Source organism: Shewanella sp. SP1S1-7, assembly GCF_031932105.1.
GTDB classification, from domain to species: domain Bacteria; phylum Pseudomonadota; class Gammaproteobacteria; order Enterobacterales; family Shewanellaceae; genus Shewanella; species Shewanella baltica.
In genome coordinates this window covers 1-57,671 of record NZ_JAUOEU010000001.1, presented here as the reverse complement: position 1 = coordinate 57,671, position 57,671 = coordinate 1, and the positions used below count along the sequence as shown (strand labels likewise).

Below are 57,671 nucleotides of genomic sequence, written 5' to 3'. Positions count from 1 at the left end.
TTACTGCCGCAACCAGCCCCCGTGGCCGCATTATCTTCGGCGCGTTAATTGGTGTGTTGGTGTATATCATCCGCACGAAAGGCGGTTACCCTGACGCCTTTGCCTTTGCCGTATTATTGGCTAACCTCTGCGCGCCCTTTATTGACTATTACGTGCGTCCACGCACCTATGGCCATTCAACGAACTAAGGTCATGCTAAGCGATAGCATCATTCAGCGGGCAACGAGAGCTTAAGGAAAAAGAGTTGAAAAATCCGATGATTAAAAATGGTTTTTTATTGGCATTGTTTGCCTTGATTTGCACTGGGCTCGTCGCCGCAGTCAATCAACAAACCGTCGATAAAATTAAGCAGCAAGAACAGCAAGAGTTAATGCGAGTGTTACATCAATTAATTCCTGATGAAATGCACGATAACGAGCTAACGGCTCAGTGTACTCTGCTGCTAGATAAAGACGCATTAGGGACTGACAGCCCAATGCCCGCCTATATTGCCACTCGAGCAGGCAAACCTGTGGCCATCGCCATTGAAGCCATCGCGCCAGATGGCTATAACGGCAATATAAAATTAATTGTAGGTATCAAAACAACAGGTGAAGTCCTCGGTGTTCGCACCTTAGCCCACCAAGAAACACCTGGGCTTGGTGATAAAATCGATCTGCGTAAATCCAATTGGGTCACTCAATTTGTCGGAAAAGTGTTAAGCTCGGCAGATGATAAACAATGGTTGGTTAAAAAAGACGGTGGCGATTTTGATCAATTCACTGGCGCAACTATCACCCCGCGTGCTTATGTCAAAGCAGTCAAGAACGCAGTAGGATATTTCAATAATAACCAAGCGCAAATTTTCAGCCAACCACTAAATTGTGAGGCTAACCATGGCTAATTATCGCGAAATTGCTTGGCAAGGTTTGTGGAAGAATAATCCTGGCCTAGTGCAACTATTAGGCTTGTGCCCGCTGCTTGCGGTCACAGCGACGATCACGAATGCGCTTGGGCTTGGCCTAGCGACTATGTTGGTGCTGATTGGCTCTAATATTTTAGTGTCACTGGTGCGCGACTATGTGCCCAAAGAAATTCGTATTCCAGTATTTGTGATGATCATCGCCGCGTTAGTGACCACAGTGCAATTGCTCATCAATGCCTATGCCTACGGTCTGTATTTATCCCTTGGGATCTTCCTGCCATTGATTGTGACCAACTGCATCATTATCGGTCGCGCCGAAGCCTTTGCCTCGCGTAATAACGCCTTTAGCGCTGCCTTCGATGGTCTGATGATGGGACTCGGTTTTACCTTAGTGCTGACCGTATTAGGCGCAACGCGGGAAATCTTAGGTCAAGGCACACTGTTTGATGGCGCCGATCAACTGCTCGGCCCATGGGCAAAATCCTTAACCATCCACTTATGGCAAGTCGACACTCCTTTTCTACTCGCTATGCTGCCACCTGGCGCATTTATCGTGATGGGACTATTGATTGCATTGAAAAATGTGATTGATAAAAAAATCAAAGAACGCCAGCCTCAAGTCGCCGCAGAACCCAGTGTTACCCGCGCGCGCATTACTAAGGTCGGTTAGGCTTTCAACCTAACACCTCCTATTCAAGCATCAAAAAGAGTATTATGTTCACCGCTTAATGTGCGCTCAGCGCACATTAAGCGACTGGAATTGAGCCATATAATTTTAAACATACGCACTCAACATAAGCACTCAAAGCATAGGAAATCAGCGGGTCTAGGTTTTAGCTCGTTCAATCATGATTAATGGCCAATTGACAATAAATGATTAACAGTTGAATCCAACAACCGCGCAGGAATCGTACATGAATCAAGAAAAACGCATCCAGATCCTCACCCGTCTTCGCGATAACAATCCGAAACCTGAAACCGAGCTCAATTTTTCCAGTCCCTTCGAACTTTTAGTCGCCGTGACCTTATCCGCCCAAGCGACGGATGTGAGTGTCAACAAGGCAACGGACAAACTCTTTCCTGTAGCCAATACCGCCCACAGCATTTATGCCTTAGGCGTGGATGGATTAAAGGAATATATCAAGACGATTGGCCTGTATAACAACAAAGCCATCAATGTGATCAAAGCCTGTGAGATCTTGATTGAGAAATACAATGGTGAAGTGCCTGAAAACCGCGAAGCACTTGAGTCCCTGCCCGGTGTAGGGCGCAAAACGGCTAACGTAGTGCTCAATACCGCCTTTGGCTGGCCAACCATCGCCGTCGACACCCATATTTTTCGCCTCGCCAATCGCACTAAATTTGCGCCCGGCAAGAACGTGGTTGAAGTGGAAGAAAAAATGCTAAAAGTGGTTCCCGCAGAATTTAAAGTCGATGTACATCACTGGTTTATCCTGCATGGCCGCTACACTTGCCTTGCGCGCAAACCCCGCTGTGGTAGCTGTATCATTGAAGACTTGTGCGAATTTAAAGAAAAAATTTATCCTGAAGAGTAAGCTTCGAATCAACTTAGTGGAGCAAATTGACGTTTCAGCATTGTTTTCACATTGATTAGACTAGATTTCAGACAAACAAAAAGCCGCAATAGCGGCTTTTTTGTTTAACTTGGAGCTGGGTTAACTCAAACTAATATTAGTCGTTAAAACATTGAAACAAAGAACGCGCTGAAAAATAAAGCAATTACAACTGTAGTGCCTAAGGCCATTTTAACTTCGGTGTTCATCATTCACTCTCCTAGTTGGTATGGCTGTATTATCGTCAACCTCGCGGTAAAATCCCATGTTTGTCTCTGTGTTTTGTGAGCAACAGCCAATTTATCGGCAATTTTCTTATCACAATCCGCAAATTAGCCCGTCGACAGCCAGCGTTTTCCTATCCTAACCAATCGAATTGATCAAGTGTGATAAAAACACCATGGATGAGATTTGTGGTCATGCGCAGAGACATTTTTGATATACTCCCCACCGGAATCTATTTAGAGAGAGGACCTATGTCGCAACTATTACACACTATGATCCGCGTCGGTAACTTAGAACGCAGTATTGCTTTTTATACTGAAGTGCTCGGCATGAAACTACTTCGCACCTCTGAAAATCCAGAATACAAATATTCTTTAGCTTTCGTAGGTTACGGTGAAGAGTCCACAGGCCAAGCCGTGGTTGAACTGACCTATAACTGGGGCACTGACAAATACGATTTAGGCACTGGCTTTGGCCACTTAGCAATTGGCGATGAAGATATCTACGCCCGTTGCGCTGCTATTGCCGCAGCCGGAGGCAAAGTAACACGTGCACCAGGTCCAGTCGCAGGTGGCACCACAGAGATTGCCTTTGTTGAAGATCCAGACGGTTATAAAATTGAGTTCATTCAAATGAAGTCAGCGACTCAAGGTTTAGGTTAAGTCTTGTCACCTGAGCAAGAAGATTAACTGAGCTAGATTAAGTGAGCAGAACTGTTCGCTAAATTATAAATGCCGAATCTTAATTCGGCATTTTTGTTTTTATACTTTTATTTTGCGTTAAACATAAAACAAGCCAGCAATTCACCACTCGCGCCATGCGTTTAAGCTGATTTTATCGACTTATCGACGCTTTATCTTGTCCACTAGTCGTCTTTTTCACGGGTTTACTCATCCCTTTACGGCTGAGGATGCGCTTAAGCCAAGGCGTGCGCCACAGCAGCAACACACTAAAACCAACGATATACAGACTTGGCTCGATGATTTCCGATTTTACCGACCAGTAAAAATGGATTGGCGCTAATATCGCGACTAAATACACCCCATTATGCAAGGTTTGCCAACGACGCCCCATCTTACGCATCAAGGCTTTAAACGAAGTTATCGCCAAAGCGGTGACGATAAGATAAGCCACTGCGCCGACTAAAATATACGGCCGTTTTACCACCTCGCTAAACAGTAATTCCCAAGCAAATAACAGATCTAAACTAAAAAACGCCAAGATATGCAAGGTGGCATAGGCAAACACATATAAGCCCACTAAACGGCGAGTCTGCATCAACAGCCCTTGCTTAGTCAGCTTGGCAATGGGTGAAATCAGCAAGGTCGCCGCTAAAGCATTTAACGCACCTATGCCTGTGTAGTGAATAATATGCTGCACAGGATCGCCGCCCGCACGGCCTAACACGACAGTGAGCACTAGGTAGACGATGGGCACTAAACCCAGCAAATGAAATAACGCTTTTAGCCAAAACAAGTGCTTAGCGGTTAATCTCAACATAGGTCATCCCCACTAAATGGCATATTTTCAAACAAACCAAACATCAATAGTTTTTCCTCAGATCCATGCCGTCATACAGTGAAGCCACAAACTCGCCGTAACCGTTGAACGGCTGGGTATCGATGCGGGTTGCTGAGAATAATCCCCCTTCGCCGATACGACGTTCACTGGCCTGTGACCAGCGTGGATGATCCACCGCCGGATTCACGTTGGCATAGAATCCATATTCATGCGGAGCAAGTTGATTCCAACTTGTTGGCGGCTGTTTATCCATCACGCGAATTCGCACTATCGATTTAATGCTCTTAAAGCCATATTTCCACGGCACCACCAAGCGAATGGGCGCGCCGTTCTGCGGCAGCAGGGTTTTGCCATACAAGCCAACCGACATTAAGGTTAAATCGTTCATGGCTTCGGCTATCGTCAAGCCTTCAACATAAGGATAATGAATACCACCGCCCATTAATCGGCTCTTCTGCCCCGGCATTTGCTCGGGATCAAAAGCGGTTTCGAAGGCGACATACTTGCCCTTGCTGGTCACACCGACTTTTTTCAATAATGCCGCCAGCGGAAATCCCACCCAAGGGATCACCATGGACCAAGCTTCAACGCACCGCAGACGATAATTACGCTCCTCAAGCGGGAACATTTTGGTGAGATCATTAAAATCTAACGTCATGGGGCGTTCGACTTCACCTTCAATACGCAGTTGCCAAGGATCAACTTTAAAGCCTTGGGCATTATTGAAGGGATCTTGCTTATCCGTGCCAAACTCGTAAAAGTTATTGTGTTGCGTCACCTTATCAAGCGGGGTTAACACATCGGCATCACCGTATTGTTTATTAGTTTGGAAGGTCAATGGTGTCGTGATAAATGAGGACTTAGGCTGATCGCCAAATAGATCGAACAATCCGGCCTGCACGTAACCGGGCACACTGGCACCAATAGCACCAAGCCCCATGGCTTTCACAATCTGCCGGCGCGAGCGAAACACCGCTTCGGGTGTTACTTGGTTGTCTTGCATGTGCCACTGCGCTTTTTTAAGAATACCTGGGGTAAAACGGGAATGTTTAGCCAATTGACACCTCTACCATCCAATGATTAACGCCACCGAGTCGCGATAAAATCTTATCTGGCGCTCGTCTGTATCGCTCACTTTTATGCTCACCTTAATATAGACAGGTAAAAGCCAGAAAAACTTTCCACCCGTGAATAAATTCACCTTAAACGTATAAGACTTGCTCATTCAAGCATTAAGCGCAGATATAGTTGATTAAAGGGCTTGAAGCCTGTTAGGGGGCATGCGAACCTAAGCGCCAAAGCTAAAGGAGTGCTATTGATCATGCCATTTTCTCAATCTTTTTCCGTCGCCGAAATCATCGGCCTTCTCGCCATCGCCTTCTTAGGCCTGTTGATCGGTGCCCTGCTCAACCAAAGACTCACCCGCCAACGCTGGCAACAACATAAAGACCAACTTGAGCAAGAGATGCGTCAAGTGAATGAAGATGCTGAATTATCCTTAGCACAGCAGCAAATTTTGGTCGATGACAAAGAAGCGCAACTACGTCAATACCAACAGCGCCTTGAGCTCAAAATTGAACAATTAGGTAAAGCCGAGGCCCTAGCCGAACGCGTTCCCACCTTAGAGCAGCAATTAAATGACAGCCAGCGCCGTCAGTTAGAAATTCAATTGGCCCTGTCGAAATCCAATGCCATGCAGCAAACCATTCAAGCCAAGGCCGATGCCCAGCAAGAATCACTGCAGGATAAAATTGCCAGCTTAGAATCGGCCGAAGTGCGATTAAAGACCCAATTTGAAAACCTCGCTAATCGCATTTTTGAAGAACGGAGCGAAAACTTTAAGCATCAAAATGCCAGTCAACTCGAAGGCGTGCTTGGGCCATTGAAACAGCAGCTTGAAGGATTCAGACAACAAATTCGTGAATCCTACACCCACGAACAGTCCGAGCGCAGCGCCCTTAAACATCAACTTGAGCACCTGCGAGATCTCAATTTGAAGATGAGCCAAGATGCAATCAACCTGACCAAAGCGCTTAAAGGTGATAACAAGCAGCAAGGTAACTGGGGTGAAGTGATCCTCGATCGCGTCCTGCAGGAAAGCGGCCTACGCGAAGGCCATGAGTACCATACCCAACAAGAACTCAAGGATGACAATGGTAAGCGCTTTAAGCCGGATGTGATTGTGCATCTGCCAGAAAATAAAGACGTGGTCATCGACGCTAAAATGTCCTTGGTCAGTTATGAGCGCTACTTCAACAGTGAAGATCCGGCACTGCGCCAACAGGCGATTAATGAGCATGTGATCTCGATTCGCAGCCACATTAAAGGCTTAAGTCAAAAGGATTATCAAAATCTGCACGGGCTTAAGAGCCTAGATTATGTGTTGATGTTTATTCCTATTGAACCGGCATTTTTACTGGCGTTAGAGCATGACCCTAGCCTAGTGAATTTCGCACTTGAGCAGAATATCATGTTGGTAAGCCCGACGAATTTACTGGTAGCCCTGCGCACCATTAACAACATTTGGCGCTACGAATATCAAAACCAACATGCGCAAACCATTGCTAAGCAAGCGGGTCGAATTTACGACAAGTTATGTGGTTATATTGAAGACATGGAAAAACTCGGCCGCGCCTTAGATAACGCCGAAAAAACCTATCACAGCGCCATGAACAAGCTGTCATCGGGCAAAGGCAATCTAGTGCGTCAAGCCCACTTAATGCAGCAACTCGGGGTCGATACCAGTAAGCAGCTGGATAAAATGCTATTAGAAAAAGCGCTTAATGAAGCCCAAGACGACAACGATACACAGGATGACGCGGAGCAGACGCTGCCGCCAACGCGCGATCCTAAGGACACAGAACTCGAACCCGCATAAATCCAGAATGAGATAGAGAGTTGAGAGACTGAGTTGATTACAAAGTTGAAAAACCTAATTGATTAATAGAGTTAAACACTCACCAATAACCTTGAATCGATACGGACATGTCGATTGATACCTTGATGCCCGGAGGCAAACGCTCCATGTGCAAAGCCGTGATGAATGTGGTTATATCCAGCGCAATATTGCTCGCAGGCGCCTTGAATGCCCCTTCTGCATTCGCGTTAACGCCAACGCAAAAAACTTTCCTTGAGGCCGAAAAAGCCTTAAAGAAACAAGACTATGAAGTCTATAAACCCCTACGAGCAAAATTAGGTAATTATCCGCTCGCGATTTATTTAGACCATGATATCGACATAGGCGATCTCAATGGTTTGCATGGCGCTGCGGCAAAAAATCTGATTGATAAGTATCAAACAACGCCTATGTACAACAGGTTAAGGTCTAAATACTTAAACAATGCAGGAACCCAAAAACGTTGGAATGATTATCTTGCGATAAGTCCCGATGCTCCTACCGACATCCGCCTGCAATGTTATTACTACGAGGCAAAACTCGCCAAGGGCGATGTAAAGACGGCTTACGCGGCGGCGCAATCACTCTGGGTGTTTGGTAGTTCGCGGCCAAAGGAATGTGATCCCCTGTTCAACGCTTGGACCAAAGCAGGTAAACGCACTCAAGATGTGATCTGGGCGCGGATGATGCTGAGTTTTGAAACTGGCGAAACCAGTCTGCTGAGCTTTTTATCCCAGAAAATCACCACCCATAACAACGAAGCAAAGCGTTTAGTCGCTGTCTATAAAGATCCAAACAGCCTACGCCATACCGAAAAGTTTAAGGATAAAAATCCGATTGTGGGTGACATAGTCGCAGCGGGATTAAAACGCCTTGCCCGCAAGGATCTCGACCAAGCCATCAATTTGTATGAACGGTATCAAAAGGCCAATCGTTTTACGCCAGCACAAGCCCAACAGCTGGATAAATACTTAGTTCGCCGTATCTTAATCGAACAAGATGATAGCCATAAAAGCTATGTTGACAATGTGCTGGCCGAGCTGAAAAGTGACGACTTATTTGAACGCCGCTTAAGATGGGCCATTCGCGATCACGACATGCGCAGCATTGCCCGTTACTTGAACTTGCTGCAACCAGAAACCTTAGCTAAAGAACGCTGGCAATATTGGCTCTATCGCACCAATGCCAAAGATGCGCCTGAAAGTGCCACTAAGGCTCTTGCGACAATCAGCAATGAACGTAATTTTTACGGTTTTGCCGCCGCACAATTTTTAAATAAACCCGTCTCGCTGAATCAAAGCCCAGAGCCTATCGTCGACGCCAGCAGCCAAAAATTAACCGATGATCTGGGTTTTGTGCGGGTGCAAGAGCTAATGGCGCTGGACCGTTATTTCGATGCGCGCTATGAATGGATTTCGCTACTAAAACGCAGTGACAATACGATGCGAGCCCGTTACGGCCGTTATGCCCATGAGCAAGGCTGGTATGATTTCGGCGTCGAAGCCAGCATACAAGGTAAGTTGTGGGATGACATTCCCCTGCGCTTCCCGATGGCGCACCAAGAAGGTTTTGAGCATGCCAGTAAAAAGCACAAAGTCAACATAGATGAGATTCGCGCGATCAGCCGCCGCGAGAGCGCGTTTTATCTGTACGCGACCTCAGGCGTGGGTGCCCGCGGCTTAATGCAAATTATGCCAGCAACCGCTAAAGCAACCGCCAAGAAACATGGGGCTAAATATAGCGATCCTAAGGATCTTTATAGCGCCGAGCTTAACCTCAACCTTGGCAGTGCTTACTATGCCCAGTTGTTGAAGGAGTTTAACCAGAACCGTATCCTCGCGACCGCCGCCTACAATGCCGGCCCGTCACGGGTACGTCGCTGGTTAGCAAATTCAGATGGCAAACTCGATGCTATGGGCTTTATCGAAGCCATTCCCTTCACTGAGACCCGTGAATATGTGCAAGCCGTTTTCAGCTATCGATTGATTTATGAAGCGCAGGAGCAAAAAGCGCAGCCATTATTCAGCGAAGCTGAACTTAAGTTTGCTTACTAACTCGCAACCTAAAATGGAACTCGATACTCAGCAGTATCGAGTTCCTACTTTTCAGCATACCCTAAGATAATGCTCATGCTTTAACCGCCTAAAATTCTTAATGATATTCTCTAAATTCAAATCATTAGCAAAGCGAATAATTATTCAGCAGTCACGCCGTTTTATCGTAAACTTGTTTGCACTGCGAGTGATTAAATGCGAATAATTAGTATTAATGCATTAAGACTCCCATTAGACCCATGATTAACCTTAGCTCGTTAACACTCAGCTGCGAATACCAACCCTTTGTTGATCCCCATACGTTAGCCATCGACGGCTATGAAGCCTTAGCGCGTTTTTATCTACCTAATGGCGATGCGGTTGCACCCAATATCGTGTTCGAGCAATTGCATGAATCCACAGAGTTGCTCGCCGCCGTTGAATATCAAGCCAAGGCATTTCAACTCGCTCACGCGCCCAGCCAGCAGCGTATTTTTATCAATGTCGATCCCCACGCAGTCGATGGGCCACATACTGCCAAGCTTATAAAGCTGCTATCGCAATACCAGCAAATTACAGTCGAGATCATTGAAAACACTTGCATTAGCGATGCTCAGCTGGCCAATCAGTTATTCGGCCAATTTAAACAAGCGAATATCCAAGTAGCGCTCGATGATATTGGCGCGCCCCACTCCATGCTTTGTGTTGATTTGATGATGAATGTGGACTATCTCAAGTTCGATCGCCATTGGTTAACGCACATCACGCATCCTGAAGGCGTCCAGTTACTCATAGCGCTGATTAACTTTGCCAAACAAACCAATAAACAGTGCATTCTAGAAGGCATAGAAACCGAAACCCAGCTAGCGTTTGCGCGAGACATAGGCGTCGACTTAGTCCAAGGATTTTTATTTAAATCTTGGTTTATTCGCCCCACCCGCAGTCAAACGCTGTGTCTTGCCTAAATCCAAGCGCTAACCTTTGACTTGGTGCCACGAGCACACGCAAGCCTAAACGTCATTCAGTCGAGTAATTGATTTCGCACTAGAAATGCCACTGGATAAGCAGGCGATGATCCGCCATAGTGGTAAAGCTTGTCTGCTTTCGCATGCACTTTCAGTTACGCTTTTAAATGTATTAGGAGTCGCCCGTGGCACAATCTGGGATCAGCGAATTACTACATCAACTCGAACAAGTGTTGCTGGGCAAACCAAGGCAAATTCGGCTTGCTTTGGCCTGCATTCTCGCCCGCGGCCATCTGCTGATTGAAGATTTACCCGGCATGGGTAAAACCAGTATTTCCCATGGCATAGCCCAAAGCTTAGGCTTGAGTTACCAAAGAATTCAATTTACCAGCGACATGCTGCCCGCTGATATTCTCGGCGTGTCGATTTTTGATAAACATCAGGCGCAATTTATCTTCCATCCAGGGCCGATTTTTAAGCAGATGATCTTAGCCGATGAAATTAACCGCGCCAGCCCTAAGACACAAAGTGCTTTACTCGAAGCGATGGCCGAACAACAAATTTCCGTCGATGGCATCACCCACAGATTGCCCAATCCTTTCTTTGTGATCGCGACTCAAAACCCCACCGATCAATCCGGCACTTTTCCACTGCCAGAATCGCAGCTCGACCGGTTTATGATGCGTCTATCAATTGGTTATCCGAGCCACGACGCCGAACTTGCGATGCTGAAGAGCAATCATAACCACTTAACCTTAGATCAACTGCCCCAATGCTTGACACCACTGGCCTTAATGCAACTGCAAGAACAGTGCGACAAGGTCAGCGCTTCCGATGCCTTACTCAATTACATTCTGGCCTTAGTGAATTTTTCTCGCAGCCAAAGTGACAGCGTGGGTTTATCGCCTCGCGCTACCAAAGCATTATTGCAAGCCGCTAAGGCATGGGCTTTTTTAGAGGGGCGACATTATTTAGTCCCTGAAGATGTGCAAGCGGTATTTTGCTGCGTGGCGGAACATAGACTCAGAACCAGTAGCCAATTACAGGGTGAAGCCCTATCCGAGCGAATTCTGGCGAGCGTTAATCCCATCATGTAGCGAACCGCTGCCATGAACAATATTGTGAAGGCATTCATTAACTGAGCAATAAAATCGAGCTGTTAAAGCAAGCCATTCAATCAAGGAAGTGATGCAGAAGTGAAACGACTGATACGCCCTACTTTCGTTCCGACTCTAGTACCGATTTGGCAGCGTTGGTTAGCAAGGCGTTTGCCACCGAGTCCTGAAATCACCTTAAGCCATCGCAGCATTTTTATTTTGCCGAGCGGTTTTGGCTTAGTTTGGCTCGGGTTGGTTTTACTCTTATATCTATTTGGCACTAACTATCAAAATAACTTAGTCATTGGCCTTAGCATCTTACTATTAAGCCTGTTTAATACCTGTATTCTCTACAGTTACAAAAATCTGGCCGGTCTACATTTACGCGCCATGACGCCGCCCGAAGTCTATGCGGGCGAAACCTTAACCTTTCCGGTCCTCATTAGCACCCATCACAATGGCCATAATATTCAGCTTAACTATCCGCATAATCACACTTATACAGTGCAGAACGTCGGTACAGATGAACAGCAAGCGCTCGTGCCCTTCGAATATCATCAGCGGGGCCAAGTGTCACCGGGTCGGCTCAAAATTGAATCCTTCTATCCCTTAGGGCTTTGCCGCGCATGGTCCCATGTGGATTTGGCCATTCGTCACTTAGTCTTTGCCCAGCCGATTGAAGCGCCGCTGCAACTTGAGGCTGATCATACTCAGTCTGAGCAAGATCCTCTGCTACTGGCGGGTAAACATGTGTCGGGTATCGATGAGTTTAAAGGCCTTAAACCCCATGTGCTCGGCGAATCCCTTAAGCAAGTGGCGTGGAAGCAGTGGGCACAAGGTCGCGGTATGTTGAGTAAAGAGTTTCAGCAGCCCCAAGGCGATCCCGTTTGGTTAAGACTCAGACCCGATGCTAAACGGCTCGAAACCCAGTTGAGTCAATTAAGCTGGCAAATCAATAGACTCACGCAACTCGAGCAATATTTTGGCCTACATCTGCAAACACCCATGGGCGAGGATATATTGATCGCGCCCTCTATCGGTCATAACCATAGAATCGCCTGCCATAAGGCCCTTGCCTTGTATCCACAGCTAGCACCGTCAGCCGTTAATTCGTCATCAGCAGCGGCAAAGCACTCAAATAAAACGGCTAAAACCACCAGCAAGCAGCGTCATATCCCGACCTCGAGGGAACAGGTATGACATTAACGGCCAGCAGCACGACACCGCAAATTGGCGATAACATCAGCCGTCAGACTTTATTTTGGTTATTGATCACCAATATCGCCGTACTGAGCCCGCTATTTGATAAGACCACGCCTTGGACCTTAGGCATTTGCGCAATTTGTTTGCTGTGGCGTGTGGGGATTTATGTCGGCAAAGTGGCAAAGCCGCCGCGTTTTTTGGTGACCAGTCTTGCGATCGGCGCCGCAACCACACTGGCACTCGTTTCAAAGGAAATAGGCTTACTCAATGCGCTAGTGAATCTGCTGCTGCTAGGTTACGCCTTAAAATACATTGAAATGCGTAACCAAAGGGATGTGCGCGTTGTCGTCCTCGCTGGCTATTTTATTATCGCGCTGACCTTTATTGATCACCAATCCTTACTCAATACCGCGCATTTACTCGTGGTGACTTTGATCAACACCTGCGTGCTCGTGACACTGTATCAAGATAAACACTCCCTAAAACACACGGCGTGGCTCGGTAGTAAATTTTTACTCCAGAGTTTGCCCCTCGCGCTGCTGTTGTTTTTAGTGTTACCGCGTTTTGCGCCGCTCTGGTTAGTGCCCAACATGAAAGAAGCGCAAACGGGCTTGTCCGATAGTCTGGCCATTGGTGATATCGGCAAGCTCACCCGTTCGACCGAACTGGCCTTTAGGGCGAGTTTTACCAATGCAGCGCCCATTAATGCTGAGTTATATTGGCGCGCGCTGGTGATGGAAAACTATGACGGTATGACTTGGCGTCAGGAGGAAGGCATTAAAAAGCTGCAAAAAGATGCGCTGCTGTTTCCGCCATCACGGCCAAGCCCCGCTTTGATGCTTAATAGTCCAGCTTTGATGGTCACCAGTCCTGACGCTATGAACAATATCCCTGATTTAATGACCAATGATCCTGATTTAACAAAGAACCCCGCTTCGATAAGTAGCGAAGATCAAGATGCTGCAAAACAAGACAAGCAAAACAACAAGCCGAGTATTCGTTACCAAGTGATTGCTGAGCCGAGCCACCAGCCGTGGTTATTTGGCCTTGATGTCGCCTACAGCCAAGATGATAGTGTGGTCAATATGCCCGACTATCGGCTGTTAGCGCTGCGCAATGTCGATCAGCGAATGAGTTATCAAGTAGAGTCTTGGCCCAAGGCGAAGATGGATCTCAGGCTCTCGGCGCGGCAAAGGCAGATTAACATCGAACTTCCGAGTAACAGTAATCCACGAACTTGGGCGCTGGCCGAGCAATTCAAGACTCAATATCCCGAGCCTAAGCCACGACTGTGGGCCATGATGCGCCACTTTAATACCGAGCCTTTTTTCTACACACTCACGCCACCTCCCCTTGGACCGCAACAAGTGGATGATTTTCTATTTGAAAACAAAGCCGGATTTTGTGTGCACTATGCCGCAGCCTTCATTGTTATGGCGCGGGCCACAGGCTTACCCGCACGTATGGTTACGGGTTATCAGGGCGGTGAGTTGAATCCGCAAGCGGGTTACTACAGCGTGTATCAATATATGGCCCACGCATGGGCTGAGGTTTGGCTCGAAGGTGAAGGTTGGGTGCGTTTCGACCCGACTGCTATGGTGGCGCCCGATCGAATCGAACAAGGATTCGACGCCCAGTTTGATCCCGCGCTGAGTTACCTGCAGGAAAGCCCTTTTAGTAGCTTACGCTTTAAATCCATGCCTTGGCTCAATGAGTTAAGGCAACGTTTTGCCAGCATAGATTATTACTGGAGCGTGTGGGTTCTGGGTTTCAATCAAGATAGACAAAATCAAGTGCTCAGCGGCATTTTAGGTGATGTGACAAACACTAAAATCGCGGTATTTATGGGGCTATGTATCAGCCTTATCGTGCTCTATATCGCCTACAGTGCGGGGCTATTACATTTTAGCACTCAGGGCGATCCTATCAGCGCTCGCTATCAACAGGTCTGCAATCGCCTCGCCCGCCATGGTATTAAGCGTAATGACAGTGATGGGCCAAACCAATTTGCGCAGCAGATTATCGGGCAATACCAACACAGAGCACCACAGCTTTGTGCGCTAATGCACACCTTGACCCAAAGTTATGTGGCGCTGAAGTATCAAGATTTACCGGCTGATGACTATCAAGCGCATTTAACAAAATTTAAAGCGGCGGCGAAGCAACTGAATTGGTTATTGCTCAGGGCAAAGGTGAAAAAGAAGTTCACGCTAGCCTAGCATTGGTAAGCTGAGCATTAGCCGGCCAAGTTTCATCGGTTTAAGGCTAAGTAAACGCCTAAAATTGCGAGTTAATTCCACAGAACCAGCAATAGTGTTGAATCTTATAAATCAAACACATAGAATTGTTTTACTGTCACCATGCCGAGTTGCACATGCTAAAGTTAATCCAGTCCAATCAGATGGAAGTGCTCTGCGCCCATTTAGCCGCTTACCTGACCCAGCCCCTTGCTTTTGCACGTCTACTGAGTAACGAGCATATTTTGGTGCAGAGTCCCGGCATGTCGACTTGGCTGCGCCTCGAAATCGCCAAACAAAATGGGATTGCCGCCGCATTGGAATTCCCGCTGCCGTCGAGCTTTACCTGGCAGTTGTGCCATGACTTATTACCCGATGTGCCCAAAGACAACGCCTTCACTAAGGCGGCGATGACCTGGAAGCTGATGCAACTCTTACCGCGCATGTTGCAAAATGACGCTTTTGGGCCATTGAGACACTATCTAAGTCATCAGCAATCCAGCACAAATGCCGCCGACACGAGTGAACAGCACAACACCCGTGATATGACGGCTGACGATATTAAGCTGTACCAACTCTGTGGTCGGATTGCCGATATCTTCGACCAATACTTAGTGTATCGCCCCGATTGGATTTTAGCCTGGGAGCAAAACGAGCACCCCGACTCACTCACCAAACCGCTGAATGAAGACCAACGCTGGCAACCCATTTTATGGCGCGCGCTGATTGCCTTTAACCGTGATGAGCTTAATCAAAGCCATTACCACAGGGCCAATCTGCACAGCGACTTAATTGCCGCGCTGAATAATCCCGACACGTCACTCGCCAAATTACCGCAACGCCTATTTGTGTTTGGCATTTCCTCGATGGCGCCGCAAACCCTAGAGGTGCTTTACCATCTGGCAGGCCGTATCGATGTGATCGTGCTGGGCTTAAGTCCGTGTCAGCACTATTGGGGTGACATTGTTGATCCCCGTAATCGTGCCCGCATGGCGGTGCAATATGCAGGTAAACGCCAATTAGCCGAACTGTGGGAAGATAAACTCGAAGTGGGTAATCCGCTGCTTGCCAATAACGGCAAGATGGGCCGAGAATTACTCGATATGCTGCTTGAGCTCCCCGCCGAACACTGCGACTTTGGCGACGATGTGTATTGTGAGCCCTGCGACGATCCCAACTCGCCACACAGTCATGCCAGCATGCTCAACGGGGTGCAATACGATATTTTAGAGATGCAAACCTTAGACAGAGTACTAGGGCCTGATGCCGAGCTGTATCAGAATGTCGAGAACAGACGCCTGCTTAAGCGTGACGATGAATCCATTCGAGTCAAGAGTTGTCACAGCCCACTGCGGGAAGTCGAAACCCTGCACGATCACTTGCTTGAGTTACTCAGCAACCATGCCGACCTGACACCCAAAGACATAGTGGTGATGATGCCCGATGTCGCCGCTTACGCGCCCTATATCGATGCCGTCTTCTCGGCGAAGCAAGGCCTGCATTACATTCCCTACGCCATTGCCGACCGCGGCGCGGCGCAGGAATCACCGCTCATCAATAGCTTTTTGAATTTACTTGGGATTAATCAAAGTCGTTTTGGTCTGACCGACATTTTAAGCATACTCGAAGTACCCGCCATTTTGCGCCGTTTCCAGCTCGATGACGATGAATTGCAACTCATCCGCCGCTGGTTAGATGAAGCGGGCGTGCGCTGGGGCCGCGATGAACAAAGCCGCCTTAAGCAAGGTGTGCCAGCGTTTGAGCAAAACTCCTGGGCCTTTGGTATTAAAAGGCTGATTTTAGGCTACGCCTTGAGTGACGATGCGCCGCTGTACCAAGACCATCTGATCGTGACTGGCATCGAAGGCCAATCGGCGCAGGCGTTAGGTAAGTTACTCAATTTTATTGAAGTACTCGATGAAACGGCAAAAATACTCGCCTTACCGCAAGTGGGCGCCCTGCGTTTGGCTGAATTAACTGAGTTGCTGGATGCCTTCTACGACACAGATGAAGACGAGCGCGAACAATTGCAGGAAATCCGCGATGCCATTGCCGCCCTAGAGCAAGAGTTACTGTCGGCGGGCAAGCCATTAGATTCAAACTCGTTAGATACAAGTATGTTCGAGACGCTAGCCCAACAGAGCATAAGCGGACTGAACCTCAGTATCGAAGTGCTGCAGCAATGGTTTAATCAACGCTTAACCGAATCTCGGGTCGGCCAGCGTTATCTTGCGGGAAGCGTGAACTTTTGTACCTTGATGCCGATGCGCTCGATCCCCTTTAAGGTCGTGTGTTTACTCGGCATGAACGATGGGGTGTATCCTAGGGTTCAACATCCCGTCGGCTTTGATTTAATGGCGCATTTCGGTGCCCGTAAAGGCGATCGCTCCCGCCGTCTCGATGACAGATATTTGTTTTTAGAAGCCTTATTGTCGGCGCGTGAGCAACTGTATATCAGCTATATCGGTCGCAGCGAACGGGATAACTCTGAGCGTATCGCCTCTATGCTCGTCTCTGAACTGATTGAATATTGTCAGCTGTGCTATTTGCCTGAAACGCTATTGGCTCAATCGCAGAAAGTTTCAAGCCCCATAGACCCAGAGGATGCTGAAAAAGCACTCTATAACGCGATTGTCAGCCACCAGCCGCTGCAACCCTTCGATCCTAAGTTGTATCAAGCCGCAGTAAAAAGTGATGACGAGAATAGCTCAAACATAGGCCAAAGTTACAGCCAGCAATGGTGTCCGCCCAATGCGGCAGCGGCAGGCACACATGCTGGCCGCTTTATCGGCGCGCAAACTCGCATCATGCTCGAAGCGGATGAGCAAGACTCTATGCCAGATACAGAGGCACAGCCCGCTTCTGTTCGCGAACAACAGCAAAGCAAGCAAGTGGATGTGTCTGCCCTGATCCGTTTCTTTCGAAATCCGGCGCAGTACTTCTTCAACCGAACGCTTAAAGTCGATCTTAGCCTTAATATTCAGGCCGATGATAATGACGAGCCCTTTAGCTTGAATGCCCTAGAGCGCTATATGTTACAGGCCCAGTTACTCGACGATGCCATAGGCCAAGGCCTAACTGAGCCCGATATCGAGCTGATTAAACGCCTCAAAGCCAGCGGTAGTTTGCCGATGCAGCCCTTCGATGATTTGCTGCTACGCCAATATCAGCACGATATTAAACCTTTGATTGGTAGAACCTTGTTCCTCAAGGGAGAACAAGCCAGCAGCCATGCGGATATTAAACTCCTGTTTGATTTGCCCATCACGGCGGGTAAATCCCAGCAAGTGTTACTGCAAGGCCGTATCGATGACTTAAGCCCTAAGGGATTAGTGAATTACCGTCCCGGTAGCGCCCACGGCCGCGATGTGCTGAGATTATACCTTCGCCACCTGTGTTTAATGGCAATGGGCCACACACATGCAAGCTATCTTCTCGACATGGGGCATTTCCACGCCTTAGCGCCAATCACTGCTGAGCGCGCCCATGCGTTACTGGCAGATTTGCTGGTGCTGTTTTATCAAGGTCAGCAATACCCACTGTGTTTTATGCCGCGCACCTCACTGGCCTACGTCAGCTGCGAAGGTGAGCACGATGAGCGTTTGCAGCAAGCGTTACCTGAATGGCTGGATGAGCAGAGTCAATTGGGTGAAGGGAACGAGCCCCATTACCAACGCTTATTCAGTTTTCCGCGGGATTTCTCTGAGAATAGCTTTGGCGCATTAGCCGAGCGCATCTATCGCCCTATGGTGAGTTTATATCTCAAAGATACGCTGGCTCAGCTTGAGGAATTTGCGCTGAACGATGGCATGACCCAAGGCCAAACACCCGATGTACAAGCGACTGACACACGAGCGACTGCAGCACATTTGAACCGCAATAGCGCACAGGGAGAGCAAGCATGAGTGAACCGATGCAGTTAAACGCAGCAGCGTTACATTCAGTGGCGCAGGCGCTTGATCCACTCACATTGCCCTTTGGCGGTAGTCGTCTGATTGAGGCCAGCGCTGGCACAGGTAAAACCTACACCATTTCAGGTCTTTACTTACGCTTATTGCTTGGTGATGGCATTCCTGCGCCGCTCACCTGCGAACAAATTCTCGTGGTTACCTTCACCAATGCGGCCACCGAAGAGTTAAGGGATCGTATTCGTCGCCGTATTCAAGTCGCCTTTAAGTGCTTCTTAGGACTAACGATTACCGACCCCTTTGTGCAGGCATTGTATGACAACACCCCAGAGAGTGATCGCGCCATTGCCCTGCGGCGGTTCGATCTCGCCCTTAAATCCCTCGACGAAGCGGCGATTTTTACCATCCACGGTTTCTGTCAGCGAATTTTATCGGATCTCGCCTTTGAGTCTTCCTTACTGTTCGAATCGGACTTTACCTTGGACGACAGCGAATTTTTGCACCATGCCGTGCGGGATTTTTGGCGTGAGGCCTGTTATCCGCTGCCCGATTACTTAGCGCAAATCATTGCCAAGGAATTTGGCGAGCCCGATGGTTTAGTCAAACAGTTGCGGCCGCTCCTTGGCGCCAGTCAAGCAAAGCCTCTGAAACCCGCGCTTAAGTTTGATGCCTTGGCCCTATCACTGCGCCAAAGTTTAGAGCGCTTTAAATTAGCTTGGCCACGGGAACGCGATGGCTTATTGGCATTGCTACACGGTTTGCCGCTGAACGGCACCCGCTTTGGCAAAGCAACGGATAAATACCCCAAGCTCGCCGCCATGTTCGATGCGTTGGATAACTGGCTCGCCTTCGGTCATGGGTTGCCGCCACTGAAAGAATTAGAAGCCTTATCGCTGTCTGAGTTAAAACTCAACAAGGGCGGCGTGATCCCAAGCGTGAGCGAAGCGCCGCTGATGGATCATATGGAGCAACTTGCCACATTGATTGCCGCCATTAAACCGGCGTTTTTGTATAGTGCGAAACTTGGTATAAGCGAGCGATTTGCCCAGCAAAAACAGCAAAAAAACGTGCTGACCCCAGATGATTTACTCACGACATTAGCAAGCGCGCTACATGCCAATAATGAAACCTTGCCCAAAGCCGTGGCGACACGTTTCCCCGTCGCGCTTATTGATGAATTCCAAGATACCGATCCGCTGCAATTTGCGATCTTCTCTGGCATCTACCAAGGCCGCTACTCGTTTGAAAAGCAAGGTGTAGACACTACCGAAAATAAGCTCAGTCTGTTGATGATAGGCGATCCTAAGCAAGCCATTTATGCCTTTCGCGGCGCCGATATCCATACCTATATTGAGGCCCGTCATCATACCCAGGCCCACTATCATCTGGATACCAACTACCGCTCAAGCGCAAACATGGTCGCTGGGGTTAACCATCTCTTTAGCCAGCATAATGATCCGTTTATCAGTCAGTCGATCCCCTTTGATAGCGTGAAAACGCCCAGCAGTGCCAAGGGGAAAACCCTCACTGAAAAAACCGGCAATCCAGCTGCCTTAAGATTAAGACTCTTAAGCGAAAGCGCAGAAAACGGCCTCAACAAAACCACCGCCAGACACTTGCTCGCCGAAGATGCCGCGGCGGAGATCACCCGTTTACTCACTGATGCAACCAATGGCGAATGCCACAGCCCGAAGGGGCCTTTAATCGCTAAAGACATCGCCATCTTAGTGCGGGATCGCAACGAGGCGGCGGTGATGAAAACCGCACTGAGTAAACGCCACATAGGCGCAGTGTTTTTAAGTCGCGACAGTGTATTCGATACCCTTGAAGCGCGGGAAATGGCGTTAATTTTACGATCTTTGGCGAATCCTAAGGATGAACGGGCACTGCGCAGCGCCCTAGCCACGGCATTATTGGGCTATAGCGCCGAGCAAATTCATGCATTTAACCAAGATGAAGAGCACAGACAGCTGTTATTAGAGCAGTTTTTTAACTTGCACCAAGTGTGGCAAAAACGCGGCATCATGCCCGCGCTACTCAGCCTTGCTAATAGCACTAAGCTGATTGACCGTTTACTGCACTCCGCTAGTACGCAAACCGATGCACAGGAGCAAGATGCCACCAACGGCGAGCGCCGTTTGACGGATTTTCGCCACCTTGCTGAGCTATTACAGCAAAAGGCCACCGAGCTTGATGGTATTAGCGCCCTGCTCAATTGGTATGAACAACAACTGATTGATAACACAGGCACCGATGAACAGCAGCTGCGCCTTGAAAGCGAGCAGAATCTAGTGCAGATCGTTACTATCCATAAGAGTAAGGGCCTTGAGTATCCCGTGTGTTTTGTGCCCTTTGTCAGCCTAGCCCGCGACAATCGCCGCCGCCCGACGCCTATGCTGTACCACAGAACCAACGATGCAGGTGAGCAAGAACTCGTATGGGATATCGAAGGCACGGATGAAGGTTGGGAGCGCGCCAAGCAAGAAACCTTGGCCGAAGACTTGCGCCTGTTATATGTGGCGCTCACTCGCCCTGTGTATTTGTGTTATTTGTATATCGCCAATCACAGTCGTCAGCTTAAAAATGGCCTTAAAAGTCAGCTGCATGAAACCGCCATCGGCTATCTATTGGGCATTGACGACTCAGAATGTGACTTTGCCCGTATCTGCAATGCTGCGCAGCAGCTCGCACAAGATGTGGAAGCCATAAGTATTGATAAGGTGCCCGATGACATAGACGAGCGGCCATTGCCCTCAAGCCAAGACGTAGCACACATACTGAGCGCGAAAACCTTAACCCGCCAATACTGCACGCCGTGGCGAGTCGGCAGTTATTCAGGCCTAGTTAAAAATACCAGCCATGGCAAAGCCGCTCCGGGTGCCGATGATGAAGCATTAGGTACGCTTGAATATATGGCTGCGCAAACACTCTCTATTCATAATGAGCCAAGCCATGAGCTGCAGGATGGCATGCTCAATCGCTTTAATTTTGAGCGCGGCGCTAACGCCGGTAGTTTTATGCATTTAGTGCTAGAAGAGATTGATTTTACGCAGGCAGACAGAGACTTACCGCTGCAACTGCCTAAAGCCATGCTGAAATTCGGTATCGCGCCCGAGTGGCAAACGGTATTGCACACTTGGTATCTGGATGTACTGCATGCGCCGCTTGGGCTAATGCCATCTACAGTGCCATCAACAATAGTGCCAACGACAATGCCTTCAACATCGGCCTTAGAGAATCATTCCAAGACACCCAAACCTGAGCATCCTGATTTGTGCTTAGCCAAGTTATCGCCACAGGATACCTTAGTCGAAATGGAGTTTTATTTACCCTTAAGCGAACTTAAGGATACTGAGCTCAATGCGCTACTGCAGCAGTTTGGCTATGAGTCGACACTTAAGTTTGATGATCTCAAGGGCATGCTCAAGGGCTTTATCGATTTAACCTTTGAATACCAAGGAAAATATTATATCGCCGACTATAAGTCGAATCATTTAGGCGACAACATCAATGCCTATCATCAGAGCGCGTTGCAAAGTGCCATAACCGATCATAGGTACGATTTGCAGTACATCCTCTACTCATTGGCGCTACACAGGTATTTGAGTTTACGCCTGCCGAGTTATGACTACGACAGCCATATCGGCGGTTGTTATTACTTGTTCTTACGGGGAATGTCGGCTCAGTATCCCGGCTACGGTGTTTATTACGACAAGCCGCCGAAGGCACTTATTCTCGCGCTGGATTCACTATTTAATGATAATTTATTTCACAGCAGATTAGCTGGTGCAATCGATACAGGAGTCACGGCATGATGCGCTCAACCCAAGGGCTAAAGGCACATTCACTCACAGCCGCGAAATGGATAGATCATGGCGCAATTCAGCTTAGCGCGCCGCTGCCAGAGCTGTTGAAACAGTGGGAGAAAGAACGACTGCTCACACCGCTCGATCGACATTTCGCACTCGAGATGAGCCACTTGCATCCAAGTGACAGCCAACATCCTTTGTTTATTTTGCTGTGTGCGCTATTAAGCCAGCAATTATCTTCACAGCACAGTTGCCTAGTGCTCGCCCATATCGTGCCGCTTAATCCTATGGCCGAGCAAAATAGCCATTGTAAAATCAGCTTAAGCCTAGAAGCGCTCACAGAGACTTTACAAAGCTTTGATGCCGTTGGCCAAGCGGGCAGTAACAAACCACTTATTTTTGATAATGGCAGACTCTATTTGCAGCGTTATCATCAATTTGAAACCTCAGTGGCCGCTTCTTTAATCCGCTTGTCAGACAGCGTATCTAAACACTCTGAAGACGTAAGCCACCAAGAGCAAACTCAAACCGCTAAATTGAGGTCACTGTTAGATCAACTGTTCCCTGCCAATGTGAGCGAACCCCATTCACTCACTCGCAATGCAATCACTACCAATGTAATCACTAAAAGTGAAGGCACACAAAGCGCAGCGACCATTGATTGGCAAAAGGTAGCCACGGCCACAGCGCTGGGTAAAAAATTGTCGGTGATCACTGGCGGCCCAGGCACAGGTAAAACCACCACTGTGACTAAGCTTTTGTTATTGTTACAAATGGAATCACAACAGGAAATCCGTTTAGTCGCACCCACGGGAAAAGCCGCGGCTCGATTAAGCGAATCGATCAAAGCCTCGAAAGCGCGTCTGGCAAAGGAACTCAGCGCCCATGCTAATGTTATTGATGACGATCACAATAGAAATCGCCAAGACTTTTTAACGGCACTGGGGCGCATTCCAGAGGAGGCATCAACCTTACACAGACTGCTCGGGGTGATCCCCAATTCGCCGCACTTTCGCCACCATCAAGGTAATCCGCTTAGGCTCGACTTATTGATTGTCGACGAAGCCTCTATGGTCGATTTGCCCATGATGTATAAATTGCTCAGCGCCTTGCCCGAGCACGCCAGTTTGATTTTACTCGGCGATCAAGACCAACTCGCCTCGGTTGAAGCCGGCGCTGTGCTCGCCGATATTTGTGCTGGCCTAAAAATGTCAGTAGATCCCAATAACCTTGCACAAAACAACATAGCATCTAACAATCCTGCTCTGTGGCAAATGCGCTATTCCAAGGAGCAAGCCGAGCGCCTAAGTGCATTAACGGGTTTTGAGTTAACGCCCTATATCAACGATGCTCCTAAACTTGGCGATAGTTTGTGTATGCTGATGCACAGCCACAGATTTAAAGGCGATGCGGGGATTGGACTGCTTGCTAGCGCCGTCAATCGCGCGGATCTTCAAGGCATACTGCAGGTATGGCAACAAGGACCTGCTGAATTGAGCTGGTTAGAACACAGTATGGTCATAAGCCAAACCCAAGCCAAAGTAAGCGAGCCTGCTAATAATGTGGGACTCAATTTACTGCTAGAGCAAGCCTGCCAGCAATATGGCGCTTATCTCAGAGCCTTGAACAACCATGCAAGTAACAATGATGTAAGTAATAGTGATCTAGGCACACGTCCAAGCACGGCTGACATCATAGATAGCTTTAACCAGTACCGCATTTTATGCGCCATGCGCTCGGGCGATTATGGGGTCGAAGGCATCAATCAGTATGTGACTCAAGCACTAGCCAATGCCAAGCTGATTAAACCGCTGCAGGAGTTTTATCTGGGTCGGCCGATTATCATCCAAAGCAATGACTATAACTTAGGCCTGTTTAACGGTGATATCGGATTGATTTTGCAGGATGAAGATAAACCTGAACGTTTAATGGCGCACTTCATCAAGGCCGATGGCAGCCTGTTAAAAGTCTTGCCAGCCCGTTTGCCCAGCCATGAAACCTGTTACGCCATGACAGTACACAAAAGCCAAGGCAGCGAATTTAGCCGTGTGGCTTTAGTGCTGCCACCGAGCCCCAGCTTAGCCCAATGGCAACTGCTGACTAAAGAGTTGGTTTACACCGCCATCACCCGCGCTAAAGTGCACTTTACCTGCTTAGGTACCCAGCACGTATTCGAGCGGGCCAGTAGCCAAGCCACTCAACGCGCATCGGGTCTTGCCGACAGGCTTTGGGGTTAAGTTAGGTTCGTTTAACTCAAGACTAAGCTGTAACGGAAAGAGGTTTTGGTAAACCCTATACTTTCATAGTATTGCTGTGTGGCAATGCGCTGGGTCGATGTTGTGAGTTCGAGTAACTGACAGGCTTCTTGTCTTCCCCGCGCTTTAGCAAAATCAATCAACTGAGTGCCGATGCCCTGACCTCGCATATCGGCATCCACTACTATTGCCGTAATGCGACAGATACGACTCAAAGCGGGGAAATAATCAAAGAACATAAAGGCCATCACAGCAACAACTTGCGGCTCACCCTGCGCATTGGGTTGCTCGTATACCAGTAACTCATCAGTGCGGGACTGGGGATTATCTTGGCACTCGGTTAACGTCTTGGCTAACGCGGCCACAGGTAAAACATAACCTAGCTGCTCAAGTAGCAATTGAATACTCTGTGAATCGTGTAGCTGAGCTAACCGAATGTTTTTATTCATCATACAGATTTTACCCTCGTAATTTGCCAAAACGCTTTACGATGACTTTCAACCAAGTATTCCCTACAACAATGCCATGTTGAAACGCATCCCGAATGCTAATTTTTTCGCGGCTATTCATCGCAGCGAATAGTGACTCCACAGTTGCAAGACATTGGCAGCTAACCCCACAAAAATCAAAATAAACTCACCAAATGCACAAGCCCTTATTTGCAATGCGATTAAATGCGTTAAAATTCACCACTTAATAGCCGTCAGTCAGCAAAACCTTGCACTCATAGGGACAAGAAAACTAAGATGACAGCGGTTGTACTATAGGATGATGTTCGTATTGCCACAGGCCGATATCATCCGATTTTGCTCACTTTGAGGAATCATAATGTCTAAGATCAATCTGCTTTTGCTGTGCGGCGGCGGAAGTGCCGAACACGATATTTCATTAATGTCGGCCAACTATTTTGAAACCTCACTGGCAAAATCTGAGCAGTTTTCCGTGTTGCGAGTCGAGCTGGATAAATTCGGCCAGTACCGCACCGCCGCAGGTGACGACTGTGAACTGACCAATAGCCGTGAGATTCGCTTCCGTGATGAGACCAAAACGCCATGGCCAGTCGATTACGTCATTCCCTGCATTCATGGCTATCCCGGCGAGACTGGCGACATTCAATCCTATTTTAATCTGATCCAACTGCCCTATTTTGGCTGTGAATCCGAAGCGAGCAGCAACTGCTTCAATAAGATCACCGCTAAAATGTGGTTCTCGGCCTTAGGTATTCCTAATACGCCGTATATTTTCCTGAATCAGTTCGATGATGCGGCGATTGAGCAAACCCAAGCAGCATTAGCACAATGGGGATCGATCTTCGTCAAAGCAGCATCACAGGGTTCCTCTGTTGGTTGTTACAAAGTGGATGACAGCGATAAAATTGCAGGCGTGCTTAAGGATGCGTTTGGCTATGCGCCCTATGTGATCGTTGAAAAAACCATAAAAGCCCGCGAGTTAGAAGTCGCAGTCTACGAGTACAATGGTGAAGTGGTAGCGACAGTGCCAGGTGAAATCATATGTGATACCAACACCTTCTACACCTTCGATGAGAAATACGCCAAAAACAGTAAAGCGCGCACCGATGTGGTCGCGCAGCATGTTTCAGCAGAGATCAGCGAACAGATCCGCGCCTATGCAATCAAGGCATTCAAAGGAATGAAGCTGCGTCATCTGTCGCGCATCGACTTTTTCTTAACCGCGGACAATGAAATTCTATTGAATGAAATCAATACCTTCCCAGGTTCTACGCCGATTTCTATGTTCCCTAAAATGCTGCAAAATCACGGTCATGACTTTACTGAATACTTGAGCCTAGTGATTAACGGTCAGCTAACCGCTAAATCTTAACGCTCGCCAACCTGACTCAATGTGAACGCAGATACTTTGTGAAGCACCCGTTTTCAGTAATAAAAAGAGCGCCTCGGCGCTCTTTTTATTTATTAAATTTCAATTGGTTATACTTAACTCTTGATTCTTACCTTACATCTAAACCCGAAATATAAATCAGACTGTCGCTGATTAAGCCGCCCTCACATCTAGGTCAAATATCAAGGTCCAACGTTAAAACCCTAATGCAGCTCAGCTTGCTTTGCCAACAGCGCAAAGAAGGCAGCTTTAGGCATAGGTTTATAGAAAAGGTAACCTTGAATTTCTTGAATATGATTCGACATCACAAACTTAAGCTGTGACTCAGTTTCCACCCCTTCAGCCGTCACGGTTAAATCTAACGCATGGCTTAACCGCACTATGGCCTCCACCAACGCTTCGTGACGCTTGCCTTCGTCTAATCGGTCGATAAAGCTCTTGTCGATTTTAATTTGATCGATAGGGAAATTCGCCAAATAGGACAAGGACGAATAGCCAGTACCAAAGTCGTCCAATGAAATGTTAATCCCCATAATCCGTAAACCATTAAGCACATCAATAAGATGCGTATGTTGCTTCATCAGCAAAGATTCAGTGATCTCAAGGGTTAATCTATCATAGGGGAAATCTGTCACCTCAAGTTGCTCAGTAATCGCGGCAAAGGACTCCACAAAGGCATCTTGCAGTTCATGGGACCAAAACTCAAAGGTCGACACATTCACCGATAAGTTAATCGGCCAATTGTGAGCCTGCATCTCTAAGATGGTTTGCATCGCGCCAAGGCGCACATCTCGACCAATATCAACAATTAAGCCGCTGTTCTCCGCGATGGGAATAAACTCATCGGGGGGAATGAATTGCCCTTCATGCTGCCAGCGCAGCAGCACTTCGGCTCGAACAATCAAACCTGTGGTCGCATTCACTATGGGCTGGTAATAAAGCTCGAAGGTCTGTTGATCGAGTGCCTGCTTGAGTTGATTATGAAGGCTGGCAATGCGCTCGGCATTAAGCTGCATTTGCTCAGTAAAAAAATGATAACGATTACGACCGTTAGCCTTTGAAATATACATGGCCTGATCGGCGCAATTTAACAGCTGCTCAAGATCGAGGGCATCTTCAGGAAAACGCGCAATCCCTATACTGACCGAACTATAAACGCCCTTACCATCGGCAAGCACATAACGTTTAGCAACATGCTTATTAATTGTTTCAGCAAGTTGCGCCAACTCTTTCTGATTGACTATCCCAGGTAACAGCAAGGCAAACTCATCACCGCCGAGGCGCGCAAACACCATAGTGTCATTGAGGCACTCGCAAATCTGCCGCACCACTTGCACTAATAACGCATCACCTTTGTCGTGACCATGGGTGTCGTTAACTTGTTTAAAGTTATCTAAATCCATCAGCATAAAACTAAAGCCGGGCGTCAGACTGTCGGAGGTAATGAAGGATTGGATCAGTTTAAACAAGGCATTACGGTTAGCAAGCCCAGTAAGCGAGTCATTATTGGCCTGATACTTAATCAGCTGCGCCGCTTTTTTACGCTCACTAATATCTGAAAATAACCACGCAAAACAAGGTTGTAATCCATTGGGCTCTCGAAACGTGGTGACGATAAGGTCTAGATAAAACTCCTCACCATTGCCCCTTAAGCCAACCAATTCCCCCTGCCACATTTTATCCTGCGCTAAATGCTCAAATAGGCCGACTAACTCATTGGGTTGAGACGCAGATAAAAACATCTTTGGGTTAAAGTTTGCGATATCAATATCTTGCGGAAGAACGATGTGTTTAAAAGCGGGGTTAGCATAGAGAACGGAATCATCGGAATTGGAGATAACCAGAGCTAAAGGTAAGCGGTCAAAAATTTTCACTGCTAAACGCTGAAACTCCATCGATCGACTGCGCTCAATGGCCAAACTGGCTAATCGTGCCGCCTCTGTAATCAGCTCTAAATCAAGCTCGGTTGGGGACTTTATCGTATCGTAGTACATAGCAAATGTGCCGAGCACTTTACCTTGAGTATCTTTGATAGGTTCAGACCAGCAAGATTTAAGACCCGCACGCAATGGCAGTTCTTTATAATTTTTCCAGTAAGGATGAGTAGCTATGTCTTCAACGATAACCCGCTTTGCGAAATAAGCCGCCGTTCCGCAGGAGCCAACATTAGGGCCAATCTCAACCCCATTAATCGCTTGGTTATAACTGTCGGGTAAATGGGGCGCAGCACCTAACAACAAACGTTTGCCGTCACCGCTGAGCAGTAATACAGACCCTCGAGTGCCTATCTTTTGCGCTTCGATTTTTAGCACTAAGGCGTGCAAGATTTCATGTAGCGGTGCGCCATTAAGCAGCATAGAGAGAATACTGCTATAGCAAGCTATGCTGACATTGTGGGCGAGTTTAACGTCAGCATGGTCGAGCAGATCTGGAAGATTAACGCCGGACGCCATAATTCCCTTAGAAAAAAGTTGCAATATAAATACACATTCACAATGTTAAAATATTTATAACTTATAGGAAATTCTAGGCACTAATGTTAACTAAGTAAACCCTGTATCAATTCAATAAAGGGCTTACTTTAGTCTTAACTGCAAGGCTTTATTCTTGAATACGTTCAAGTTTTGCAAGGTAAAAACCATCAAATCCGCTATCGGCTGGGCTGATACTTTCATCCTCAATCAGGCGGAAATTAGGATTCTCGGCTAAAAACGCATCGACTTGACCGCGGTTCTCGCAGGGGAAGATTGAACAGGTCGCATAAACCACTATGCCACCAACTTTCACCATGCGGCTGTAGCTGGTCAAAATGTGCTTTTGCAGCTCCATTAGCACAGGTAAACGCTCAACAGTATCGCGCCATTTTGCATCTGGATTACGCTTTAATACGCCCAAACCTGAGCATGGCACATCGAGTAATACCCGATCGGCACTGAGCTTTAAGCGTTTAATGGTTTTACTGCTGGCAATCACGCGGGTTTCGACATTGTGCGCGCCATTGCGACGGGCACGCTCTTTGAGTTTGTCGAGTTTCCATTGCTCCACATCCATGGCCAACAAGCGCCCTTTGCCCTGCATTTGCGCGGCTATGTATAAGGTTTTGCCACCCGCGCCTGCGCAAGCATCAATAACTTTCATGCCTGGCTTGGCATCAAGCGCCGCCGCCACGCGCTGAGAGCCCGCATCTTGCTGCTCGAATAAGCCATCTTTAAAGCTTTGGGTACGGAACAAGGCAGAATCGGAGGTCACTTCAAGGGCAGAATCGACCCCATCAACGCTCAGCGTGCTCACAAACTCAGCGGCAAGCTTAGCGGCCAATTCCTCACGCGTCACTTTAAGGCCATTTGCGCGTAAAAAACGCTTCGGCGCTGTGCTTAACGCGGCGCGCTCCTTGTCCCAAGACTCGCCTAATTGCTCACGGCCCATCGCATCTAGCCACTCAGGACAACCGTCCCATAATACTGGCTTAGTTTTCGCTTGCTCAGTGCGCTCGGCTAAACGCGCCTCATCGACTTGCAACGAATATTGCATTTTAGGCAGTTCAAGCCCGTGGAATAAATGCCACGCATTAAGCAATTTAGAGCCAAAGCGCTCCATCTCATCTGGACTGATTTCCGCCAGATAACAATATAAATTTAAGCGACGTAGGATATCACCCGTCGTTAATGCGATACGCGCCTGTTCGGCGGGTACCAATTGCAACCCAGAAAAATGCTGAGAATAGGCCCGATCTAAGGGTTTTCCTTGGCTCAGCACCATAGTTAAGATACTGATCACTAATTCGTTCGAGCTGGCAGAAAGCGGAGAATTCAACATTTAAAAGGTCACCATGAATGATAAAACCGGAGGATCATAGGAGGTCAGGCCCTAATACGCAAGCACGCTGGCGCTGAGTTAAGGTTAAAGCCATAAAAAAAGCGATCCAAAGGGATCGCTTTTTAGTTTTAGCCAGTTAACCCATTACATTTTTGAGCCTTTAGAGCCATAGAACAGGATAAAGCCATAACAAATCACAGGCAGAATAAAGGCGAGTTGCACGCCGAGATTATCCGCTAGCATGCCTTGGAATAAAGGTAGAATCGCCCCACCCACAATTGCCAGACACAGAATGCCACTGCCCTGTGAAGTGTGTGGACCTAAATCACGCAGCGCTAAGCTGAAGATCGTTGGGAACATAATCGAGTTAAATAACCCCACCCCAAGAATTGCCCACATGGCAATGCTGCCACTGGTTGTCATCGCCACAACCACAAGTAGCGCCGCCATAAAGGCATTAAACGCAAGCACTGAGCCAGCCGGCACTTTTTGCATGACCACAGAGCCAATGAAACGTCCCACCATAGCGCCGCCCCAGTAATAGGCGATGTAATGGGCGGCTTCAGCTTCTGGCATACCGGCTATATGGCTTTCACCTAAGAAGCTGACCAAGAAGCTACCGATAGACACTTCGGCACCGACATACACAAAAATACCCACAGCGCCGAGCACTAAGTGCTTGCTTTGCAAGGCACTGGTTTTACCTAGATGGGTTTGGACTTCACCTTGAACACTTTCATCATGCTCACGGATCACAGGTAAATCTAACTTCGCAAAAATCAGCGCTAAAATAGCCAAGGCACCAGAAAGCAACAGGTATGGCAGTTTTACCACTTCGGCTTCGGCGCTCGCGTGGGCTAAATCGCTTGATACAGAACTGGCGACAGAAAGAATTAACATGGCACCAAAAAATGGTGCGACTGTTGTTCCTAACGCATTGAAAGCTTGAGTTAAATTTAAACGGCTCGAGGCAGTTTCGCTACTGCCTAAGGCGTTAACATAGGGGTTGGCTGCCACCTGTAGGATAGTGATGCCCGATGCCAGAACGAATAACGCGCCAAGAAACAGATTATAGGTCGCTAGCGTGGCCGCAGGATAAAACAGCGCACAGCCAATACTCGCAATCACAAGACCAGTGACAATCCCCTTTTGATAACCCAGTTTTTTGACTAAGTTACCGGCTGGGATCGACACTAAAAAGTAAGCTCCAAAGAAACAAAATTGGATCAACATGGCTTGAGTGTAATTCAGCGAAAACACCGCTTTAAGATGCGGGATCAGAATATCGTTCAAGCAAGTGATAAAACCCCACATAAAAAACAGTGAAGTTAATGAGATCAAGGCAAAACGATAACTGCCCGACCCATTTTCGCCAGTGCTGCTCGTGTAGCTACCGGTATTAATTGATGACGCCATAGTTATTCTCTCTGTATGTTTTTATTATCAGGAACTAATTAAGGTTACATTCCCCATGGTGCCCGTGGGCGGCTTTACGTCGAATAGTGGGCTTGGGTATATACCCAAGCTACCTGAAGATACGAGTTTCAGAGCGCCTAGGGTGCTTCAATTCAAGGCGCATCAATGACAGAATCGGCCACCTTTTGAATTGATGCAACACCGAAGTGGAGTGCCCTCGGCGCTCCGTCCCGGCGGGTTTTAACGCACTTTATGCCGTGTTGGTTATTTTTAACTTAGCCCACTAGGTCTGCAAATAACCGCAATCGCCATGGATGGCGTGAATGCCATTTATGCAGGAGCAATAAAGGGCCTTGCCTAAAGTGCGTTAAATTCCCGCTGAATCCTGCATCTTCAAGTTGTTTGGGTATATAACACCTCAGCCGAATAAAAATGAATCATTTTCAGTTTAAAACTGCATAAAAGCTGGCAAATGCCGAAAACTTCAGCTGATTGTTTTCTATTTGTGCGGTTTTCAGGCCATGTCCCGTTAATATTTCACCCAATTCCAACTGTGATAAATCCAACTCAACATTGGTATCGCCTAAGTTGAATCCGACGAATATTTTGAGCTCTCCTAAGGTGCGGATAAAGGCCAAGATGGGCTGGTTGGTATCCACAAATTGGATATCGCCTTCAACCAGCACTGGGTGTAATTTACGCCAAGCAAGAAAACGTCGATAACCGTTAAGCATGGAATCTGCATCTGATTCTTGTACATCTACCGCTAACACTTGATGCGCAGGGGCGATCGGCAACCAAGGCGAGACCTCACTAAAACCGCTAAAATCGGCGCCTTGTTGCCATGGCATTGGCGTACGGCAACCATCACGGCCTTTAAACATAGGCCAGAAGGTTTTGCCAAAGGGATCTTGCAACTCATGGTATTCAATCGGCGCTTCGGTTAAACCGAGTTCTTCACCTTGATAACTACACACACTACCGCGCAGTGAACTTAGCATGGCATTGAGCATTTTGACCATGTCTGAATTCTGCTTGCCCTGCCCCCAACGGCTCGCCACGCGCTGCACATCATGATTACCGATAGCCCAACAAGGCCAGCCATCACCTATGCTCGCTTCTAATGCTTCTACGGTTTGGCGAATATAAGCGGCGCTGTAATCGTCGGTTAATAGCTCAAAACTGTAGGCCATGTGCAGGCGATCTTCACCCTTAGTGTAAGCCGCCATCACAGCTAAAGAGTCTTCTGCCGACACTTCACCTAAGGTCACCGCACCAGGGTAACGATTGATAAGCTTTCGTAAATCTTCGATAAACGCGATAGTTTGCGGACGGTCATTATTGTAGTAATGATATTGATAGGCGTAAGGGTTATCTTCACTGAAACCTCGGCCCTGACGTTTATCCTTAGGTTTTGCCGGATTGTCCCTGAGCTGTTCATCGTGATAACAGAAGGTAATCGCATCTAAGCGGAATCCATCAACGCCTTTTTTAAGCCAGAACTCGACATTATCCAGCACAGCTTGACGCACGTCAGGGTTATGGAAATTGATATCGGGCTGGCTACGCAGGAAGTTATGTAAATAGTATTGTTGTCTGCGCGGCTCCCATTCCCAAGCACAACCACCAAAAATCGCGAGCCAGTTGTTAGGCGCTGTGCCGTCTTCCTTAGGATCGGCCCACACGTACCAATCCGCTTTGGGATTCGTTCGGCTCTCGCGGCTTTCAACAAACCACGCATGCTGATCAGAGGTATGACTTAATACTTGATCGATAATGACCTTAATGCCTAAGCCGTGGGCTTTTTCAATCAATTCATCGAAATCATGCATAGTACCAAAAAGAGGGTCAACTTCGCGGTAATCACTGATGTCGTAGCCAAAATCTGCCATAGGCGATTTAAAGAAAGGTGAAATCCAGATAGCATCGACATTGAGGCTCGCAATGTAGTCAAGCTTAGTGATAATGCCACGCAAATCACCAACGCCATCACCATTGGTATCTAAAAGGCTACGCGGATAAATTTGGTAAATTACCGCACCACGCCACCAAGTTAACTCACTCATTGTTGCCCCTTTATCGTTATTCTACAGCGATCTTTCCCTAACACACTCACGCAAACAGTTATCGTTTTGTTACTGCAGAGTAAAGGTATCGCGGCTTATTTTGTGTCACCGAGCATACGTGAAGAGGGAAATAAGGTTCAATACACCTGCATACGTATGCAGAAGACCTCGCCATAAATCACATTGAACCAAAACTCACTTTACCATTTAATAACAAGCACTTAATTGCAAAATAAAATCATTTTACTCCATGAGATTTCCCTCAATTAACGGCTATTCTTAACTCAATGAGGCATTGAATACGTATGCACTCTGTTGTTCCGCCAAGAAGCTCGGGAGTAGTATCTTCACCGTTGCATAACAATTTGGTCATAAACGCAGCACTTATGCAGTCAATTAAGCGCCCAGATACCAAAAAAAGGCCGCAAAAATAACGCGGTGATAACGATAAAACGCTCTACAAAGCGATAAAGCGACTCCAAGGGGAAGAGAGATATGATGCGATTTAAACCCAGTTTGCTAACCTTAGCGCTCATTGCCGCTGGTGCGAGTATGCACTCCTATGCGGCAGATGAAGCGGCGACAGATAAGACAGCTAAAGATGAAAATATTGAAGTGATTCAAGTCACTGGTATTCGTCGTAGCTTGCAAGAATCCCAATCACTTAAGATGTCATCTTCTTCTATCGTTGAAGCCATTTCAGCGGAAGACATAGGTAAATTACCTGATGTCAGTATTGCAGAATCTCTAGCACGATTACCTGGCGTATCGGCACAACGACTCGATGGTCGTGCCAACGTAATTTCTATCCGCGGTATGGGCCCTGACTTCACTACCGCCACATTAAATGGTCGCGAACAGGCCTCTGTGAACGATAACCGCAGTGTGGAATTCGACCAATATCCATCTGAGTTATTAAATCGCGTCGTGGTTTACAAGACACCCGATGCCTCTGTTATGGCGCAAGCCATCGGCGGTACGGTTGATATGCAAACAATCAGTCCTTTAGCCCACGGTGAACAAACGATTGCCGTTTCGTTACGCGGCGAAATGAACGATTTAGGTTCATTAAACAGCAGCTCAAGTGACACAGGCTACCGTGGCAGTATCTCTTATATTGACCAATTCGCCGATGACACTATTGGTGTCGCCATTGGTTATGCTCGCATGATGTCACCTAACCAAGAAGAACGTTGGCAAGCTTGGGGTTACCCAGATTTATATAAGCACATTGATAATGGCCAAGAGTTTTATAACGCCAATGCCGATTATAATGGTGTACCTGGCGAAGCTGCTGGATTTAAAGGTTTAGGTGGAGCCAAGCCCTTCGTTCGCTCAAGTGAATTAGAACGTGATGGTGTGCTCGCCGTATTTGAATATGCACCAAATACCACTTTCCACTCAACCTTAGACATTTACTACTCTAAATTTACCGATGATCAGCGCCTACGAGGCATTGAAATCCCTGGTGCATGGGGTACTAATGGTGGACTAGTTTCTCCTACAGTGAGTGATGGATTAATGACAGCAGGTGCCATTAATGGTGCTGAAGTCGTTATCCGTAACGACGTGAACAAACGTGATGCGGATTCTCTGTCTATTGGCTGGAATAACAAATTCAACATCAATGATAACTGGAATGTTGAAGCCGATATCTCCATGTCTAGAGCTAACCGTACTGACATAGGTATGGAAAGTTACTCAGGAACTGGCCGCGGTACAGGTGTGGGTGCGGTTGACGATTTAGGCTTTGCTTACAACGGTAAAGGCGGTTATGTATTTGACCATAACCTCGATTATTCTGATAAAAACCTGATCAAACTTGGCGATCCACTCGGTTGGGGTAGCCCGCTAGGCGCTAACACTCAAGACGGCTTTATCAACAAACCTGAAATTGAGGATGAGCTAAAATCCTTCCGTTTAAGCGCTGAATATGTGCTCGATGGCGGTGCCGTTCGTAGCGTTGAGTTTGGTGTCAATCGCACTAATCGCGATAAAACCAAATTAGATAAAGGTTATTACCTGACACTCAAAGGTTATGACGGTTCTGCCAATTACACTATGGCAGTACCAGATCAATACTTACTTGCACCAACTTCACTCGACTTCTTTGGTATGGGTAATGTATTAAGCTACGACTCGTTGGCTTTCTACAATGACGGTAACTATACAGAAACTGATGTTGCTGATGTGGATCTTTCCCGCGCAACTAACTCTTGGGCTGTACAGGAAAAAGTGACAACGGGCTATGTGATGGCCAACCTTGAATCCGAAGTATTTGGTATTCCTTTGACTGGCAACGCAGGCTTACAAGCGGTTCATACCGATCAATCCTCTGACGGTACAGTGGCAACGGTTGAAAATGGCTTAGTGGTGTTAACACCGCGCACAGCGGGTGATTCCTATGTTGAATGGCTGCCAAGCGTTAACTTAAGTTTCGAAGTCGCCGATAGCCAAGTGGTTCGTTTAGCCGCAGCGCGCACGTTAACCCGTTCACGCATGGACAAAATGAATGCCAACCTAAACTACACTTATTCAGCTAACCCAAGTGGTGGCAACGTTAACTGGAGTGGTAACGCAGGTAATCCTGAGTTACGCCCATGGTTAGCCCGTCAATATGACTTAAGCTATGAAAACTATTTCAGCGACCAAGGTTATTTCTCGGTAGCGGTATTCTACAAAGATCTTGAAAACTTCGTTTACGATCAACATACAGACTTTGATTTCAGCACCCTATTCCCACAAGGGCCTACTGATAACCCAATTGGCGATGTCACCCAACCACAAAACGGTGAAGGTGGTTATGTTCAAGGTGTTGAAGCCTCTGTATCTGTCGACTTTGGTATGTTTGCCGATGTGTTAAGTGGCTTTGGTACTGTTATTAGCGGCTCGTACAACGACAGTGAAGTGAAGGAAACCCCGACCAGCAATCCAACAACCTTGCCAGGTCTGTCAGAAAAAACCTTAAACGCGACGATCTACTATGAAAACTCAGGCTTTGAAGCACGCATTAGCTCACGCTACCGCAGCGACTTCCTAGGTGAAGTCACAAAGATCAGCCTGCAACGCGAAAACGTGAACATCAAAGCGGAAACTGTGGTTGATGCACAAATCGGTTATGACTTTAGCGAAAGTGGTATTGAGTCTCTGTATGGTTTATCAGTTCAGTTCCAAGTGAACAACTTAACCAACGAGCCTTTCACCTCTTACACTAGCGATGATCAACGTTTAGTCCGTGATTACCAAAACTATGGCCGTAACTTTATGTTAGGCGCGAACTATAAGTTCTAATCCTGCACGGCTTAAAGCCTCTGTAACCTGTTACAGAGGCTTTTTTACTTTATCATTTCAAGCCACTAGGCTAGTCATTCATCTGCGTTAATTGATCACCACTAATCATAAAATGAAAGGCTTATATCATGAATAAAATCAAAGATATCGTCATTGTCGGTGGCGGTTCTTCAGGTTGGATGACGGCGGCCATGTTGGCAAGATTGTTTAAATCAACACTGAATATCACCCTGATTGAATCTGAAGATATAGGCACAGTGGGCGTAGGTGAAGCCACCATTCCACCACTGCAAATATTCAATAACGTCCTTGGGATTTCCGAAGCCGATTTTATCAATGCCACCCAAGCAACGTTTAAATTGGGTATTCAATTCGAAAATTGGGGCAAACCGGATGAAGCCTATATGCATGCTTTTGGCAATATAGGTAAAGATATAGGTTTTACTCAATTTCATCATTACTGGCTCAGCACCTCCCCAAAAGAGGTCAATTCGTTTTGGGATTATTCGGTTAATTACCAAGCGGCAAAACACAATAAGTTTCAAGTACTCCAGCAGATCCCAAACTCTCCCCTTGCCGGCTTAACTCATGCTTATCATTTCGATGCAGCGCTCTATGCCCAATTTTTACGACGTTTCAGTGAGCAACTCGGAGTAAAGCGTATCGAAGGCAAAATTACGGCGGTTGAACTCACGCCAAACGGCGATATTGAAAGTGTAATCTTAGGAACAGGACAAACCGTAAAAGCCGATTTCTTTATAGATTGCTCGGGCTTTGCCGCGCTACTGATAGAAAAAGCGCTCAAGGTTGGCTTCGATAGCTACCAACACTGGCTCCCCTGCGACAGCGCCTATGCCGTACCCTGCGAAAAAACGCCAGCAATAACGCCTTATACGCGTTCTATCGCCCATGATGCGGGTTGGCAATGGCGGATCCCGCTGCAGCACCGCACAGGCAATGGGTTAGTCTATTGCAGTCGCTATATCAGTGATGACGCCGCCAAACAGCTTTTACTCAGTAATTTAGATGGTAAACCTTTGGCTGAACCTAAGAAAATCAATTTTACGACCGGACGACGAATCAAACAGTGGCATAAAAATTGTGTCGCCATCGGCCTTTCGAGTGGATTCTTAGAGCCTTTAGAATCCACCAGCTTGCATTTAGTCCAATCAGCGATTATTCGCTTAAGTAAACTCTTTCCACATCAAGGAATTGCACAAGCGAATGTCGATGAATTTAATCGCCAGTCCCAACTTGAATTTGAACAAATCCGCGATTTTATTATCTTGCACTATCATTTAAACCAAAGGGAAGATGCTCAGGAAAATGGGTTTTGGCATCAATGCCGAACCATGGTTCTGCCAGAGAGTTTGCAGCAAAAAATCGCCCTATTTCGTGCCACAGGCACAGTGTTTAGACATCAAGATGAACTTTTTACCGAAGCCGCATGGATACAAGTCATGTTGGGGCAAGGTATTAAGCCTCGGGATTTCAATCCATTAGCGGCAACCATTCAACCGCAAGCACTAAGTGAATTTCTGCTCAATATGCGCACCATTATTGATAATACCGTCACTAAGCTACCAACCCATGACCAGTATTTAGCGCACTTATCGACACATAAAGCATAAATGCGGCTTAAGAGTTACGACTGACGTTAAGAGTTTACTAACTCATCGATTTATAAATTGAACTTGCAGTTTAAATTTGAATCAACAAGGAAAGAATATGATATTAAACCTGCGGACTCTCACCACTTCCTTAGTGATTATGCTTAGCCTAGGCGCCTCTGCCAACACAGCGCAGGCAAGTTCAAGCAGTCTCTCTTTACCACTTCAAGGCACATCAAGCCAGCCTCAAGACCTGACACTTGAACCCGCTTTTTGGTGGGCGGGGATGCACAATCCTGAGTTACAGTTGATGCTGTATAGCCGCGATTTCCCTAGCTTACCGCAACAGCTTAAGGTTGATATCCAAGGGCACGGCATCACGCTAAAAAGCCTTTATCACACTGATAACCCTCACTATCTGTTTATTAATGTAGATCTTAGCCAAGCTGCTCCGCAAACCTTTGAGCTGGTGATTTCCAGCACGGACTCGGCTTCAAAGACCAACACGCCTCTTTATCGCCTGCCCTATACGTTGCAAGCGCGTGTTAAGGGCAGCCGTGAGCGGCAAGGGTTTAGCAATAAGGATGTGATTTACCTTATCACCCCGGATAGATTCGCCAATGGCGACACCAGTAATGACAATCAGGCCGATATGCTAGAGCCTGTCGCGGCTAACTCTCCTAGCCATCCCAGCAACCCCTATTATCCCGATGCTCGCCATGGCGGCGATATCGCAGGGATCAGTCAGCACTTAGCGTATCTGGCAAAACTCGGGGTGACTCAGTTATGGATCAATCCACTACTTGAGAATAATCAAGCCCAGTATTCATACCACGGTTACTCAATTACCAATTTATACCGCGTCGATCCCCGCTTTGGCAGCAACGAGGATTATAAAGCCTTAGTCGCTAAGGCAAACAAACTTGGTCTTGGGGTAATTAAAGATGTTGTCGTGAATCATATCGGCTCTAATCATTGGTGGCTCAACGATTTACCTAGCCAAGACTGGCTCAATGACGCCACAAAAACGCAGCTACATAATCGCGAATCCAAGCCTGACTTGATTCAGTCTGCCGAAACTAAATCCAGTGCTATTAAATCCAGCGTTACCAGCCCCCGTTTCACCAGCCATAGGCGCACTACAGTGCAAGATCCCTACGCGGCAGCGCAAGATCATATTGATTTTGTCGATGGCTGGTTTACCGACACTATGCCGGATCTGAATCAAAGCAATCCCAAACTGGCAACCTATCTTATCCAAAACAGTATTTGGTGGGTCGAGTACGCAGGACTTTCAGGGATCCGCGAAGATACTTATTCCTACGCCGACAAAGGGTTTCTCGCTAAATGGTCTAAGGCCGTAATGGCTGAGTACCCGAATTTTAATATTGTGGGCGAAGAATGGACCGCAAACCCCATCACAGTGTCCTATTGGCAAAAGGGCAAAATCAATGCCGATGGCTATACCTCAGATTTACCCAGTTTGATGGACTTCCCGCTATATGAAAAATTAATTGCCAGCCTTAATGAGCCAGAAACTTGGGACACAGGTTTTATCAAGCTTTACGAGATGTTAGCCAACGATGTTGTGTATGCCGATCCCAGTAAACTAGTGCTATTTGAAGGCAATCACGACACCAATCGTATCTTCAGTTTAGTGAAAGAAAATATAGACTTATACAAGATGGCACTCACCTATGTACTGACTGCCAAACGCATTCCGCAGCTGTTCTACGGTACAGAAGTGTTAATGAGCAGCCCGACAGAAGGCCGTCACGATGGCGTTGTGCGCAGTGATTTCCCCGGCGGTTTTGCCAACAGTGCCACTAACGCCTTTACCGGCCAAGGGCTGAGTGAACCCCAGCGACAAGCACAGCAATTTGTCAGAACCCTACTGAATTACCGTAAACAATCCCCTGCGCTACAATCGGGCGACTTACTGCACTTTGTGCCGCAGGATGGCGTCTATGTGCAATTTCGCTGCGTATTAAATGCGCCATTATCTGCTGAACAGAAAGCCGAAGCGATCAAGTCACGAATACAAAACAATTCTCTAACCCAACACAATGCCTGCACTCAGCCCTCGGCCGATAAAGTCATGGTGATTTACAATAAGAATGACAAGATAATCACGCTAGATGTAAACCGCTTTGCCAGTGTACTTGGCGATAGCGGCGCCGCTACAGATATTATCAGTGGCAAAATAGTTTCACTCAATCAAGCGATAACATTGCCCCACGCAGGGGTTACTATCCTCGAGCTTAAACCTAATTCTAAGTCTAAGACTAAGACAAAGTCGCCGCTGAATATTGGCTTGCCGAGCAGCCAAGATTCAATACGATCAAGGAACCAAACTAACGCTTTAACGCGTGCTCAAACTAACAACAGTGCAAACAACAGCGCTAATAACCTAGCGAAAAACTCAACTCAAAAAGGAACTCAGTCTTGAGCTTTTTATCGCCTATCGATTCCAGAGTGACTCAGAGCCAACAAGCGGCTAAATTTCCCATAATGGCTTTACTGTCCAAAGCAGCGAAAGCCCCGCAGCGCCAACAGTCGCGGCATTCATCACTCAATTTATGTCTACAGTCTTTGTTTAATGCCTCTTTATCTAGTGCAGCTTTATTAACTGCCTCGCTTTTTTGCTTATCGGCCAATGCAAATACCTCGGCGCAGGCGCTTGATAATGAGTTACAGCCAAAATCTGAGAGTGAGGTTATGACGCTAAAACCTGTGGTGTATCAGATTTTTACTCGCCTTTATGGCAATAAAAATCCAACGAATAAACCTTGGGGAACAATTGCCGACAACGGTGTCGGCAAATTTAATGATATCGACGATGTTGCACTCAATAGCATCAAGGACCTAGGCGTCACCCATGTGTGGTACACAGGCGTTCCGCACCATGCATTGATTGGTGATTACAGTGAGATTGGCGTAAGTGCAGATGATCCCGATGTGGTAAAAGGCCGCGCAGGATCACCCTACGCAGTCAAAGATTACTACAACGTCAACCCGGACCTGGCGGTCAACCCAGCTAACCGTTTAGCCGAGTTCGAGGCGCTCATTGCCCGTACCCATCAACACGGCTTAAAGGTAATTATCGATATAGTGCCAAACCATGTGGCGCGCCATTATAAATCCGTCAGTAAACCCCAAGGCGTGCGCGATTTTGGCGAAGATGATGATACCAGTCTGGAGTACGCCAAAAACAACAACTTCTATTACGTCGTTGATAAAGTTGATGTTAATAAGGATTTAATGGGAACGAAAGGACAAGCGCATGCCTTTGAAGTGCCAAGCTTACCCGCAGGACTTAAACCGCTTGGCGGAGAAGCTCCCCCCTTAAGTGACGGCAAATTCGATGAATTTCCCGCAAAGTGGACTGGCAACGGCTCACGCTTAGCCAAGCCCGATGCTAATGATTGGTACGAGACAGTTAAAATCAATTACGGCGTACGCCCCGATGGCACCTATGACTTCCCTCGCCTGCCAGCTAAATTCGCCACTTTTACTGAAGCGCAGCATTACGCTTTCTGGCAACAACACTTAGCCGAGATCCCAAGCTCTTGGATTAAATTCAATCAGATTGCCCAATATTGGCTTGCAAAAGGAGTCGATGGGTTTCGATACGATATGGCCGAAATGGTGCCAGTGGAGTTTTGGAGTTACCTCAACAGCCAGATAAAACACACTAATCCCGATGCCTTTATCTTGGCCGAGGTCTATAACCCTAAGTTGTACCGAGATTATATCCAGCTTGGAAAAATGGATTATCTGTACGATAAGGTCGATCTTTACGACACCCTAAAAGCCGTGATGGCGGGTAAAACCAGCACAGCTAATATCGCGGCGGATCAGGCAAAAGTGCAGGATATTGAATCCCACATGCTGCACTTTTTAGAGAACCACGACGAGCAACGTATTGGTAATGCATCATTTTTAGCATCGCTACAAACAAATAAACCAACGAATAGCTCCCTAGAGACCCAAGCCGTAAATCCACACTACGCCCTACCCGCTATGGTGGTGTCGGCAACGATAAGTACTTCACCGACGTTAGTGTATTTTGGCCAAGAAGTGGGAGAAGCCGCCATCGATAATCCAGGCTTTGGTCATGCATCACGCACCAGTATTTTTGACTATGTTGGCGTCCCTGCCCATCAGCGCTGGATGAACAATGGCAAGTTTGATGGTGGACAATCAACGGCGCAGGAAACATCGCTGCGGGCTTACTATCAAAAGCTATTGAATCTAAGCACAGGCCAAACTGCGCCTGCACTGTTAGGCCAATATTATTCACTCGATGCCGCGAATCGCAGCAAGAAGAATGCGACTGAAAGTAACAGCACTCAAAATATGAGTACTCAAAATAGTTCTGCAAACGAAACAGGCTATGACGACAGCACCTTCGCCTTTGCCCGCTTCGAGGTGATATCTGGGACCTCAAAGCAGACTCAAAAGTTGATTGTGGTCAGTAACTTCAGTCAGACCGAATCAAAAGCCTTACAGCTCAAGCTCCCCAAAGAGCTCATCCGTCAGTGGCAATTAAAGGACGGCGTATATCCGCTTAAGGATTTACTCGAAGATCATGCGGCGAAGTTAGTCATTAAGGAAGCTGAAGGACTAGTTCAGATGCAACTTGCACCGTTGTCTTCAGCCATATTCGAGCTGGAAGATTAAACGAGCAACAAGCCAAGGTGAGCTAAAAATTGAAATTGACCGATAGCGTCACGCTAAACTGTGACGCTATATTTTTTAACCGTTATACTCTCAAACCTTTCTATCTTATTTAATTACCCTTTAAAAATCACAAAGGAAAGCGATGTTACTCGGCATTCACCATGCAGCGATTATTTGTAGCGACTATGAAAAATCCAAACATTTTTATATGACTATTCTTGGTCTTAGCGTACTCGCAGAGCATTACCGTTGAACCCGTCCGCATTGACGAATACACAGGCAGAAAATTCACCTTCTTTAGCGATCCCGACGGCCTACCCTTAGAATTATATGAGCTATAGCCTGAATCAAGCTGAGCCTCAGAGCAGAGAATGAGATGAACAAAGCTTAATTACCACGGGAATGATTTATGATTAGACTGAACCAAGCGACACTGACGTTTAACCATTTTGACGCTACGATAAAGTCAAAGACTACCTAGGCTAACCATTTAGGAACTCAAGATGTTTGATAATCCAGCATTATTACTATGGAGTTTAGTCTTTAGCCTCATTGGTCTTGGCTTTTTCACCTACGGCAAACGCCAAGCGGCCCCCATCCCTTTAGTCGTAGGTCTCACCCTGATGATTTACCCTTATTTTGTCACCAATCTCGCATTACTTATCGCCATAGGCATCGCCCTCATCGCACTCCCCTATTTTATGAGGATATGATTTGGGGTTTATAGAAATGTTACGGACAGAAGCTACAAAATAAATGGTAAGGCTAATACAACATCGTATATCGCTACACTCATACCACAATAGGTTGGTACAAAATCTCAGGCACCCAAGCTCTTTTTTACAAGCCACCCATAATATAAAAATAACCAACAACATCGAAGCTACGTTTACCAAACGGTTTGTGGCTTAGATTGAAAAGCCAGGTTTTCGGGGGATTATCCCTGGTTATTTTTTGATTTGCGGATAGTTAGCAGGAATTGGGTCGATTTAGTTCGAGTCAGGCTCTCCACTGCTATGGATGAGTGAAGTTTGGCGCTGAACTATCTCTGAATGTGGACTATCTCTAAATGGCTCAGCTTGCCATTAAATTCAGACAGCAGTGGCGATAGTGCCTTCGTCGCTTTTCAAGGTGTTCGCAATAACAAGTGAGCTCTTGCACAGTACCTACAGGGCCTTTAAAAAGCTGCCCGAAATGCTGAGTGAGCTTAAGCCAATGCTCAGGCGGAATATTAAGGCGAATCAGTAAGCTTGCACTGCTCGAACTGATACTCCCGCGTTTATCATCGCGAATAATTCTGCCGGTATCGTCAACAAGTTGGAGATACTCTTGTAAATCAAAATGCAGCCCTTTAGGCATATTGTCCCGCTCATTACCGATAAAAGGTAATAATGTTTGAGGTTGTTTGCCTGCTAGTGCCGCACGAATACGCCGTTGAATACTGGTGAAATCCGAGGTTGCTGGTGTTGTGGCGAGTTGAGCGCGAATAGGGTTGAGGTCAACATAAGTCATACATGCAAGTACTGCCGCCTCATCGAGTAGGGCTTGGGATTTAAAACGGCCCTCCCAGAAGCGTCCTGTGCAGTTATCCTCTTGATTTGCCTTACGGGCGATAGGTTCATTTAACGCTCGCATAAACCAAGAAATATCACTTAAGCGACTGCGGTATAGAGCGATATGGTGTTTAAGGTTAATCACGTCATGGGCTTCAACAACTTGCCCTTTGACAAATTGTTGTGTTAATTCAGTGCCTTTAAATACCTGATGCCAATGCTCAAGCACTTCCCTATCACTCCATTGATTGGCTTGGTAAATGTCCACGCAGAGTACCAAGTGCAGATGATTGCTCATCACCGCATAAGCAGCGACATCAATAGCAAAAACCTGAGCCAGCTTAAGTAATTGCTGCTCTACCCACTCGCGTCTATGGTCGTAGTTTTTATCAGAGAAATGGTCTTCACCACACAAATAGGCACGCCTAACGACTCGACTACAACAGTGATAAAAAGGCGTATCTTCCAAACTGATTTGAGTTCTCCTTGGCTGTGGCATCATCACACTCCTTGTGTGGGGAAACAGACACTAAGCCTAGTTGAGAAAAGGGTGACTCACCAAGGAGTCATCGCTAAATTAGAATGGGTGGCTTATGAAAAACTGCTTAAGAAAAAACTATCTATCACTGGTCATGACTTTACTGGCCAAGCCAATAAGCAACACACCTGATATTCCCTCTAAGGCTCTGGAATAACGCTGGGAATTGGGCCGACTAAATACCCAGCTTCCTGCCGACGCATAAAGGACGTTACACAGGGTCGCTAACAAACTGAAAATAAGACCAAGGGTTAACAGCTGAATTGACGTTGAACCTGCTAACGGATCAATAAACTGCGGCAAAAAAGAGAGAAAAAATAAAGCGACTTTAGGATTAAGTACACTAACGACAATGCCTTGGTAAAATACGTTGCCGTTTGGTTTGCTATTGTCATCAACCACAATTTTATTGTTGCCACGCCACATTGATATTAACGCTTGAATGCCTAAATACACTAGATACGCGGCGCCCAACCACTTCACAATACTAAAAGCCAACGCTGAGCTGAGAATGATGGCAGATAATCCCAAGCTAGCAGCAAGCGTGTGAACAAAATAACCCACACCTAAACCCATCGCAGCTTTAAGCCCACTGATCATTTTCCCTTTCATTGTGTTAGATACAATGTAGATAACATCGGGTCCAGGGATAAGATTGATAGCAAGGCAAGCAACTGCAAACAGTAATAGTGAATTTAAATCCATTTAATTTTTCTCCTTGTTAAACGCGTAACCTATCGCGCCCGCGTAAGTGGTGTTCGACGCAACACCACAGCCTCTGCAAACCACTTTAAAAATAAAATCAAAACGTTAACTACAAGTAAGTTGATAACCAGAACCTGTGCTCAACTTTATATACTTTTTGCCCACGTCTTGATTCAAAGCAAACTTCAATTTGCTCATCCTTAACGATCTTAATTGGCGCTTAATTTTTTTATTCACGGCAAATCGTTAAACGGCGCAGCGCAAAAATCCCCAGTAGTGAAAGTATCAATAGCGATAAACTGCCACCGCCGCTGTAACCTTGTTTATGTTCTATGGTGGCAACCTGCTCTTCTTTAACCCGAGTTTTAAAGCGGGCGAGTTCATCGTCTAAATTCACTATCATATCGTTCACCGCGAGATCAAAGCCCTCATAGGATTTCTCCCTTAGGGTTGTCGTCACGCCAACAGCGGTTGAACTTTCAGTTAACTGATTAATGCCCGGCGCCCTAAATAACATCTTTTGGCTGCGCATATCGAACACTGCGGTATCAACAAAGGTTTGAATGGCATTCTCATTGCCAGGGATTAAATACATGCCCACGATAGTCCAATAAAGGATGGCGGATTTGTTCTCGTGGCTTTGCATCAGTTGATCGTAAGATACCAGTGCCATCACATCGACGTCATGCAGGCGGGCAACTTGCTGCAAGGTATTAAAACCTTTGCCATTTTTAAGATAGGTGCTCGGAATGATTTCAATACGATCGATATAATCGTATTTGATAAAGGATTGTTTCACCTTGTTGAGCAAAGCGACTTGGGCGCGACTGTCTATGGCATCGGCTTGCCAATGGGATGAAGGTAAAAAAGCAATGCCGACGGTAATTGGCAAACGCAGTACAGGTAAGGATGGCTGCTGGGCTTGGCGGCTCTTCTCATCTGGATATAAGTATTCAACTAAGCTACTCGATACCGCCTTTTTATCTGTGGTATTACCGTTAAAAAACGCGCTGCAGCCACTGAGTGAAAGCATTGCGAGTGAGATTATGCCGCTGGTTATGATCTTAAGTTTCATCTGTTTCCCTACCGTATCCATACACTGCCGCTAATGATGCTACTGAATTTATTGCTAGCGGATATTGCTGGCTACCTTATCCACTCATTACAGTTAAAACAAGTCGTTATGTTCACATATCAAATCAAAGACATTCAAACTCAGGTTTTACATACCAATTTTAGATACAAAAAAGCCGCATCATAAAATGCGGCTAGTCAGGTAGTGTCACACACGCTTATACACTTTTTTGTGCACGCTTTTATGCAATAGGCTTAAGCGTATTTACGCACTTTTTTAAGCGCAATTTGTTGTTTTAACATGGATAAATGTTCAATAAACACTTTGCCATGTAAATGGTCGATTTCATGCTGTAATACTATGGCTAAAAACTCATCGGTTTCGATTTCGATAGCCTTGCCCGTTCTGTCTAATGCGGTCACTTTGACCTTCTCAAAACGTGACACTTTAGCGCGATAACCGGGGATCGACAGACACCCTTCTTCACCCACAAACTCGCCAGACTTTTCGACGATTTCAGGATTGATCAGCACTTGAGGTTGGTCGCGACCGTCAGATAAATCGATCACGATAATCGCATCCGTACTGCCGACTTGCGTTGCCGCTAAACCGATACCATCGTCCGTGTGATACATGGTTTCGATTAAATCATCGATAAATCCCTGAACAGCTTCAATATCTTTTACAGGTTGCGCTTTACGTTTAAGGCGCTCATCGGGAATTGTTAGAATATCGAGTACAGCCATGCCAGTTATCTTCTCTCAGCGAGTCAAAAAAATTGGCGCTATTATGGACTATTTGACCATTTACACAATATTTAAGCTAAAAACAGTTTAAATATTTTGTTAGCAATCGAGATAGTCGATAAAAAATGTCGAGTAATGCATAATCCATTGAACGCTTAATGTCCTCACTTCTTCCGCTAAACCAGACTTTGCCGTTACACTAGCGCAACCTCGTCGCGGGCGACTTTTACTGTGTGACCTTTTAAGCCTGATTTTCTAAGCATGAACACGCATTTAGCTGAGGGCCAAGTATTCAATGGCATCGTTTCAGAAAGACAAATCGCCGCTGTATCGCTATCTTGAAAAAGATAAACAAGATGAACAGGATTTAGCGAGTCACCAGCCCCAAGCGGTGGACTTGTCTCCCATGGCGAAAATCTGGCATATCGTTGCGATGATCCCGCAGGGAAAAATCAGCAGTTATGGCAAAATTGCCGATTATGCGGGATTACCGGGGCGAGCACGTTATGTGTCCAAGGCACTCAAATCGGCACCCGAGCATTTGTCTCTGCCTTGGCACAGAGTACTCAATAGTCAGGGTAAAATCTCCTTCGAGAAAAATTCAGTCTCCTTTCAGGAACAGATGGAATTATTAAGAATCGAAGGCATAACAGTGAACTGCGGCAAAGTTAGTTTGTCTGAGTACCAGTGGCGTCCCGATCTGGTCACTTTAGTCATGGCAATGCCATTTTAGTTTAATATACTGATCCATAAACTGTTTACATCGCTATTTACAGAAGTGTCGGCCTCGGCTATAACCTGCTAACCGTCGATTCCGATTTTTGATTTACGCTGAACTGATTTACCCTGAACTGTGTAAGTAAGCATGCTACTCGACACTTTTTTATCAACCACTACTGAGCGTTTTGTAGTGATACAAGGTGAAAACCTGCGACCCAAGGAGCATTCTTTGCGTACCATTCCCACATTATTAGTGAGCTTAACTGCCCTCACCCACTGTATGTTTGCCATAGCCGCGCCGACGCCGCTCACGCCGCAGACGGCCGAATACCAAGTCAACTATGGGGATATCGAACTCGGTAAAGCTAAATACACGCTGCCCAATCCAGAAGATGGGGTGTATAAGTATCGTTTTGACAGCGATCTTAGCCTGTTATTGCTAACCGATGTGCGCCACATTTTGAGTGAATTTACTCAAGAAAATAGTCAACTCAGCCCTTTGCGTTACTTACAGCAGCGCCAAGGTGTCGGCCCGAATTACACAGAGCAAACCGCGTTCGCCAAAGCGCAGGGCTTTATTCATACCCGTTATAAAGACGAGAAAGGCAAATTCCCCTATGAAGGCGAAATTTTCGATCCGCTAATGGTGCAATTGCAATTCAGGCTCGATATGGCCGCGGGCAAAGAAGCGCTTGACTACAAGATGGTCAAAGACAACGAACTGGATGAATACAAGTTCCATGTGATTGGAAGAGAACGGATGAACATCGACAGTGGCAGTTACGACACAGTCAAAATTGAAGTGGTGCGTGACAATAAAAAGCGCCAAACCTTCTTCTGGATGGCACCGGATTTAGCCTACCTGCCCGTACGGTTAACACATTTTGAAAAAGGCAGTAAGCAGCTGGATATTAAGTTACTTAAATATCACTTCGATGAAGTTGTGAGCCAAGAAAGCGCGCCTGCAGATATTGCTGAGCAACCACAAGTACCAAAACTGCTCGGTACGACAGAAGGTTAACTGGCAAAGCATTGAGTTAGGTTAAGGGAATCAACTTAGCTCAATGATACACAGCCTTAGCTGAACTCACACCGATAAAACCAAACCGAAGTTATACCGAACCGAATGAATATCTAACCGAGCTTAGGGCCAGCCTCTAAGTTCGGTTAACGCTCATAGCTAATGGTTCATTGCCAAAGTTCAGAACCAATATTCCTGCGCTACTAGTTCATAGCTGACAGTTCATTGCAACAAGTTCGTTGCTAATGGCCTATCACTAATCCTTGATTGCTAAAAGATGCGTTGGATACTGACTCAATCTTTTTAAAAAGTGACCTGAACAAACCAAAGTCAGCCGCAAATCTGCTCGCCCCCATTTTTTAGCGCTGGTGTTAGCACTATTGGATAACATCAAAGATCGATTAACAGCTCGCCTAATCTAAACAACTTCCAGTTGCCGGGCTGCATGACATGCCACTGTTCGTTCTCAGTCAATGGACGAGTCGCAATCACAGTCACGACATCGTGGGCCGTGGTTTCCTTATCAAAATCAATCACCACATCGGTATCGATAAGTTTCGCTTTGCCAAACGGCGCGCGGCGAGTGATATAACATAAGTTGTTACTGCAATAGCTCATCAAATGCTCGCCATCGCTTAAAATCATATTGAACACACCTAAGGCACGGATTTGCTCGGCCAACGTCGCGACATAATGGAACACAGCCAGCATATCTTCGGGCTGAGTACCGCCAAACTTCTGGGCAACTTGTTCCAAAATCCAGCAGAACGCGAGTTCGCTGTCAGTATCGCCAACGGGTTGATAGCGCGAGACGTTGAACTTAGGCAGATAGTCCGTCAATTGGCCATTGTGGGCATAGGTCCAATAACGTCCCCATAATTCGCGGGTAAAAGGATGCGTATTCTCTAAAGACACGCAGCCGCGATTCGCTTGGCGAATATGGCTTATCACCACTTCACTTTTAATCGGGTAGGATTTGATCAATTTTGCAATATGCGATTCGCTACTCGGGCAAGCATCTTTAAAAGTACGGCTGCCTTTGCCCTCGTAAAACGTAATACCCCAGCCGTCCACGTGGGGACCCGTTACGCCTCCACGTTGTGCTAATCCCGTAAAACTAAACACAATATCGGTTGGCACATTGGCGCTCATCGCCAGTAACTCGCACATATTTCTCGCCCATCATCAATCAAAAATCCACTTGCTGGCATTGTAACTAGTTGATGACATTTGTGGAATGATCAAAGCTGACAAATAATTTAAACAATTGTTTGAAAAATACTTGTATTAAAATTGTCTTAGGTTTAACTTTTATGCGACACAGGTCTGACCACAAACTATAATTGTGATCGCAATCAACAAAACACTCTATGACCTGTGGTTGGCACTCGGTCATATTTAAGGAGAATTACAGTGACTACCCTACTTTGGATCATCGCCATGATCTTAGTGCTAGGAGCCCTAGCTTACCTTCGGGTATCTTTGCTCACTGCCACTATTGCAGCCGCTGTTGTGATGACAGCAGGATGGACATTCGATGTTGTCGGCCCTATCTCTTGGATCATTTTCCTTGTGGTAGCCTTGCCGTTAAATATCAGTGCATTTAGACAAAATGTGATCAGTCGTCCACTGATGAAGGTATATCGCGGCATCATGCCGGAAATGTCTTCAACAGAGAAAGAAGCGATTGAAGCCGGCACCACTTGGTGGGAAGCCGATCTGTTTGCGGGTAACCCTAACTGGAAAAAACTACATAACTACCCAGTTGCGCGTTTAAGTGCAGACGAACAGGCCTTCCTCGATGGCCCTGTTGAAGAAGTGTGCCGCATGGTGAATCAACACCAAGTGTCACATCAACTTGCCGATCTGCCTGCCGACGTATGGCAATATCTGAAAGATAATGGCTTCTTCGCCATGATCATTAAGAAAAAATACGGCGGTTTAGAATATTCAGCTTATGCCCAATCGCGCGTGTTACAGAAACTTGCGGGTTTGAGCAGTGAGTTGGCATCAACTGTTGGTGTGCCTAACTCTTTAGGCCCTGGAGAGCTGCTGCAACATTACGGCACGCCAGAGCAACAAAACCATTATTTGCCACGTTTAGCCAAAGGGTTAGAAGTACCTTGCTTCGCACTGACCAGCCCAGAAGCTGGTAGCGATGCAGGCTCTATTCCTGACTTTGGTATCGTGTGTAAAGGCCAATGGGAAGGTGAAGAAGTTCTGGGTATGAAACTGACCTGGAACAAGCGTTACATCACTTTAGCACCTGTCGCGACAGTATTAGGCTTAGCCTTTAAACTGCGCGATCCAGAACATCTACTTGGCGATAAAGAAGAACTCGGCATTACTTGTGCTTTGATCCCTACCGATATGGAAGGAGTTGAAACTGGTCGTCGTCACTTCCCGCTCAACTGTATGTTCCAAAACGGTCCAACTCACGGCAACGAAGTGTTTGTCCCATTAAGCTTCATCATTGGCGGCCCGAAAATGGCTGGTCAAGGCTGGCGCATGCTGGTGGAATGTTTATCGGTGGGTCGTGGTATCACACTGCCATCAAACTCAGCTGGCGGCGTGAAAACCGCAGCGCTGGCAACGGGTGCTTATGCTCGCATTCGTCGTCAATTCAAATTGCCTATCGGCAAGCTTGAAGGTATCGAAGAGCCAATGGCACGCATCGGCGGTAACGCCTATCTGATGGATGCAGTGACAACGTTGACCACCACAGGTATCGACTTAGGTGAAAAACCATCGGTTATCTCTGCAATTGTGAAATATCACCTGACGGATCGTATGCAGAAATGCGTTATCGATGCCATGGATATTCACGGTGGTAAAGGCGTGTGTCTTGGCCCTAACAACTATTTAGGTCGTGGCTACCAAGCTGCGCCTATCGCGATTACCGTTGAAGGCGCAAACATCCTGACCCGTTCTATGATCATCTACGGCCAAGGCGCAATTCGTTGCCATCCTTACGTACTGGCAGAAATGGAGTCAGCATTTGATACCGAATCGGGTCAAGGTTTAGCTAACTTCGATGCAGCCATCTTTGGTCACATTGGTTTTGCGACCAGTAACTTCATCCGTAGCTTCTGGCTAGGTCTGACATCAAGCCGTTTCTCTAACGCGCCTTATTCAGATAAAACCAAACGTTATTATCAACAGATGAACCGTTTCAGTGCCAACCTTGCCTTGCTCTCTGACTTAGCCATGGCAACCTTGGGCGGCAACCTTAAACGTAAAGAGCGTATCTCTGCCCGTTTAGGTGACTTACTGAGCCAACTGTATCTGGCATCAGCCACGCTGAAACGCTATGAAGATGAAGGCCGCCAAACCGACGACTTACCATTAGTGCAGTGGGCGGTTGAAGATGCGCTGTACAAGTTACAAGCTTCTTTAGACGATTTGCTGGATAACTTCCCTATGGGTCTTGGCGGCGCATTACGCGTGGTGATGTTCCCATTCGGTCGTCCACTGAAACGCCCAAGCGATGTGTTAGATCATAAAGTTGCTAAGATCATGCAAACACCGTGTGAAAGCCGTGACCGTCTAGGTAAAGGCCAGTTCTGGACCAACTCTGAGCATAATGCTGTGGGTATCCAAGAACAAACGCTACTGGACATCATTGCATCTGAGCCTCTGCATGACAAAGTCTGTAAGGCGAGCGGTAAACGTCTACCCTTCATGTGGTTAGATAAAGTAGCCGCTGAAGGTAAAGCACTGGGTGTGCTGAGCGACGATGAAGTTAACTTGCTAGAAAGAGCGGAAATCGGTCGTATGAAGTCAATCAACGTTGATGACTTTGACCCAGCAGAACTGCGTCCAGAAGTGGTTTCTACCACTTCACGGGAACGCGCAGCGTAATCCACTCAGTAAGATTTAAACCCACAAAAAAGGAGGCTAATCAGCCTCCTTTTTTAATGCCTTGACCCAATGACAATTCAAACTACTCCATCACTGAGTGGAGTCTAATACCAATCACAGCCTAGGTTAACTCTTCGCTAAAGTCTCATCTGCAGCTTGAAGTGGATCAGCGGTATTATCCTCAATAGCCACTTTAGCTTCAGCCTGTACAAGCCTTAATTGTTCAGCCTCTTCATCCGCTTTTATCTTCGCTAAAGCGGCTTCTGCTGCGGCTTTCTCTTGGGCTTCCTGTGCTTCTCGCTCTGCAATCGCTTGCTGTACTTTGGCTTCTTCTAAGGCTTCAATCGGTAGCAGGCTAATGAGCTCAATACCATTCGGGAACACAGTATCGTTGCCAGACACTACAACGACCTTACCTTCCTTGGTTAAATAAACCAGTGGCATAGCCGTTTCACCGTAACGCTTACGGAAATGCTCAAAGCTGAAGTTTTCGGTTAAATTGGTCACTTTAAGCTGAGCGCCTCTCGCCATCAGGCTTGCTATCTTGGCATAGGACACGGCATCACCAAACAGACATAAACGCTGCTTATAAGTTTCAGAGAGCTGGTGGCGCGCACTGCCGACCTCGGTATTATTTAAGCCAAAGACCTTCTTAGTGCCAAAAAAATCTTGAAAATGGAAACTCACTAAAGGGTTCAATTGTCGATAAGGGGAAATGATCAACACGCGGCCAATCCCAGTTAAATCCATATAGGTTTCAGCATGTTCCGATGCGGGATTGCCAAAATACACTGGGATATTATCCATACGTGCCAGGCGAATATTATCCCAGTTATTATCAGCCAATAGCACTTTGATATCCTTGGCTTTTAATATTTTAGCTAACTCACGGGAAAATTTAGAAGCACCGAAAATCAATAGACCTTGGGCAGAATCGGCTTTGACACCGAGGAATCGCGCCCAACGTCCCGCGGTTAAACTTTGGATAACAACCGTGCCGATAATAATTAAAAACACTAAGGGCACAATCGCATCAGCGCCCTGCACATTGTTGGCTTCTAACTTAATCGCAAACAATGACGATACCGCCGCAGCGACTATGCCTCGCGGTGCAATCCAACATAAAAACCACTTATCAGCCCTCGATAAAGAGGTGCCTATACCAGAAACCCAAATACTCAGTGGCCGCGCTAGCAACATAGTGACCGCTAAAATGCCCAGTCCACCCCAACCTAAGTCGAGCATGGCATTAGAATCTAATCGCGCCGCCAATAAAATAAACAGTGCCGAAATCAACAGTACGGTTAAGGTTTCTTTAAATTCGAGGATTTCAGCAATATCCACACCGCGCATATTGGCAAGCCAAATGCCCATAACGGTCACAGTCAGTAAACCCGACTCTTCCTGTAATAGGTTAGAGCCGACAAAGATACCCAGCATTAAGGTCAAGACTGCGGTATTGCGCAAATAATGTGGTAACAGGTTGCGTCTTAATATTTGCCCTGTGAGGTAACCTGCCGCAGCGCCGAGCCCTAATCCTAGCGAAAGCATAGAGCCTAATGCATAGAGCACATGTGTTGTGGGATCGCCTGAAACAGTAATGTATTCAAAAACTAATACCGCCAGCAATGCGCCTATGGGGTCGATAACTATGCCTTCCCAGCGCAAAATACTGGCAAGTTGGGATTTAGGGCGCACACTTCTAAGCATAGGCACGATAACCGTCGGTCCCGTCACCACCACTAATGCGCCAAAGAGGAGTGCAATTTCCCAACTAAAATCAAGTAAATAAAAGGTGGCCGTGCTAATACAAGCCCAAGTGATCACTGTCCCTATGGTCACAAGATGCGTCACCATACGGCCATGATCTTTGATTTCTTTAAAGTTGAGAGTCAATGCGCCTTCAAACAAAATCACGGCAACCCCGAGAGAAATGATCGGAAAGAGTAAATTGCCAAAAATCTCATCGGGATTAAGGAAGCCAAGTCCGGGGCCGAGGGTGAGTCCACAGAGCAGTAAAGGCAAAATCGCCGGTAACCGCAGTTTCCAACCAAGCCATTGACAAAAAAGCGATAACACCCCAATCAGCGCTAACATACCTGTGATTTGTTCAACCATAAAAAATCCTTTAGGTGAGGAAAACAATGAGCTCACATTATCTTTAATGAAATAGATGACATGAGCATGATAATGGCTCGGGAATTATCTATTTCGCTTAACAATAGCAGCAAATGCATAAACGTTATAAAGTTTATCGAAGACTGCATGACCTAAGTGAAACCAAGGCGCAACAGCTATGGACTGCGAGCTGCAGCAGTTAACGCGCTGCAATTATTTGATGAAAAAGATAGAAATAAAAAGGCCTTACATTGCTGTAAGGCCTTTTTATTAATTTGGCGGAGCGGACGGGACTCGAACCCGCGACCCCCGGCGTGACAGGCCGTGCAGATATGGATTTTAGTGCGTTACCTATTTTACCTAAATTGTTGTCAATTGATTTAATTAGCATTATTCACATGACCATCGGACTGTTAATTAATGACAATTAACGACAACTTAGTGGTCACGGTCACGAAAACCTGTCTTTTCACTGATCAATATTTGATCCGCTTTGACAGCTAAAAAGATGAGCGTTACACATCCTGCAGTGAGGAGTGTATTCGTGACAGTGTCTCCGAAATCGATAAAATTAAAGTCGTAGGAGTAAAGCATCTCGATATCTCCCACCATCCGCGATAACAACCTACTGGCGATTCAATATGCTCAACTTGAAGTAAGAGTAATCATCCTATTTTTAATGGACGTTAGACGTAGAAGATTACGTTATTAAAGCCTATTTATATTTCAATGGTATTCCACCAATTGTTTTTTGGTCGTTCATTATTCCCATAATGTCGCATGCTCTTGTACCTCGGCAATACTGCTGAATAAATATTGGTTTAGCCACTCGTAGCGCACTGTACGGTTACATCGCTCAACATATGCATTCTGCTGTGGGTTGCCATACTGGATGAACTTCAGTTCAACCTTGTATTTTGCTACCCATTCAGCCAGAAAAGTGCTGATTTATTCTGGGCGGCGTTGTTGACAAAATCGTTTTGAACCATTTCAAGCGATGGTGATCAGATCGTTCAGTACAGACTGATAGAGTCATCATCATGGGCAAAGCCAAGCACAAAATCATCAACTGGTCTGAGTACAACAAGAGTTTACGCAATCGCGGTTCATTGACCTTTGGGATGGATGACGCAGCCATCAAGGGCTGGTTATGCCATCAGCATCATGGTGGTCGGGGGCGAGGTTTCCAGTTAGTGGATTGCCATTGCAGGACTAGGAATAATCCATTGTAAAGTTTAATAATTCAAAACGTTAGGGGCTTTTTCATAAATTTGACTATGAAAAAACAAGATCACGATCACATAAATAGATCTTTTTACTGATCAACTTTTGATCACACTTGGGAGATGAAAAAGTGAGCCCTATATTAAAGGAAGGACGCAATCACAGGAAATGGAATTCTGATGGCCCAAATAATTTTAAAGCTCCAAAAGAAGCATCAGGTGAACTTACATCCAGCAGCGAGAAAAGCTTTCGATGTAATGCAATCATTACCTGGGTTATGTAATCTACATGCCTTACCTGCAATTATCAGGTCTGAATTTGCCCCCCAAACAATATATTGTTTGGAGTACATAGATTCGAATGCCAGCAGCAATAAAGCAAAACACTTTACCAGAACATTTCAGTTTTATAGTCCTATCTGGGCAGCACTTTTTTGGGAAAATGAGCGCCCACCAGAAGGTACTCTTCTGGTTTTAGAAACAAATACTCAAGACCAATTGACGCCTGAAAGCGTCGAGAAAAAAGCATGGTTATCACTATTGCAAGTGCTCTGTCTATCGATCAATTCTAAATATGTTGCCGCCTTTATTGATGACTGGCGTCAAGGCCTACCAGAGCAGTTTTCACGAGAATTCTTTGGGAAGAATACACTACCTGACCAGCTATTTTGTGATTTGTTATCTATCTCGAGAGGCACTCTGGTTCAGCAGCGGCAGCGCCAGTTTCCTAAATGCCCAATAT

The 57,671-nt window shown here is 46.6% G+C and carries 37 protein-coding genes and 3 pseudogenes (1 of these 40 running past the window's edge); 26 read left to right on the top strand and 14 right to left on the bottom strand.

From position 1 onward, the window contains the following. From rsxD to gloA, 5 genes are all read left to right on the top strand, one after another. Positions 1-188: the final stretch of an electron transport complex subunit RsxD gene (gene rsxD / locus Q4Q49_RS00200; RefSeq protein ID WP_220592905.1), read on the top strand. The gene continues 862 nt to the left of window position 1, outside the view; the window shows 188 of its 1,050 coding nt (coding positions 863-1,050); its start codon lies off the left edge, out of view; the stop codon is at positions 186-188. Positions 189-244: 56 nt separating this feature from the next. Next, a complete protein-coding gene (gene rsxG, locus Q4Q49_RS00195; protein WP_106650416.1) occupies positions 245-883 on the top strand; it encodes an electron transport complex subunit RsxG in 639 nt (212 codons plus the stop codon). After that, on the top strand, positions 876-1,574 hold the full coding sequence (locus Q4Q49_RS00190) for an electron transport complex subunit E (RefSeq protein ID WP_311998340.1): 699 nt from the start codon (positions 876-878) through the stop codon (positions 1,572-1,574). Before rsxG ends, Q4Q49_RS00190 begins: the two co-directional genes overlap by 8 nt. A 244-nt stretch (positions 1,575-1,818) precedes the next feature. Beyond that, positions 1,819-2,460: an endonuclease III gene (gene nth, locus Q4Q49_RS00185; RefSeq protein WP_106650414.1), complete on the top strand. Its 642-nt coding sequence runs from the start codon at positions 1,819-1,821 to the stop codon at positions 2,458-2,460. Between the two features lie 494 nt (positions 2,461-2,954). Beyond that, positions 2,955-3,365 (top strand): lactoylglutathione lyase, encoded by a 411-nt coding sequence (gloA, locus tag Q4Q49_RS00180; protein ID WP_006087315.1) that lies wholly within the window; start codon positions 2,955-2,957, stop codon positions 3,363-3,365. Between the two features lie 172 nt (positions 3,366-3,537). Here gloA and msrQ read toward each other — a convergent pair whose 3' ends face one another. Both msrQ and msrP read right to left on the bottom strand, forming a co-directional pair. After that, positions 3,538-4,203 (bottom strand): protein-methionine-sulfoxide reductase heme-binding subunit MsrQ, encoded by a 666-nt coding sequence (gene msrQ, locus Q4Q49_RS00175; RefSeq protein ID WP_107947439.1) that lies wholly within the window; start codon positions 4,201-4,203, stop codon positions 3,538-3,540. A 43-nt stretch (positions 4,204-4,246) separates the two neighbouring features. Then, on the bottom strand, positions 4,247-5,281 hold the full coding sequence (gene msrP, locus Q4Q49_RS00170; protein ID WP_311998339.1) for a protein-methionine-sulfoxide reductase catalytic subunit MsrP: 1,035 nt from the start codon (positions 5,279-5,281) through the stop codon (positions 4,247-4,249). A gap of 264 nt (positions 5,282-5,545) precedes the next feature. On the opposite strand from msrP, the gene rmuC reads away from it, so the two are divergent. The 9 genes from rmuC (at position 5,546) to recD (ending at position 24,609) form a co-directional block, all read left to right on the top strand. Then, positions 5,546-7,102: a DNA recombination protein RmuC gene (gene rmuC / locus Q4Q49_RS00165; RefSeq protein WP_012089123.1), complete on the top strand. Its 1,557-nt coding sequence runs from the start codon at positions 5,546-5,548 to the stop codon at positions 7,100-7,102. A gap of 146 nt (positions 7,103-7,248) precedes the next feature. Further along, the gene (locus Q4Q49_RS00160; protein ID WP_300483161.1) at positions 7,249-9,174 is read left to right on the top strand and encodes a transglycosylase SLT domain-containing protein; all 1,926 of its coding nucleotides are present in this window, start codon (positions 7,249-7,251) and stop codon (positions 9,172-9,174) included. Between the two features lie 239 nt (positions 9,175-9,413). Beyond that, positions 9,414-10,118, top strand: a complete 705-nt coding sequence (locus Q4Q49_RS00155) for an EAL domain-containing protein (protein WP_311998338.1) — start codon at positions 9,414-9,416, stop codon at positions 10,116-10,118. A gap of 185 nt (positions 10,119-10,303) precedes the next feature. Next, positions 10,304-11,215: a MoxR family ATPase gene (locus Q4Q49_RS00150; protein ID WP_259504960.1), complete on the top strand. Its 912-nt coding sequence runs from the start codon at positions 10,304-10,306 to the stop codon at positions 11,213-11,215. Positions 11,216-11,314: 99 nt separating this feature from the next. Continuing rightward, a complete protein-coding gene (locus tag Q4Q49_RS00145; RefSeq protein WP_311998337.1) occupies positions 11,315-12,415 on the top strand; it encodes a DUF58 domain-containing protein in 1,101 nt (366 codons plus the stop codon). Further along, positions 12,412-14,637 (top strand): transglutaminaseTgpA domain-containing protein, encoded by a 2,226-nt coding sequence (locus Q4Q49_RS00140; RefSeq protein ID WP_311998336.1) that lies wholly within the window; start codon positions 12,412-12,414, stop codon positions 14,635-14,637. The genes Q4Q49_RS00145 and Q4Q49_RS00140 overlap by 4 nt, the downstream gene beginning before the upstream one ends. Positions 14,638-14,792: 155 nt before the next feature. Further along, positions 14,793-18,560 carry an exodeoxyribonuclease V subunit gamma gene (gene recC / locus Q4Q49_RS00135; RefSeq protein ID WP_311998335.1) on the top strand — a complete coding sequence of 1,256 codons (3,768 nt, stop codon included), beginning with the start codon at positions 14,793-14,795 and terminating at the stop codon, positions 18,558-18,560. Further along, the gene (recB, locus tag Q4Q49_RS00130) at positions 18,557-22,378 is read left to right on the top strand and encodes an exodeoxyribonuclease V subunit beta (RefSeq protein ID WP_311998334.1); all 3,822 of its coding nucleotides are present in this window, start codon (positions 18,557-18,559) and stop codon (positions 22,376-22,378) included. The genes recC and recB overlap by 4 nt, the downstream gene beginning before the upstream one ends. Further along, positions 22,375-24,609 (top strand): exodeoxyribonuclease V subunit alpha, encoded by a 2,235-nt coding sequence (gene recD / locus Q4Q49_RS00125; protein WP_311998333.1) that lies wholly within the window; start codon positions 22,375-22,377, stop codon positions 24,607-24,609. Before recB ends, recD begins: the two co-directional genes overlap by 4 nt. 11 nt (positions 24,610-24,620) lie before the next feature. Here recD and Q4Q49_RS00120 read toward each other — a convergent pair whose 3' ends face one another. After that, positions 24,621-25,079, bottom strand: coding sequence for a GNAT family N-acetyltransferase (locus tag Q4Q49_RS00120; RefSeq protein WP_311998332.1), 459 nt, complete (start codon positions 25,077-25,079; stop codon positions 24,621-24,623). Between the two features lie 376 nt (positions 25,080-25,455). Here Q4Q49_RS00120 and Q4Q49_RS00115 point away from each other — a divergent pair, with 376 nt between their 5' ends. Beyond that, the gene (locus tag Q4Q49_RS00115) at positions 25,456-26,469 is read left to right on the top strand and encodes a D-alanine--D-alanine ligase (RefSeq protein ID WP_311998331.1); all 1,014 of its coding nucleotides are present in this window, start codon (positions 25,456-25,458) and stop codon (positions 26,467-26,469) included. A 221-nt stretch (positions 26,470-26,690) separates the two neighbouring features. Here the strand turns inward: Q4Q49_RS00115 and Q4Q49_RS00110 are convergent, their stop codons facing one another. From Q4Q49_RS00110 to Q4Q49_RS00095, 4 genes are all read right to left on the bottom strand, one after another. Then, a complete protein-coding gene (locus tag Q4Q49_RS00110) occupies positions 26,691-28,940 on the bottom strand; it encodes an EAL domain-containing protein (protein ID WP_311998330.1) in 2,250 nt (749 codons plus the stop codon). 148 nt (positions 28,941-29,088) lie between these two features. Further along, positions 29,089-30,303: an RsmB/NOP family class I SAM-dependent RNA methyltransferase gene (locus Q4Q49_RS00105; protein WP_311998329.1), complete on the bottom strand. Its 1,215-nt coding sequence runs from the start codon at positions 30,301-30,303 to the stop codon at positions 29,089-29,091. 144 nt (positions 30,304-30,447) lie between these two features. Beyond that, positions 30,448-31,719, bottom strand: a complete 1,272-nt coding sequence (locus tag Q4Q49_RS00100) for a sugar MFS transporter (RefSeq protein WP_006087299.1) — start codon at positions 31,717-31,719, stop codon at positions 30,448-30,450. 443 nt (positions 31,720-32,162) lie between these two features. Continuing rightward, positions 32,163-33,785 carry an alpha-glucosidase gene (locus Q4Q49_RS00095; RefSeq protein WP_259484132.1) on the bottom strand — a complete coding sequence of 541 codons (1,623 nt, stop codon included), beginning with the start codon at positions 33,783-33,785 and terminating at the stop codon, positions 32,163-32,165. Between the two features lie 495 nt (positions 33,786-34,280). On the opposite strand from Q4Q49_RS00095, the gene Q4Q49_RS00090 reads away from it, so the two are divergent. The 6 genes and pseudogenes from Q4Q49_RS00090 (at position 34,281) to Q4Q49_RS00065 (ending at position 44,082) form a co-directional block, all read left to right on the top strand. Then, positions 34,281-37,076: a TonB-dependent receptor gene (locus Q4Q49_RS00090; RefSeq protein ID WP_311998328.1), complete on the top strand. Its 2,796-nt coding sequence runs from the start codon at positions 34,281-34,283 to the stop codon at positions 37,074-37,076. Positions 37,077-37,204: 128 nt separating this feature from the next. Then, on the top strand, positions 37,205-38,707 hold the full coding sequence (locus tag Q4Q49_RS00085; protein WP_311891041.1) for a tryptophan halogenase family protein: 1,503 nt from the start codon (positions 37,205-37,207) through the stop codon (positions 38,705-38,707). 97 nt (positions 38,708-38,804) lie between these two features. Next, entirely contained in the window at positions 38,805-41,135 is a 2,331-nt protein-coding gene (locus Q4Q49_RS00080; protein WP_311998327.1) for a glycoside hydrolase family 13 protein, read from the top strand. Next, a complete protein-coding gene (locus tag Q4Q49_RS00075) occupies positions 41,132-43,369 on the top strand; it encodes an alpha-amylase family protein (RefSeq protein ID WP_311998326.1) in 2,238 nt (745 codons plus the stop codon). Before Q4Q49_RS00080 ends, Q4Q49_RS00075 begins: the two co-directional genes overlap by 4 nt. A 142-nt stretch (positions 43,370-43,511) precedes the next feature. Further along, positions 43,512-43,710: pseudogene (locus Q4Q49_RS00070) on the top strand (VOC family protein). Between the two features lie 162 nt (positions 43,711-43,872). After that, positions 43,873-44,082, top strand: coding sequence for a hypothetical protein (locus Q4Q49_RS00065; RefSeq protein ID WP_311998325.1), 210 nt, complete (start codon positions 43,873-43,875; stop codon positions 44,080-44,082). A 361-nt stretch (positions 44,083-44,443) separates the two neighbouring features. Here the strand turns inward: Q4Q49_RS00065 and Q4Q49_RS00060 are convergent, their stop codons facing one another. The 4 genes from Q4Q49_RS00060 to def all read right to left on the bottom strand — a co-directional run bounded on the left by Q4Q49_RS00060 (position 44,444) and on the right by def (position 47,986). Next, positions 44,444-45,421 carry a transposase gene (locus Q4Q49_RS00060; protein WP_261271652.1) on the bottom strand — a complete coding sequence of 326 codons (978 nt, stop codon included), beginning with the start codon at positions 45,419-45,421 and terminating at the stop codon, positions 44,444-44,446. 117 nt (positions 45,422-45,538) lie between these two features. Beyond that, the gene (locus Q4Q49_RS00055; protein ID WP_259515624.1) at positions 45,539-46,165 is read right to left on the bottom strand and encodes a LysE family translocator; all 627 of its coding nucleotides are present in this window, start codon (positions 46,163-46,165) and stop codon (positions 45,539-45,541) included. 229 nt (positions 46,166-46,394) lie between these two features. After that, complete coding sequence (gene rhlP, locus Q4Q49_RS00050; protein WP_259504996.1) at positions 46,395-47,240, bottom strand: rhombotarget lipoprotein; 846 nt, start codon at positions 47,238-47,240, stop codon at positions 46,395-46,397. 254 nt (positions 47,241-47,494) lie between these two features. Further along, positions 47,495-47,986: a peptide deformylase gene (def, locus tag Q4Q49_RS00045; RefSeq protein ID WP_006081499.1), complete on the bottom strand. Its 492-nt coding sequence runs from the start codon at positions 47,984-47,986 to the stop codon at positions 47,495-47,497. A gap of 295 nt (positions 47,987-48,281) precedes the next feature. On the opposite strand from def, the gene Q4Q49_RS00040 reads away from it, so the two are divergent. Both Q4Q49_RS00040 and Q4Q49_RS00035 read left to right on the top strand, forming a co-directional pair. Then, positions 48,282-48,719 (top strand): MGMT family protein, encoded by a 438-nt coding sequence (locus Q4Q49_RS00040; RefSeq protein ID WP_311900705.1) that lies wholly within the window; start codon positions 48,282-48,284, stop codon positions 48,717-48,719. 216 nt (positions 48,720-48,935) lie between these two features. Continuing rightward, positions 48,936-49,727, top strand: a complete 792-nt coding sequence (locus Q4Q49_RS00035) for a DUF3108 domain-containing protein (protein ID WP_311998324.1) — start codon at positions 48,936-48,938, stop codon at positions 49,725-49,727. A 390-nt stretch (positions 49,728-50,117) separates the two neighbouring features. Here Q4Q49_RS00035 and Q4Q49_RS00030 read toward each other — a convergent pair whose 3' ends face one another. Continuing rightward, a complete protein-coding gene (locus Q4Q49_RS00030) occupies positions 50,118-50,897 on the bottom strand; it encodes a class II glutamine amidotransferase (protein ID WP_259508602.1) in 780 nt (259 codons plus the stop codon). A 243-nt stretch (positions 50,898-51,140) separates the two neighbouring features. On the opposite strand from Q4Q49_RS00030, the gene fadE reads away from it, so the two are divergent. Continuing rightward, positions 51,141-53,588, top strand: coding sequence for an acyl-CoA dehydrogenase FadE (gene fadE / locus Q4Q49_RS00025; protein WP_311998323.1), 2,448 nt, complete (start codon positions 51,141-51,143; stop codon positions 53,586-53,588). A 126-nt stretch (positions 53,589-53,714) separates the two neighbouring features. On the opposite strand, the gene Q4Q49_RS00020 is transcribed toward fadE, so the two are convergent. Together Q4Q49_RS00020 and Q4Q49_RS22145 are read right to left on the bottom strand one after the other, a co-directional pair. Then, positions 53,715-55,706: a sodium:proton antiporter gene (locus Q4Q49_RS00020; protein WP_199908803.1), complete on the bottom strand. Its 1,992-nt coding sequence runs from the start codon at positions 55,704-55,706 to the stop codon at positions 53,715-53,717. A gap of 715 nt (positions 55,707-56,421) precedes the next feature. Beyond that, positions 56,422-56,654, bottom strand: a pseudogene (locus tag Q4Q49_RS22145) (transposase); the annotation flags it as partial. A 92-nt stretch (positions 56,655-56,746) separates the two neighbouring features. Here Q4Q49_RS22145 and Q4Q49_RS00010 point away from each other — a divergent pair. Further along, positions 56,747-56,887, top strand: a pseudogene (locus Q4Q49_RS00010) (IS5/IS1182 family transposase); the annotation flags it as partial. 222 nt (positions 56,888-57,109) lie between these two features. Next, the coding region (locus Q4Q49_RS00005; RefSeq protein WP_311998322.1) for a hypothetical protein at positions 57,110-57,671 on the top strand (562 nt) is incomplete at its 3' end.

Coding starts and splice junctions, on each gene's coding strand:
- Q4Q49_RS00055 (WP_259515624.1), bottom strand. CDS start 46,165: ATGGATTTAAATTCACTATTACTGTTTGCAGTTGCTTGCCTTGCTATC.
- Q4Q49_RS00110 (WP_311998330.1), bottom strand. CDS start 28,940: ATGGCGTCCGGCGTTAATCTTCCAGATCTGCTCGACCATGCTGACGTT.
- Q4Q49_RS00105 (WP_311998329.1), bottom strand. CDS start 30,303: ATGTTGAATTCTCCGCTTTCTGCCAGCTCGAACGAATTAGTGATCAGT.
- Q4Q49_RS00095 (WP_259484132.1), bottom strand. CDS start 33,785: ATGAGTGAGTTAACTTGGTGGCGTGGTGCGGTAATTTACCAAATTTAT.
- recB (WP_311998334.1), top strand. CDS start 18,557: ATGAGTGAACCGATGCAGTTAAACGCAGCAGCGTTACATTCAGTGGCG.
- def (WP_006081499.1), bottom strand. CDS start 47,986: ATGGCTGTACTCGATATTCTAACAATTCCCGATGAGCGCCTTAAACGT.
- Q4Q49_RS00120 (WP_311998332.1), bottom strand. CDS start 25,079: ATGATGAATAAAAACATTCGGTTAGCTCAGCTACACGATTCACAGAGT.
- Q4Q49_RS00160 (WP_300483161.1), top strand. CDS start 7,249: ATGTGCAAAGCCGTGATGAATGTGGTTATATCCAGCGCAATATTGCTC.
- msrQ (WP_107947439.1), bottom strand. CDS start 4,203: ATGTTGAGATTAACCGCTAAGCACTTGTTTTGGCTAAAAGCGTTATTT.
- Q4Q49_RS00085 (WP_311891041.1), top strand. CDS start 37,205: ATGAATAAAATCAAAGATATCGTCATTGTCGGTGGCGGTTCTTCAGGT.
- Q4Q49_RS00030 (WP_259508602.1), bottom strand. CDS start 50,897: ATGTGCGAGTTACTGGCGATGAGCGCCAATGTGCCAACCGATATTGTG.
- rhlP (WP_259504996.1), bottom strand. CDS start 47,240: ATGAAACTTAAGATCATAACCAGCGGCATAATCTCACTCGCAATGCTT.
- gloA (WP_006087315.1), top strand. CDS start 2,955: ATGTCGCAACTATTACACACTATGATCCGCGTCGGTAACTTAGAACGC.
- Q4Q49_RS00065 (WP_311998325.1), top strand. CDS start 43,873: ATGTTTGATAATCCAGCATTATTACTATGGAGTTTAGTCTTTAGCCTC.
- Q4Q49_RS00060 (WP_261271652.1), bottom strand. CDS start 45,421: ATGCCACAGCCAAGGAGAACTCAAATCAGTTTGGAAGATACGCCTTTT.
- Q4Q49_RS00080 (WP_311998327.1), top strand. CDS start 38,805: ATGATATTAAACCTGCGGACTCTCACCACTTCCTTAGTGATTATGCTT.
- nth (WP_106650414.1), top strand. CDS start 1,819: ATGAATCAAGAAAAACGCATCCAGATCCTCACCCGTCTTCGCGATAAC.
- Q4Q49_RS00155 (WP_311998338.1), top strand. CDS start 9,414: ATGATTAACCTTAGCTCGTTAACACTCAGCTGCGAATACCAACCCTTT.
- Q4Q49_RS00140 (WP_311998336.1), top strand. CDS start 12,412: ATGACATTAACGGCCAGCAGCACGACACCGCAAATTGGCGATAACATC.
- Q4Q49_RS00040 (WP_311900705.1), top strand. CDS start 48,282: ATGGCATCGTTTCAGAAAGACAAATCGCCGCTGTATCGCTATCTTGAA.
- Q4Q49_RS00115 (WP_311998331.1), top strand. CDS start 25,456: ATGTCTAAGATCAATCTGCTTTTGCTGTGCGGCGGCGGAAGTGCCGAA.
- Q4Q49_RS00100 (WP_006087299.1), bottom strand. CDS start 31,719: ATGGCGTCATCAATTAATACCGGTAGCTACACGAGCAGCACTGGCGAA.
- rmuC (WP_012089123.1), top strand. CDS start 5,546: ATGCCATTTTCTCAATCTTTTTCCGTCGCCGAAATCATCGGCCTTCTC.
- Q4Q49_RS00090 (WP_311998328.1), top strand. CDS start 34,281: ATGATGCGATTTAAACCCAGTTTGCTAACCTTAGCGCTCATTGCCGCT.
- Q4Q49_RS00190 (WP_311998340.1), top strand. CDS start 876: ATGGCTAATTATCGCGAAATTGCTTGGCAAGGTTTGTGGAAGAATAAT.
- Q4Q49_RS00020 (WP_199908803.1), bottom strand. CDS start 55,706: ATGGTTGAACAAATCACAGGTATGTTAGCGCTGATTGGGGTGTTATCG.
- recC (WP_311998335.1), top strand. CDS start 14,793: ATGCTAAAGTTAATCCAGTCCAATCAGATGGAAGTGCTCTGCGCCCAT.
- recD (WP_311998333.1), top strand. CDS start 22,375: ATGATGCGCTCAACCCAAGGGCTAAAGGCACATTCACTCACAGCCGCG.